Source organism: Ureibacillus endophyticus (assembly GCF_003628435.1).
Classification (GTDB): domain Bacteria; phylum Bacillota; class Bacilli; order Bacillales_A; family Planococcaceae; genus Ureibacillus; species Ureibacillus endophyticus.
The window spans coordinates 1-57,671 of record NZ_RBZN01000004.1; the positions used below are offsets into that span (position 1 = coordinate 1).

Sequence of the window (57,671 nt, forward strand, 5' to 3'; positions counted from 1 at the left end):
CAATCGGCGTAGCGAACTCTTGACAAACCGAATGGAGAAAAGGTTAAAATTGGTATTTGGCGAGGGTTATTTAGTGTGCCTACTTTTTCCTCTTCGCCCTCAAAAACAAGGCGCAACCTTTGGAGCGGTCAGATAGGGATTTCTATTTTCTGAAAAATTCGGCATAGTCGTTGATTTGCGGCTATGCCGTTTTGGGTTTAGTTTGGCAAATCGATAGCGCCAATGCAGTTATAGAAAATCTGAATCCGCTGAGTTCTGCGACCATCCATCTTTTCAGCCTTGAATACAATAATTTTGTCAATGAATTCCCGGATAATTTCTGCATCCAATTCTGTAATTTCTGTGTACTTTTTAACCAGTGCCAAAAAGCGGTCGGTATTGAGGGACTGTTCATTTGCTGTATCAATAGTATATTTTAATTCAGTTATCCTTTCTTCCAGTGCCTTCTGCTCGGCTTCATATTCAGCCGACATCTTGTAAAAACGCTCTTCGGGAATTTTGCCCATCACATTGTCCTCATATAGCTTTCGAATGATTTTGTCTATGTCAGCAATGCGAGTCTGTGCTTGTTCATACTCCTTTTGAATTTGGCGGAGTTCTTTGGCAAGTTCCTTTTCTGAATTATTCATAACTATACAGATGAATTCCTGTTCATGGTCTTTGGCAAAGGAGGTTACACGTCTTAAGTCTTCCAGCAAAAGCTGTTCCACTACAACATTGCGTATCTGGTGTGAACTGCACATCCCCTTTTTCTTGTGGTAAGTAGCACAAACAAAGTATTCTTTATCATGTGTCCATCCCTTGCCTCTAACCTGATACAGCTTTGCTCCACAGTCGGCACAAAACATCATGCCAGAGAGCATTCCCATTTCACCTAATCGTGAAGGTCTTCGCTTGCCATCTCTGATTTTCTGCACTGTTTCCCAAGTGCCCTCATCGATAATTGCTTCATGGGTATTTTTGAAAACCATCCAATCTTCTGGATTGTTCAATATCTTGACTTTGCTCTTGTAGGATTTTTTAGAAGTCTTGAAATTCACCGTGTGACCGAGATATTCCATTTTAGCCAGAATATCTGCTACGGTACGAGCCGACCAAGCATATGGGTTTTCAGGTGGTCTTGCTGGAGTGTTAATACCCGTTTTGCGTAGATGAACCGTAGGCGTATCAATGCATCCCTTTTCGAGTTGCTTTGCTATCTGCGTGGGTCCAAAACCCGCCATGCACAGTCGGAAAATATCTCTGACCACCTCAGCGGCTTTCTCATCTATAATCCAGTGCAACTTATCTTCAGGGTTTTTAACATAACCGTAAGGAGGATTGGTGCAGAGCGGCTTACCGGACTGTCCCTTGGATTTGAACACAGCACGGATTTTCTTACTAGTATCCTTGGCGTACCATTCATTTATAATATTAAGAAACGGTGTAAAGTCACTGTCTGTTTGATTTGCACTATCAATACCATTGTTAATAGCAATGAATCGCACATCTGCTTCAGGAAACATAATCTCTGTATAATAGCCTACTTTAAGGTAATCCCTGCCGAATCGGGACATATCCTTGATGATGATCGTTCCGACTCTACCAGACTCTACATCTGCAATCATGCGGTTAAAGTCTGGTCGATCAAAAGTTGTTCCACTGACTCCATCATCCACATAAAATTCGATATTGCGAAAACCGTTGTCCTCAGCATATTTTTTTAGAATTGCCTTTTGGTTTACTATACTGTTGCTGTCTCCGGCAAGCTCATCATCACGTGAGAGCCTGCAGTACAGAGCAGTAATTTTTGCTTCTTCAAATGTTAATGTTGATTTACGTATAGTGCTAAATGTTGACTGTCTATTCATTTTTATCCTCCATTTCCGACAGTCTTCAAGCGGTTTAGCACTATGTATATTACCGTACTACCTTGAAGAAGTCGAGTTGATTTCCGTGGGTTTATCTGAACTATCTGATAACTTTGAAAGGCTTTTTGCGTTGACTGTAATCAGTCGTTTCAGCTTGGAATATGCACTTTCCTTTGCTGAATCACTTACTCGTGATTCCACCACATAGACCGTACCTCCGATATCGGATTTGGTTGTGCGGCTGTTACTTTGATTTTCCATATCGTGACCTCCTGTCCGATCTTTTGAAGGAACTGGCACTGAGCCGAATTGATGACCCAGTGCCTAATCCATTATTTAAGCTTTTATTTGTAATATTTTCAGAGCATCTGGTTGAATTAGCTTCCCATCCAATCTCTCGTAAGCAGAAAATCCAATTTGCCCCTGCAATGCATATAACTCACTTAATTTCTTTATGGTTATTGGCTGACGCTCAATCAGCCAGTAGTATGATAAATCTCCAAATACAATGCTTTTCGCTCCTGCTGATACTGTAGGCATATATGGAGAGGTAACTACAGGCTTTCCGAAGATGGTGTTATCTGAAGAATTCCACAGATAACTGCCGCTTGTATCCTTAAGGGTTCTAAGAAGCATGGCTGTATTATCGTGCATGATAAACACAGCGTTGTTGCGATATTCATCTTTTAATGAAAAGTACAGAGAAGTAATCTCATCAAAAGAAATGGTAGCACTGTCTGCTGTAGCTACATCTGCGTCTGCCGTAAGAATGCCTGTTGGCTGTGTTGTGCCATTTCCATTAAGCAATGCATTTTCCTCAGCCTTACCAAAACGCTTCGCAAAATCACCCATCAGATATTTATCAAGATTAAAGTTCATATCGGTGACAAATGAGCGGTTTAGCTTGACAAGTGATGCCAGCTTATATGATTTCACCAGAAACTGTGTAAATGTATCGGCACTTTCAGGGATTGGATCTCCGTCTTCAACCCAATCTGCTGTACCCGTTGAGGATACCGCTTGAATTTTACCTTCTGCAGAAGATAGATTGATAACAGTAGCAAATCTGCGGAATATATTCTCCTTTGCCAAAGCAGTGTTAAAACCTTCCCTGAATTCATCTGGTGCGACATATGCTCCGACATTATCGTACCCCTCGTTCAGATTCTGATAATTTTCATCTTTTCCTTTCATAACGTTCCAAAACGCTCTATTATAAGTTGTTGATGTTGCCATAATCGTTTACCTCCTAAATTTAATTTGATTGTGGGGTATATACCCTGTTTGAAACCGCGTTTTTTTACGCATTGCCCCACGCCCGTTACACAAATAAACAGGTGTGGAGATTTGACCTCCCCTATGGGGATAGAAACTAAAGCCATCCTTGCTTTGTGCAATAATCTATCACTTCTTTATAGCTGTAATAGACACTGCTGGAATATCCATGCACGATACACCAGTGCGGAGGGTCTGCATTTTTACTACGTTGAATAATTACTGGAGAGCCTTTTGCCTGTGGTAGTATAAACATTCCTTCATAATGCTCTGTATCAAAATCGCTAGGGTTATAGGATTTGAAAAGTCTATTTTTAATCATGTTCTGCGTCCTTTCTTTCTATATTGAACACATGGGGTGAAAGCCTGTAATATCAATGTTTTAAGCTTTGTAGCAAGATGTAGCAGGTAAAAACTAAACTCTCTATACGAGAGCGTTTTTTCATATAACCTGTTTTACTTGCTACAAGCTGCTACAATGTGTTTAAAGGAGGAAAAACTCATCGTCATTGGCCAGCTTATAGCCCATTAAAAGTGTGGTCATCCCACCGCCAGAACGTGGTCGTTTCCGCTCCACACGGGCGATGGCGGACAAGGCCTGTTTGAAGTTTCTGGCATTCTCCGAATAACATCCATTGGCATACACCACCGCTGATACCGGTCATACACTTCGGATGTCCGCACCTCACTGTTAGGACTTTCCTCCAAGGCATCTTCAAAGAACAATGCGATTTTATCGCTGTCACGTTTATATGCCTCCGTGGCTGTCTTAACGGAATCAGGTAAAGTCAAGCCTTCCTTCTTTAACAGCTGATAGCCTTCAATGAGCCAGTTGAGGATAGCGCTTTGATTCTCCGGTTTGGCGAATTCACGTTTTAGGCTTTTATCCTGCTCGCTTTCATCGAAATGTCGTTCAAAGGGGATAATCACCACTCTGCCACTGGAAAATAGCGTCATATCCGTAATAACGGGCAGATAATTGGTGTTGATATACAACTTAAACTTCGGTGAGAAGTCAAAGGAATTCTCGTGCAGAAACCTTGCATTAATGGTGTCACCGCCCGTCATGCTTTTTCCTGCGCCGCATTTAGAACAAGTCCTCTGCTAGCAATAATCACTTCATCCATGGATGGTCTGTGTATAGATTCCGGTATGTGTGGAATACTCATGATAGATTCCTTTCATATATGACCACGGTTCGATTGTTTATTTCTTATATGTGTATGCCTAATGGATGGTTACAAGAAGATTGTTGCTACTAACAAAAATGGTCAAGAGGAGACACAATATTATTACATATTAGGAGGAGAAACAGACCATGCTATATAATGAAATATTCTGTTCGATGGAGGGAGTGCTTTGAGTCAATTTAAATATTTGATCAATCGTTGGTCTCGTTCTGATCGGCAACGGTCTGTAAATCGTGATCTTCAGCATACACAGAAAACTAAGGCAGCATTATCCAATCAGTTGGATAACAATCTTCAATTGCTTCAAAAGGTTTATGCGGACTGTTCCGACATCATCTTTCACAATTTTTGGATTGGAGATCAAATACAAGCTGTACTCATTTACATCGATGGTCTTACAAATACCGAAGAAGTTGATCAACATGTTCTGGCACCGCTGCAGAAAGATTTTCCTCATGAATACAATCTGGAAACGATTCGCAAAAAAATTGCCGTCTCTTACATCAAACAAGTAGAAACAATCGACGATATCATTGCTGAAATATCTGTAGGAAATGCATTCCTGCTTGTGGATCAAGAAAATCAAGGATTATCAATCGGGGTATCCCAATGGAAAACACGCAGCATTGAAGAGCCTTCTGCAGAGTCTGTATTACGGGGACCAAGAGAAGGGTTCATCGAATCGCTACGAGTGAACACAGCTTTACTTCGTCGAAAAGTGAGAAATTCCAATCTGAAAATTAGAACGATGTCCATCGGTACTTATACTACAACACCGATCGGCATTGCCTACATAGAAGGAATTGCCGAGCCTGATTTGATCCAAGAAATGATGAGTCGCTTGGAACGGATTGAGATCGATGGCATTCTTGATAGTATGTACATTGAGGAAATGATCGAGGACAATCCATACTCCCCATTTCCTCAAGTTCTTTCGACTGAGAGGCCTGATATAGCTGGAGCTTATTTATTAGAAGGGCATATCGTTGTCCTTGTCGATGGCTCACCTAGCGTGCTAATTGCTCCGACAACGATGTTTGCTTTACTGCAGTCTCCAGAGGATTATTATGAACGCTATGTGGGCAGTACTGCCATTCGCTGGCTTCGATATCTATTTTTTATCATTTCATTACTTGGACCTTCGATTTATATTGCAGTAATTACTTATCATCAAGAGATGATTCCAACCAAACTTTTATTAACGATGGCTAAATCACGTGAACAAATACCGTTCCCAGCGCTTGTGGAGGCCTTGCTAATGGAAATAATGTTTGAAGCGTTACGAGAGGCTGGTGCCAGACTCCCCAAACAAATTGGATCTGCCGTTAGTATTGTCGGAGCACTTGTCATTGGACAGGCAGCTATATCCGCTGGTATTGTATCCTCACCTATGGTAATGGTTGTGGCCATCACCGGCGTTGCATCGTTTATGGTGCCACGATTCGTTGTAGGAATCGCGGTCAGGGTACTTCGTTTCCCGCTGATGTTTCTTGCAGGATTTCTTGGATTGCTTGGATTGCTTCTTGGTGTGATTGTCATCTTGAATCATCTTTTAGCCCTTCGATCTTTCGGGGTACCCTATTTAACGCCGCTGGCTCCTGTACAAAGCAGTGATCACAAAGATGTGCTGTTGAGGGCTCCACACTGGAGAATGAATACAAGACCACACTTAACTGGCATGCAGAATCTTTACCGCCAGTCTTCCAATCAGCGGGGGATCAACCACCAGAGGATGACGATGGATGATGAAGAAGGTGGATTTTATGAATTATAGGCGAAAAATTAGCTTTATCCTCTTAGCTTTAATGTCCTGTTCGCTCTTGCTTACCGGGTGCTGGGATCAGGTTGAGGTGAACGATTTAGCGGTTGTTACGATGACCGGTTTGGATTTGACAGACGAAAACCAATTGGAGCTATCGGTAAATATTGCGCGTACTTCATCTCAACAGCCACAGGAAAATAGTGATTCCAGCAGCGGGCAACTAACTGGAAAGTCCGTTATTCTGTCAACAACTGGAAATACACTGGCAGAAGCTGTGTCAAAGTTGCAGCAGCAGCTATCTCGACAATTGTTCTGGGGACATAACGAGATCATTATTTTTGGAGAAAAACTGGCTAAGGAAGGAATTGCTGAGCATCTCGAATTTTTATTACGTCATCCAGAAACCAGAGAGAGAGCCAATATGTTTATTAGTATAGGCTCAGCCAAAGAAGTCCTCTCTCTTGCTCCTCAAATAGAACATTATGTTGCGGATGATTTACTGGAAATGGCTAAATTGCAGACGGGATTGAATATTACATTGAAAGAGTTAATGCAAATGATGATCAGTAAATCGCAAGCAGCTGTCATCCCATGCTTGATTATCGAGACTAAACAGGATCACCAACAATCCTATCCGTTTATACATGGAAGCGCAATTTTAAAAAAAGGGAAACTCGCTGGTCTTGTAGATTCTAGTACAACGAGAGGGATCATGTGGGCTAGAAATGAATTAGACAGAGGCACTGTGACGATATCACCGGAAAATTCTGAAGGATATATTTCCTTCCAATTGCTAAGCAGCTCTACCGAAGTCATTCCGTATATTCATGGAGATCTTTGGAGAATTACGCTCAGAATTCATACGCTGGACGATATCATTGAAAATACGACAGATCTGGATTTATCAGTTTCCAAACATATTGAAGAACTGGAAATGGAATTGGAGGATGACATCAAGCGTCGTATAAATAAGGCGCTCACGGTTGCACAAGAACAGATGAACGCCGATATTTTTCAATTTGCTGATGCGTTTTATCGCAAATATCCTAACATATGGAAACAAAATAAAGATCGTTGGAGCGATATTTTCACTAAGCTAGATGTTGTTGTCGAAGCTGATGCAAAAATTTCAAGACCAGGAGGGACAGGAAAGAGTATCTTGAAACCGAATCAGGAGTGATCGCATATGAAATGGATTGCAGGTTTTATGATCGTAGTAATCGTGATCCTGATGGTCATCATCGAATGGCAGAAGATGAGCCGTCAGATGAAGCGTGAAAAAACTGCTTTCATTGTACTGGTCATTTCAGGAGTAATCCTTGCTTATTTACTATTGCTCTTTCCTGATGTGCCAGGTCCTACGCAGTTAATAGATGCGGTATATCGGCCGATTACAAACATATTGAAATCTTGGATCACTGAAAGGTAGGAAGAGAAAAAATGATTGAAAAAGGGAGAATTTCAGCTTCCCAATTGGGAAAAATATTGTATATGGCGATTATTCCCACTTCGCTTCTCACCACACCTGCCATAACGTTCAAATATGCTAAACAGGATTTGTGGCTGTCACCAATATGGGCAATTAGCGGTTTTATCACCGTTTTTATTGTTTTGCGGATTTATCGCATGTATCCATCCGAAAATATCATTCAGATTATGGAACGAATTGGAAGACGAATTCCCGGCAAGATAATTAGCGGCATCTATTTGCTTTTTATTTTGTATGTTAATGGTGTTATCGTAAGAGAATACAGCGAATTTGTAGTGAGTTCATTTCTACATACGACCCCTATTGTCGTCATTTCGGGACTCATGGTATTAGTGTGCGCTATGGCAGTTCGAGGAGGTTTAGAAATCGTAGGAAGGTTTGCCGAGCTGTTTCTCCCAATTTTCATCACGCTTTTCCTGTTCAATATCATACCGATCATTGCTGATTTGCAATGGTCAAACTTGTTCCCTATATTTGGAGAGGGAATTAGACCCTCGATAGAGGGAGCTTTTGTGCTGCAAACCTGGTTTAGTGAAATGATCATCGCATCATTCTTTCTCCCTTTTGTAGCAGATCATCATAATGCGAAAAAGACCCTCTCAAGAAGTTTGCTAGCGATCATGGTAACGCTTTCTGTTTCCAATCTGGCTACCTTACTGCTGCTTGGAGAATTAACAGGCAATTATTCGTATCCTTTTCTTATATTAGCGAGGTATATAAATATCTCAAATTTTATAAATCATCTGGAATCGTTGTATATGATTATATGGGTATTGGGTGCATTTGTGAAAATATGTGTATTTTATTATGTTACGGTTCTTGTCGCAGCACAATGGATGAAACTTTCCAATTATCAGCCAATCGTGTACCCGCTTGGCTTGTTGCTTCTATTGTTCAGCCAATGGGTGGCTCCTAATACCCAGGTGCTAACAGAAGCGATAGCTGGTCCTGTTACTCTCGCCATGATAACCATGTTCGTGATCATTCCAGCACTCCTATTATGCATTGTCTGGATAGTAAACAGATTGCATAACTGAACAATCTCCTGTTGTTTGAGGAGTTGTGCTTGTACATCGGTATCTTCAAAATGTTGAACAGGCCGTTTAGCCTTATCCAAGAGTTCACATGCACCTCCATGCCCTTGCCGATCAGTAGCAATCTTGGAATTTTCATATTCATGAATCAATTTCATAATGCTTCGTTATAGAATCATAGACTAACCGAATTTGAACATGTTTTTCCAAAAAATTATACCGCTTGTTCTTGTAATTGGCGGCTTAAACGATCACATGCTAATTTCGTATTATTATAAACCAAAGTGACTAAGTTAAAATAAGCCTTCGCTTTTTGACCCGTTCGATGTCTTACGTTATTCAACTGGAAAAATTCCTTTAGATAAGCATTCACTCGTTCGACTGCAGATCGTTTTTTAGCGATTTCGTTCCAAAGCCTCGAACCACGAGCTGGAGCCGTATACTTTCGTAGATCCGTTGTGATCTTCATCTTGTAAGCCTTCTGACAAAGTGAATCTTGCGCCAATGGACAGCTCTCACATGCTTTCGGTCGAACGTAATTGAGCGTGTCATACTTCCGGTCGTAGCTGTCGTAACGATAAGAATGTTCTCTAACACAAGTAGGGGCAAAGTGTTCGTCAAACCCGATAAGTTCTGGTTCCCGTCGACGGTTATAAGCAATAACGGAATGCGCCTTCGCTACTCGAACCTGCTTGTATATAGGTTCATAATCGTAACCTGCATCAATGGTTGCATAATAGTTGAAGTTGAAATTTGGATGCTGCAAAGCCAGCCCTTTTAGGAGTGGAATGGTGGCTTTACTGTCATTCAAGTTCCCGGAAGAGAGCATGGCTCCAAGGATATATTGATTCTGTGTCCCTACGGCAAGGTGACCTTTATAGCTATACCAAAAGACATGTTTTCCATCGCTATTTTTCTTGACTCCCCACTGCGGGTCAAGGGGCATGTGATCTCGTAAAACATGGAACGGCTCATGTAATTGGGCGGCGATTTCTTTCTCAAAGATTGATTTTTGTTCCTCTTCTTCTTGTTTTTGTTTCAGCCAAGCTTCACGTTCGGCTTTGGTTTTTCGCCCACGTTTTTTGGGTTTTGGCTGTTCATTTTCTTGCTTTATAGGCGCTTGATCTTGAGCTTCGATATGAGTTGCATCTATGGCAACCGTATCGTCAGTTATAAATCCTTCGACAATGGCATGTTCTAATAACTGCTGTTGAATCTCTTCCAACGTATGTCTTTCGCTCATCTTGCACACCAATCGTGAATAGGAAGATGCAGAAGGAATGGCTTCTGAAAGCATGAAGCCACAATATAGGCGAAATAAAATGTCATGTTGTAGTCGTTTTATTAAATCTTTGATTGTCGGAATACGCTCAAGAATCCTAACGATCAAGGAATAGACCATTGCTCTGTAATTCACTTCAATGGGGGCACCATAAAGAGATGTTTTTCTGACCAAGCGTAAGATTGGGGCAATGTCAATGGTAGAAAATATCTCACGTAAACGATCTTTTTGTTCCATTTGATAAAGTTCTTGCAGGGTAAATAAGCTCTCATGTCGAATATATGGCATTGGGAGTTCATCCTTTCATCTCAGTGTTTTGATCGTACTTAACACATTCGAGATTTGGGGAGGTTCTCCTTTTTCTATGCCTTAAAAGGCTAGTCGTAGCAAGGCTTTCGAATTATGAAATTGACTCAATTAAATTAATAGGTACCGTCAGGTTTGACGCTTACTAAAAAATAACCAGTCACTACAAGCACTTAATCTTGTCTGCGACTGGTCTTTTTTTCTGCCCCGCTTGAAGCTGTTCAGTTAAGATTTTCTCTCAATCCCTAAGTGAACGCTTCTTTTTCGGAATGTTTGTCAAGAGCGATTGTCATCTCGTTCGAAGAGTAATTTTGAGCCTAATACTTTGTGATTTTCAGTTTTTCATAGAAGTTTTTACACTACCTTTATATTTAACATACTATAAAAATTTCCACATAAATAGAGCAAAATCTCTTTCATGTCAAATATAAAATTTCAATCAACCTACTGATTATAATTACCAAAATTCCCCTATAATTAAGAGGTGGTAAAATCGCCTGAGGAGGTAGTAAAATGAGCAGAATTATACATTTCGAAATACATGTGAATGATATTGAAAATGCTAAGAAATTTTATGGTGAAGTATTTGGTTGGACGTATCAAGATTATTCTGAATATGCGGGGATGCCGTACTTTGGAGTGGTTACCGGAAGTGACGAAGAACCAGGGATAAATGGTGCTCTAATGAAACGTCAAGGACCAGCTCCTGAACCTGGCCAAGCTTTAAATGGCTATGTATGTACAATCGGTGTAGCGGATTATGATGCTACTGAACAAAAGATTCTTCAACAAGGTGGTAAAGTGGCGTTGCCTAAGTATGCACTACCAGGAATGGCATGGCAAGGTTATTATCTTGATACAGATGGCAATATTTTTGGAATTCATCAACCGGATCAGAATGCAAAGTAAAACGTTTTAGAGAAGTATATATGGGAATAATGTTTGTAGATGGATGTTAAGTACTCGTCCATCTATTTTTTATTAATGGAAGGAGACAAATATGCTTCAATATATAAGAAAAGGATCAGGGGAAGTTCTCGTTTTCATCCATGGATTTTTAGGAGCAAAGGAGATATTTAGCGAGGTTTTTGATGAACTATCATCTCATTATGATTGTATTGCAGTAGACTTACCAGGTCATGGAGAAAGTAAGGTAGAAAAAGAAAGCTACTCTGTCTATGATTATGTAACAGCAGTAGCTGATGTTTTAGCACATGAAGGCATTAAGGATGCGACTTGGCTTGGGCATTCCATGGGTGGATATATTGTGTTGGCCGCTATTGAAAAGGGAATTGCCCCTATCAATAGAGCAATATTAGCATATTCCTCGGATTTAGCTGATACTGATGAGCAGATTAAAAAGCGCACAAATCAACAACAAGAAATTGCAGATAATGGGGTTGAGCACTTTGTAAATAATGTGTTAGGTGCGTTTTTTGGTGAAAACCCTAAAGTAGAGCATGTGAATTTTGCGCGGAACATTGCTTATAATGCGTCAGAAGAAGGGCTAGTGATGGCACTCGAAACAATGAAAAATCGACCTAATCAGCATAAATTAGTCGAGCAAGTTAAGTTTCCAGTTCTCGTCATTGAAGGTTCAGAGGATAATGTTGTAAAACCAATTGAAACGAGTAACCCAAATGTGAAAAAAGTAAAAACTAAAACAGGTCACCTAGGGATGCTGGAGGATTCACAAACCTTTATACAAACAATCCGAGAATTTATGTCATAAAAGAAGCCACCTCCTCAGAAAAGGGGTGGCTTAATTCATTACAATTTAGATAGCCCAATCACCGTTACGGAAGATTGGAACTACTGTACCATCTTGTTTAATACCGTCAATATTCATTTCAGCTGAGCCAATCATGAAATCTACGTGTACTGTTGATGTGTTCATACCATTTTCACGTAATTCTTCTGGGCTCATTTTTGTGCCACCTTGTATAGTAGTAGGGTAAGCAGAACCGATTGCGATATGGTTTGATGCGTTTTCATCAAATAGCGTATTAAAGAAAGTAATGCCAGATTGAGAAATTGGGGATGGATCTGGAACAAGTGCGATTTCACCAAGACCCGTACCACCTTCATTGTCAAATACTAATTTTTTAATCGCTTCATCGCCTTTTTCAGCCGAAATATCAACAATTTTTCCATCTTTAAAATGAACTTCAATTCCTTCAACTAAAGTTCCAGCATAACTTAGTGGTTTAGTGCTACGAACGACACCATCCATGCGACGTGTATCAGGAGCTGTAAATACTTCTTCAGTTGGCATATTGGCAATAAACTCTTCACCTTTTGGATTATAACTTTCCGCGCATACCCAAATATGATTTTTAGGTAATCCTAAAGTTAAATCTGTACCTGGTGCTGTATAGTGTAGTGCATCAAATTGGATTTCATTTAGTTTATTGGCCTTTTCATTTAATGTTTGTTTATGAAGATCCCACGCTGCAACTGGGTCTTCTTCATATACACGACAAGTTTTGAAGATTTGATCCCATAGTGCATCTACTTGTTCTTCTGAAGTTGCAAGGTGAGGGAATACTTTTGCCGCCCATCCAGCACCGGCAGCAGCAGCTACTGTCCATTTTAAATCATCATTTTGAGTTGCTTTACGTTGTACATGGAATGCCTTACCGAAAGCACTTTGATAAGCACCAATCTTAGCAGGGTCTACTTCATTTAATAGACCTGGGTCACTTGAAATGATCGAAAGTCGGCTCACACGATGGTTTAGTACGTGGTCTTCTGACTCATCAATTTCATACTGTGGAATATCTGTTAATACTTCTGTTGGTTGATTTAAATAATGTAATCTTGTAATCTCATCATCAGACCATTTGATAATTACTTTTTCTGCACCTAATGCATAGGCTTCTTTTGTAATTAAACGTGCTAAAGGGGCTTGATCAACTGTGATTGTCATCTTTACCCAATCGCCTTTTTGTACATTTATACCTTTTGCTACTAATAGTCTTGCATACTTTTGTAAGTTTTCTTCAAAATTAGCTAACATGTGAGCACCTCCAAGTTTTACTGGTTCATTTATCTATATTAGCATAATTGTAGAAAAATTGATGTTGTAAAACTTCATTTTGTAAAACGATTTGCATAGCTACTAGCAACAAAGGATTCAGGTTTTATTTTTGGTTCCACCCCTATTGATTCTAATCGAGCTACCATTTCTTTTACAAAGACCCGAGTTTTATTTCGCTTTCCAGACCCTATATCAATATGTCCTTCAATGGTGAAATTCGCACCATTATAAATGTATGGTAAAACAATATTAATTAATTGCTCTTTATGTTCAGTTGTAAATAGTGAAACGACTTCTTCGGTTAAAGTTGTTTCATAGGAAATCCGTTCATGCAAATTTAGCATTTTCCGAGGGACTATAACTTTTCGAATACAAGCCCAAACGCCCCTTCTTTCTTGTTGAATCACAATACCGGTAATGAATTTCGTATATTGGTTGAAAACTTGCGAATCTGTGCCAAACATTAACCGAAATTTACCTGAGGGTTCTTTCTTCATAAAGTTAGTTATATGTTGGAAAACTTCATCGAAGGACATGTTCTTTTGACTTAAATTCTGAAAGGTGACACTATTCTCCTTGGTGTTTTCCATTACACCTTCCTTTCTCATGTTAATTTGTTTATACATTATATTCAATTAATCTTAAAAATAGATTCTAAAAAAGTTCCGTCTGAGAAGTCCTTTTGCAATAGTGGATTTTAAATACGAAAGGCTGTGTTAAAAGTCATTTAACCTTTAACACAGCCTCTTAATCGTTATACTATTTTGCTTCTTTACGTTTTTTCGCGATATCTGCAGTCGCTGTAAATAGAACGTCTGAAGAAGAGTTAAGTGCTGTTTCACAAGAGTCTTGTAAAACTCCAATAATGAATCCAACACCAACAACTTGCATCGCAATGTCGTTTGAAATTCCAAATAAACTACAAGCAAGTGGAATTAATAATAGAGATCCACCAGCTACACCAGATGCGCCCGCTGCAGAAACAGCAGAGAGTACCATTAAAATGATAGCTGTCCATATATCTACTTCAATTCCTAACGTATGTGCAGCAGATAAAGTTAACACTGAAATTGTAACTGCGGCACCTGCCATATTAATCGTAGCACCTAAAGGAATTGACACGGAATATGTATCTTCATCCAGACCCAATTTCTTACATAATGTAAGGTTCACAGGAATATTCGCAGCTGAACTACGAGTAAAGAATGCTGTAATTCCACTTTCTCTTAATGTTCTTAACACAAGTGGATATGGATTTGAACGTGTATAGATAAAAGTAATGATTGGATTGACCACTAACGCTACAAAGAACATACAACCAAGTAAAAGTGTAAGAAGTTGTCCATATTCAAGTAATGAATCAAGACCATTTGTTGCGATAGCATCAAACACTAGTCCCATAATACCTAGTGGAGCTAAATCAATTACCCATTTAACGATTTGTGTAATAGCATCAGATAAATTTGAAATAGCTGTCTTTGTTGTATCTGCTGCTTTCTTTAAAACTAAGCCAAGTAAAATTGCCCATGTTAAGATGCCGATATAGTTTGCATTCATTAAGGCGTTCACTGGGTTATCAACAATTTTAAATAAAAGTGTTTTAAGTACTTCCGCTATTCCGCCAGGTGGTGCTAAATCTTCTACACCTGAAGTAAGTGTTAATGAAACAGGGAATAGGAAGCTGGCAACAACACCAACTACCCCAGCTAATAATGTACCGATTGCATAAAGTCCTAAAATACTTTTCATGTTTGTCTTTTTGCCACTCTTATGGTTAGAGATAGCATTTGTTACTAATATTAATACTAAAATTGGTGCTACGGCTTTTAAAGCACCTACGAATAATGAACCAAAAATAGAAACCCATGCAACTGAATCAGGAATTGTAACGGCTAATACCACCCCAACAACAATCCCTATCAAAATCCTAAGTACTAAACTAATTTGATTCCATTTTAGTATAATGTTTCTCATGTTCTCCCTCCGATGTTAACCTGACATATACTGGTTGAGCGTACAATTGTATTACTGTGATGGACATTAGTTTATCATGGATATGTTAATTAGGGAATATCTATCGAATAATTTTTATTTTCTGAAAATAATATTTTCCATAAATTAGTATGTTAAGTTAATAACATCTAAATGTAATCTCAGCAGAAGCATTAGAAAAGGCTGTGCAACTTTACTGCACAGCCTCTATATCAATTTATAGGTTCTCTATAAAATGTTTTATTCTCTTAATAGCTTCTTGTAACTGTTCTAATGAAGTTGCATAAGAACAACGGATATGACCTTCTCCACTTTCACCGAAAACGTCTCCAGGTACTACAGCTACCCCTTCTTTCAGTAATAACTGTTCAGCAAATTCTTGAGAGCTTAGTCCAGTAGATTTAATAGATGGGAATGCATAGAAAGCACCACCAGGGTTATGACATTCTAATCCAATTTCATTGAACGATTGTACAATGTAATTTCTACGGCGGCGGTAACTTTTAATCATTTCATCTACTTCTGGTCGACCATTTTTTAGTGCCTCAATTGCAGCATATTGCGCCATTGTTGAAGCACACATTAAAGCATATTGATGAACTTTCAGCATTGCATTTGAGATTTCAGGAGGTGAACAAACAAATCCAAGTCTCCAACCTGTCATGGCAAAACCTTTTGAGAAACCTGATACTAAAATTGTACGTTCTTTCATTCCTTCAATTGCTGCCATACTTGTGTATTCTTCGTCATAAGCTAGTTCTGCATAAATTTCATCGGCAATAATGAGTAAATCATATTTTTTTGCTAGATTTGCAATTTCTTCAAGTTCATGTTTACTAAGCATTGTGCCAGTTGGGTTATTTGGAGAACATAACATGATTGCCTTTGTTTTATCTGTAATGACTGCTTCTAGTTGATCTGGTTGAATTTTAAAATCATTTTCTTTTGATGCTTGTACTTGAACTGCCACACCGCCAGCAAGTTCTACCATTGGAACGTAGGCAACGAAACATGGCTCAACGACAATTACTTCATCACCTGGATCTAAGATTGTTCTCATTGCAATATCGATGGCAGAGCTTGCACCTACAGTAACAATGATTTCTTCTTTAGGTGAATATTCTACATTGAATTGGTTTTTCATATAATAGGCGATTTCTTGACGTAGCTCGAGTAAACCAGCATTTGGTGTATAAGAAGTGTATCCTTGTTCCAATGAATTAATTGCTGATTCACGTACATGCCAAGGAGTAACGAAGTCAGGTTCACCTACACCTAAAGAAATAACCCCTTCCATGCCTGCAGCTAAATCAAAAAAGCGGCGAATGCCTGATGGTTTTAGTTCGTTTACAAGTTTTGAAACATATTTACTTTTTGTTGATTCCATTATGGTGACACCACAATTCTTTTGTCTTTGTTATCTGGTTCAAAAATGATTCCATCATGTTTGTACTTTTTAAGAATGAAATGAGTTGTTGTAGAAAGTACTGAATCAAGTGTTGAAAGTTTTTGGGATACAAAGTTTGCTACTTCGTTCATTGATTTCGCTTCCACAATAACAGATAAGTCATAAGTACCTGACATTAAATAAACTGAATTTACTTCGTCAAAACGATAGATACGTTCAGCAATATCATCAAAGCCAACACCACGCTTAGGCGTTACTTTTACATCAATCATCGCGCGAACGCCTGGGTGCTCCTCAACTTTTGTCCAGTCCACAATTGAGATATATTTCACAATTACTTTGTTTTCTTCAAGTCTTTTAATGGACTCTTTTGTTTCTTCCACGCTTAGAGCAACCATCTTTGCAATATCTTCTACTGCAACACGTGAGTCTTTTTCTAGAATCTCAACTATTTCCATTTCTTTTGCAGTTAATTTCAACTTAAAAGACCTCCAAATAAGTATTTATTTTTTATAGCCAAAACTAGCGCCATTTCTATGATTGTAACTGTGTTTTTTTAGGAGCTCAAGATGTTTTCTAAGAAATTGAGAATTGTCGAATTTTGAAGTAAAAAACAATCCGTTACTAGAAAGAAATTGATAGTTAAGAAATCAATTTATGAGCTAGTAGTTACTTTTAATTAATATCTTAATTTTTACAATATTTAATACAATTAAAATTGTTTTTTATTGAATTTACAAAAGCTTTACAAAGACCCCGAAGTAAATTTACACTGCGAGTTTATTCTACAGGTAAGACAAAATACGACATAAAGTTTCAAACGAATACTCTCGGAGGTAACGAATGAACATTTTAACAAAAGTCAAAATGGGGTTATTGATGCTTTCTTTGTTAGCTGTATTATCAGCATGTTCTAGTAATGGTGATAGTCAAACACAGGCATCTGATGGTGATGGATCAACAATCGCTATTTCCGGATCAACATCAGTAGGACCGCTTGCAGAAAAATTAGCAGCAAAATATACAGAGCAAGATAATTCAAACATTGAAATAAATCAAATTGGTTCATCAGCGGGAATTACAAATGCCATTAATGGCGTGTCAGAAATTGGCATGTCCTCGAGGGATTTAAAAGAAGAAGAACAAGCTAGTGGATTACAAGAAGTGGTAATTGCATACGATGGAATTGTTGTCGTAACACATCCATCTAATAAGGTAAAAAATCTTTCGTTAGAGCAAGTGAAACAAATCTTCACAGGTGAAGTGACGAACTGGAAAGAGCTAGGTGGAGATGATTTGGAAATCGTCGTTGTATCTCGTGAGGATGGTTCAGGTTCTCGTGACGCTTTCCAAGAAATTGTTGAGTATAGTTCGGGTGAATTAGTAAAAAGTTCAATTATCGCCAGTGGAAACGGAAATATAAAAACAACAGTTGCTAACAATAAACATGCGGTTGGATTTATTTCATTTGAGTATATCGATGAAACCATTTCAACCATTGATATAGATGGTGTAAAAGCAACAGCCGAAAATGTTTTAGCGCAAAAATATAGATTATCAAGACCTTTCTTATTTGTTTATAAAGAAGGGGAATTAACGGAAGCTGGTCAGAAATTTATAGATTTTATTTTAAGTGAAGATGGACAACTAATAGCAGCGGAAGCAGGAGCTATCCCAGTAAAGTAAGAAGTCACTAAACTTTTATAAAACTTGGAGGAAATAAGAGTGTCTATCCAAACAAACAGCGTAGAAATTGGTAAGTCGAATAAACGAAAGTATCTTTTAGAGAAAATATCATCAAAACTTTTCTTGATATGTGCACTTCTCTCTGTCATCAGTTTATTGTTAATTATCGGATTTGTATTTTATAAAGGGTCACATCCTTTTATCGTTGAGGGTTATAGTTTTATAGATTTTATTTTTGGGACGGATTGGGTACCGAGTGAAGATAAGTTCGGTATTTTCCCAATGATTGTTGCTTCAATTTTAGCAACAATCGGAGCGTTAATCATAGGTGTTCCGGTTGGCTTATTTACGGCAATTTTCTTAGCCGAAATAGCATCTAAAAGATTAGCAAAAATCATTTCTCCAGCAATACAGCTTTTAGCAGGTATTCCATCCGTATTATACGGTGTATTTGGATTAGCAATAATTGTGCCGTTTTTACAAAATACTTTTGGATTAGTCAAGGGGCAAAGTTTATTAGCAGTCATACTTGTGCTTGCTATCATGATGTTACCAACAATCGTGACCGTTGCAGAAACAGCAATTCGTGCAGTCCCTAACACTTACCGGGAAGGTTCGTTAGCACTTGGGGTATCACAAATTGGTACCATCTTTAAAGTAGTTGTACCTGCAGCTAAATCAGGAATTATGACAGCCATTGTATTAGGTCTAGGCCGCGCAATAGGTGAAACGATGGCGGTAATTCTAGTAGCAGGTAACAGTTTAATTGTACCAACAAGTTTAACAGACAGCGTGCGCCCATTAACAACGAATATTGCCCTAGAAATGGGTTATGCAGCAGGAACACACCAAGAGATGTTATTTGCGACAGGGATTGTTCTATTCTCGTTTATCTTAATCTTAAATTTTGTTTTAGCCAAAATCAGTGCGAAGGGTGGTAACTAAGTTGAGACAACTGAAGGATAGCGTATTACGTGGGTTATTATGGCTTTCAGTTTTTCTTTCTGTTGCCGTTCTCGTGATGATTGTTGGATTTATCTTTATAAAGGGTATGAATTTGATCAGTTTTGAGTTTATTTTTGGCGATTATTCACCTACTGGAGGTGGAGGAATCTGGCCGATGATTGTTACGACGATTTATACAATTGTCATCTCATTAGTCATTGCAACGCCAATCGGAATACTCGCAGCATTGTATCTACAAGAATATGCAAAACAAGGTCGTTTAGTAAAAGTAATTCGTTTTGCGACAGAAAGTTTAACAGGAATTCCATCGATTATTTATGGATTATTTGGAGCGGTGTTCTTTGTTACAACGTTAAAAATGGGGATGTCCATTATCGCTGCATCCTTAACATTAACAATCATTGTTTTACCGGTAATTATTAGAACAACGGAAGAAGCATTAAAAACAGTGCCTCAATCTTATCGTGAAGGTTCATTAGCATTAGGAACAACAAAGCTACAAACTTTGTATAAAGTCATTTTGCCGAGTGCAATGCCAGGAATTTTATCTGGGATTATCCTTTCCATTGGACGTATTGTCGGAGAATCGGCTGCAATTTTCTTAACAGCAGGTACTGTGGCGGCTTTACCAGAAAGTTTATTTTCATCAGCTCGAACGTTAACGGTTCACTCCTATTTAGTGACACAAGAGTCGGGTGATATCGAATTAGCTGCTGCAGTTGGGATTGTTTTAATAGTGATTATTTTAGGGATTAATATTTCAGCGACTTTGATTTCGAAAAAACTTAACAAAGCAACCAATAAATAAGGAGGGCATTTATGAGTACAGCAGTAATGGAACGTAGTGAATCATTGGTGAAAGAAGAAAATCTAACAGTGAAGGTGCAATCAGAGATGAGAAGTAAAATAGAGAAAGCATCAAAAATAGCTGTAAAAGATTTGAATTTGTTTTACGGTGAGAAACAAGCATTGTATGGAGTATCTTTGGATATCCGTGAAAAAGAAGTAACTGCTTTAATTGGTCCTTCAGGTTGTGGTAAATCGACTTTTTTAAGAACCTTAAATCGAATGAATGACCTCATTGATGGAGTAAAAATTACTGGTGATATCATTATTGACTCAGAAAATATCTATAAAAATAATGATGTAATTAAATTACGCACAAAGGTGGGAATGGTTTTCCAAAAGCCAAATCTTTTCCCTATGTCAATTTATGATAACGTTGCTTATGGTCCTAGAATGCAGGGGATTAAAAATAAAAAAGAGCTAAATAAAATTGTAGAAGAAAGTTTGCGCGGAGCAGCCATTTGGGATGAAGTAAAAGACCGTCTGAAATCATCTGCTCTTGGCTTATCAGGTGGACAGCAACAAAGAATTTGTATTGCTCGAGCAATTGCTATGAAACCAGATGTTATTCTAATGGATGAACCTACGTCAGCACTGGATCCAATCTCAACACTGAAGGTTGAAGAACTAATTACTAATATGAAAAAAGATTATACGATTGTAATTGTTACACACAACATGCAACAAGCTGCACGTATTTCTGATAAAACAGCCTTTTTCTTAAATGGAGAAGTGGTGGAATTTGATGATACAGATATTATTTTTTCAACGCCAAGGGATCAAAGAACAGAAGACTATGTAACAGGTCGATTCGGATAAGGTGGGCGCATAGATGGTTATTCGTGAAAACTTCGAAAATAACTTAAAAGAATTAAAGAGAAAAATTAATGAGATGGGCGAATTGTCAATTGATGCTTTAGAAAAAGCGTTTAATGCGTTAAAAATGCGGGATGTTGAAATTGCCTTAAAAGTCATTGAAGAAGATAACGATATTGATAATCTCGAACAGGAAATTAATCAATTTGCAGTATGGCTAATGGCAAAAGAGCAACCCGTTGCAAGAGATTTACGTATCGTTGTAGTTGTTTTAAAGATTTCGAATAATATTGAACGAATTGCGGATTTCGCAGTTAATATTGCAAAATCAACTATCAAGATTGGGCAAGCAAATAGTTTATTAGATCTTACGGATTTAGAGAAGATGAAAGATATCTCAATCCTGATGTTGAAAAAATCACTTAAATCTTTCTTAGAAGAAGATATTGCCTTAGCTAAGGAAGTGGGCGACTTAGAGGATGAGGTAGATGACCTTAATATTGAAACATATAAGAAACTGACAGGTTATTTAAGTGAACATCCAGAAGAAACAAACCAGCTCGTGCAATTACTTTTTGTGAATCGCTATTTAGAACGCGTGGCAGACCATATTACAAATATCGCCGAGAGCACAGCCTATATAATTAAAGGTCAAATGTTTGATTTTAATCCATAATCATTGAAGCCAAACTCGTTTTATTGTGAGTTTGGCTTTTATGTTTATATAAGCATTTGGAATGAAGGACAAATTACCAGAGAAGGAATGCTTCAGTGACTTTCAAGAGCGTGATGAAGGACAAATCATAAGCGAAGGCGAGCTCTAGTGACCTTCAAGAGCGTAATGAAGGACAAATCGCATGTAAAAGAGTGCTCTAGTGACCTTCATACCCTTAATGAAGGTCAGATCACATGTGAAAAAGTGCTCCAGTGACTTTCATACCCTTAATGAAGGACAAATCGCATGTGTACTGCACCCAATTTGTTAGACACGCAAACTAACAATTGAGGTGTCTTTTTATGGCTAAATCCAAATTTACTGATGAACAAAAATTACAAGCTGTTATGATGTATTTAAATAGTACTAAGAGTTATAGGGAAGTTGCTAAAGAGCTGGGGATGGATTACAGAAAAATCAATCAGTGGGTGAAACGTTATGAATACAATGGGGTTGAGGCATTTGTTAGGTCGTGTACAAGTTATACACAACAGTTTAAACTGGATGTATTAAACTTTATGATTGAAAACGGCACATCCCTATTGGAAACTGCAGCGATTTTTAATATCGCTTCTCCTACCAGTATTTTTAATTGGAGAAATCAACTCGAAGAACAAGGATTGGTGGCCTTTCAGTCAGAGACTAAGGAGCGGTCATTCATGAACAAAAAAATAAATGAGAAAAATAAAGATTCAGTTACAGAAGTTTCAGTGGAAGAGTTACAAGCAGAGTTACAACAACTACGTATGGAAGTTAAGTATTTAAAAAAAGCTGAATGCCTTAGTTCAACACAAAACATCATCACCAATCAAGACAATGCACAAATAGTCTATGAATTAAGGCATGAATTTCCGGTGAAAGAATTGTTAAAGCGAGCCGATCTCCCACGAAGCACCTACTATTATCACGTAAAACAAATGGGAAAACCAGATCCAGACGCAGACTTAAAAAGAGAAATTAAAGAAATTTTTGACGAACATGAAGGGCGATATGGATACCGTCGCATTCGGGATGAATTAAGAAATCGTGGGCAAAAGGTCAACCATAAAAAAGTGCAACGAATCATGAAAGAGTTAGGATTGAAGTGTCAGGTACGAATGAAAAAATATCGTTCGTATAAAGGAACTGTTGGTAAGATTGCGCCTAATCATTTAAATCGCGAATTTACAGCGGAACAACCAAATGAGAAATGGGTAACTGATATTACGGAGTTTAAGCTTTTCGGAGAAAAACTTTATTTCTCACCTGTTCTAGATTTATTTAACGGAGAAATTATTACATATATAATCGGCCCAAGACCGACGTATTCCCTTGTCTCGGATATGTTGGATCAAGCTCTAGAACGGCTACCTGAAGACCACCAACTTCTAATGCATTCTGATCAAGGATGGCATTATCAAATGAAACAATACCGTGAGACGTTACAAGAGAAAGGGATTACTCAAAGTATGTCTCGTAAAGGGAACTGTTACGATAATTCTGTAATGGAGAATTTCTTTGGAATAATGAAATCAGAATTTTTATATCTTAAAGAGTTTGAGAGTATCGAGCATTTTAAATTAGAACTAGAAAAGTATATCGAGTACTATAATAACAAACGAATTAAGGCGAAATTAAAAGGTATGAGTCCAGTCCAATATCGAACTCATACCCAATACGCTGCTTAATCGTTAGAGCGCGAAGCGAGCCGCGACCTGCCAAGCCATTTCTTCCTCGCTACGCTTCGGAAAAAATGGCTTGGCAGGAAGTGGTCTAACTTATACAATTGATCGAACCTAATTAAATATTCGTGTCTAACTTTTTGGGGTCACATCAATGTGAAAGAGAGCTCCAGTGACCTTCATACCCTTAATGAAGGACAAATCGCATGTGAAAGAGTGCCCCAGTGACTTTCATACCCTTAATAAAGGTCAAATCACATGTGAAAGAGTGCTCTAGTGACCTTCATATCCGCAATAAAGCCCAAATCACCAGCAAAAATTAGTACCCATATCAAAAAAACCTAACCCCCGCAATCGAGAGTTAGGATTTTCCACATTATAAATTTTTCAAAATTGCATTCTTCACTTCTTCAAGGTTTGCGGTTCCCCCTAAGTCCCTTGTTTTCACGCCTGAAGCTAAAGTTGCTTCAATAGCATTTAAAACTTTTATTCCAGCTTGTTGGTGGCCTAAGAAATCTAGCATCATTTTACCTGTCCAAATTTGGCCAATTGGGTTCGCAACGCCTTGTCCTGCAATATCCGGGGCAGAGCCATGTACAGGTTCGAACATGGAAGGGTATTCTCTTTCGATATTTAAATTTGCAGCTGGCGCAATACCGATACTTCCCATAATTGCGCCACCTAAATCCGTTAATATATCGCCAAATAAATTAGAAGCAACAATTACATCAAATGCATGGGGCTTCATTACAAAGAATGCAGCTAGTGCATCAATATGATTGACTGCAGTATCAATGTCTGGGTAGTCCTTTTTAACTTCATCAAATATTTCATCCCAGAATGGCATGGAATACGTTAGGCCGTTTGATTTTGTAGCACTTGTTACATGCTGACGAGAGTTCTTTGCTAATTCAAAGGCATAGCGCATTGCACGTTCTGTACCTTTCCTTGTGAAAATGGCGTTTTGAATAGCAATTTCGTTGGCTCCTTGATGAATGCGACCACCACTATCGGAATATTCACCTTCTGAATTTTCACGAACAACCGTTATATCAAAGTTTTGTGGATCTCTTAATGGTGATTGAAGACCTTGTAGCAATTTTGCAGGGCGAACATTAATAGATTGTTTTAGCTCTCGGCGAATTTTAATTAACAGACCCCAAAGTGAAATATGATCAGGTACGAGCTCAGGCATCCCAACTGCACCTAAAAAGATTTGATCATACTTTTTAAGGGTTTCAATTCCGTCTTCTGGCATCATTTCGCCATGTTCTAAATAATAATCGCAACCCCATGGAAAGTATGTCCATTCAAATTGGAAGCCTCCATCAAGTTTCGCCACAGTATCTAGCACTTCAATTGCTGCTGGGACAACTTCTTTGCCAATTCCATCCCCCGGGATTACGGCAATTTTATATGTTTTCATTATTAAAACTTCCTTTATATAGAATTTTCAATCTATTAAAATATAACTTAAATTAAAAATGAAAAATACTATTTTTAATGAACAAAAATTTTGATTATTTTTAATTTGTAAGGATTTAGTTATACTAATAATCAGTCAATTATCTTATGAGGTGATAATTTGAAAGGAAATGAATTGAAGTGGGCACTAGCCATTTTGATAATGATTTTGCTAGCATACATACTTCCATATACGTTATTAACAGATGTAGCAAAATGGTACGGTAGTTTTTTAATATGGACAGTGCTGACATGTATTGTAATAGGAATTAATTTTTTCTTAACAAAGGATTGGAAGTGAAGAAATGACAACATCTATGGTCTGGTGGGGAATTGTAGTATATATCCTCATTGCATTGTTTGTTGCCTATTTATCTAGAAGTGGTAAGCAGACAAATATGGGGAGTTATTTTTTAGGTGATCGGAAGATGGGTGGGATTGTATCTGCCTTAAGTTATAGTGCGACAACTTATAGTGCCTTTATGTTAGTAGGGTTAGCAGGGTTAACCTACAATGGTGGTGTTGGTGCACTTGGATTTGAATTAATTTATTTAATGGGTGTTTCTCTAGTAGCCTTCTTTGGTCCACGATTCTGGGTGGTAGGGAAGAAATATGGTTATATTACGCCTTCTGAAATGTTAGGCGATCGTTATGATAATAAGATGGTAGCTCTTGTCGTTTCGATTACAAGTTGTGTATTTTTAATACCCTATAGTGCTGTACAACTTTCCGGTGTCGGCTATTTATTACAAGGCATGACGAATAATGAAATCTCCTATTCAACAGGTGTAATTATTGCCACAATTGTTGCCATTGTATTTTCGTATATTGCTGGAATTCGTTCCGTTGCATGGACGGATTCACTGCAAGCTGTTTTCATGATTATTACATCAACGGTTGTAGTACTTATATTAATCAATAGCTTAGGGGGATTTAGTGACTTTTTCGGTGCTATTGAATCAACGAAACCAGAGCATTTAGCAGTACCTGGAAATGGTTTTTGGAGTTTAACAACATTTATAGGAATGACGATACCGTGGTTCTTCTTTAGTTTATCAAATCCACAGGTTAGTCAGCGATTATTTATGCCAGCCTCTTTAAAAAGTCTCCGTATCATGCTTATGGGCTTTATGATATTTGGATTAATTTATACACTAGTTGCAGTGATTTGGGGATTCTCAGCAGTTGTGATGTTCCCAAATTTAGAAAAGGCGGATTTGGCAACTCCAATGGTATTATCGTCTGATGCAGTACCACCAATTTTAGGGGTAATCGTGATGGTCGGAATCATGGCAGCAGCAATCTCTACAATTGATTCAATCTTGCTAACTCTCTCATCCTTATTTGCAAGGGATGTCTATAGTCAGGTCGAAAAGAATTCTACTGACGCCATGCAATTGCGAGTTGGAAAAATTGTTATTCCGATAATTGCTATATTAGCTTATCTATTTGCTGAAATGGAGTTAGATTTAATAGCGGTTTTATCTGTTGCTTCCTCCGCGGGATTACTTGTTGTAGTACCTTCTATTATTGGAACATTCTTCTGGAAACGTGGAACAGCAGCAGGTGTATTATCGAGTGTCATTATAAGTGGTGTAGTTGTTATTATACTTGAACTGTTCAAATATAAACCATTTGGACTTGCTTCAGGGGTATGGGGAATCTCACTTTCAACAATATTATTTATTGTAGTGAGTTTAATGACAAAAGCTCCTGAAGCAAAAGCAAATGAATTTTTAAAAAGTGTCAAAATCGAATTGAATAAGTTTAAATAACAGTAGCCCGGAAATCTTGTGTAGATTTTCGGGCTTTGTAATTATCAATTAATAAAACGAAATACTGTGGAATAAAGTGAAAGAAAAGTGTGATAAGGGGTTGAATTAGTGTCCGATTACTTAAGAAGTGCCGTATTTGAACATTCCTTTTGGCTACATGTGTTAAGTGACCATAGTCGTTTTATTTATGACTCGCTATATCCTTCAGAAAAAGATGATATTTCAAAAGCGGTTTACTTCATTAAGAATTTTGATCAACTCCGTAGACAAGTAGACTCTCAAAATGAATCAACTATCGAGAACTTTACAAGAGATGTGGAAAAACTTGTAGCTGAACTAAAACAATTTAAGCTGTCCCTTATTAAACGTCATTTGCTTGGTCAAATGAATATCCATTTATCTCCTACTTTTATGAATCATATGGTGAATGAGTTAGAGGAATATCAGCTAATTTTAAGTTATTTAAAAGTTAAAAAAGTGCCGCCTATTTTTCATGAATTACATCATCATTTAGTATGGCTAGTTGATGCTGCTGGTCATGCTGGGGCAATTAATGATCAACTCGATGGGGTTGAAAAAAAGTTAAAGGAAAAAAGTCATGAATTTACGAAACAATTTGAACAATTTTATTTAAAAGCGGTTGAGTTAACTGGATATTTGCGTAGTAATGTGAAGAGATTCCCCGCATTAAAAAAATTTAATCATGATGTGGAAGTGGAAATGGGCTTATTTAAAACCTTTTTAAACGAGCTTAAGGAAATGGAATTGAGCGCTGAAATTCTTGGAACATTTACAGCTTCCATGGCAGATCATATGGCAAGGGAAGAACAATATTACTTAACGAAATTAATGCAATCATCAAATGCAAAAGCCAAATAATAAAAGCGTCTCACTCGTTGAGACGCTTTTGCTATTTACGCATTTACTGTTTCAATTGTATTTAAAACTTTTTGAAGATTTTTTAATTCTTCGTTGTTTAGTGGAATCATTGGTAAACGAACACCACCAACATTCACTCCATTTAGGTTTAATGCAGCTTTTACTGATGTTGGGTTTGGTGTAGCAAATAATACTTTCATAACTGGTAATAGTCTGCGGTGATCACGTGCTGCTTCTTGTAAATTACCACTTAAGAATTTTTGAATCATTGCTTGCATTTCATTACCAATAATATGAGATGCAACTGAGATTACACCAGCTCCACCGATTGAAAGTGCTGGAATCGTTAAACCATCATCACCACTATATAATGTGAAATGTTCTGGTGTTTTTTCAATAATTTCTGCCATTGCATCTAAATTACCGCTTGCTTCTTTAATCGCTACGATATTTTTAATTTCTGATAGTCGAACAACTGTATCAACAGAAATGTTAACGACACTACGACCTGGAACGTTATATAAAATAATAGGCAATACAGTACTTTCAGCGATTGCTTTGAAGTGTTGATATAATCCTTCTTGCGATGGCTTGTTATAGTATGGAGCAACAAGCATAACCGCATCAACTCCTGCACTTTCAGCAGCTCTTGTTAGTTCAATTGATGCTTTTGTGTTGTATGAACCAGTACCAGCAATAACAGGAATTCGACCATTCACTACTTTTACTGCGAAATTAAATAGTTGAACTTTTTCTTCTTCGCTTAATGTTGGTGACTCACCAGTTGTACCTGATACGACTAATCCATCAGTACCGTTTGCAATTAAGTAATTAATTAAGTTTTCAGTTGCCTGCCAATCAATTTCACCATTTTGATCAAAAGGAGTTACCATAGCAGTTAAAATTTTTCCGAAATTCATTCTTCTCCACATCCTCATCATTTTTATAATCGAATAGAGGGAGAAGGGCGTTAATGTATAAACGCAAAAAAGCAATAACGAGGACTCGTTATTGCTTAGAAATAAAAATCATTTCCTTGCGTAAGATAGCCCTCCATATAGTAAAACCTATATGACAGTTCTGCATTTATTCAACAACAGAACCAGCTTCAAGATTAAATGAGCATCTTGTAGCTTCGGCAAATTCCCCTTTCGACAATTGTCAACGGACCTCATTCTCCTCGAATTGTGTACTAATGGTCTTTGCGCCTCTATCCTTACTTCAAAAGTTTTGAAATAAGAAAATATATAATTATCAATTAGTGTACATCCTTTTATAGTGGAATGCAACACCTTTTCTAAATTTATAAAAAAATTAGCAAATTCAAACTATTTAACGATTATACGAGGGAAATTGATACTTTACAGGTACTATTAACTCTGTATTAAAACATTCTAGCTGAACAATCTAAAGACATAAGGAGGTGATAGAAATGGCTGACCGTAGTTCAAATAAGTTACAAGTACCTGGAGCACAGGCGGCAGTTGATCAAATGAAATACGAAATTGCTCGCGAATTTGGTGTAAACCTTGGACCAGAGGATGCTTCTCGTGCGAATGGTTCAGTTGGTGGAGAAATTACAAAACGTCTTGTGCAAATGGCAGAAGCACAATTAAGAGGTCGTTCAGGACAATAAAAATATAAAATGACTAAGGGCTAATTCAAAAAACTATTTTTTGTGTCAGCCTTTAGTCTTTTATTTAGTTTATTAACTATTTGTTCATTAATCATTATTATCTTAGAACTATCTATTAATACAGTTAGCTATTATTATTTTTTTCCAGAAATTCAAATTACTATATTTAAATTCCTTTCTTTGGTAGAATTGTTTTGCTTGAAAATTCTATAAAAAGAAGGGAATGGAGTGAAATGTGGAAAAAGTTAACTGCTTCTGCACTTATGTTATCGCTTGCGGCTGCGAGTATTGCACATGTTGAAAATACAAGTGCTGCTGCAATTGATTCGAATGAAGTAACACGCGGGGAATATGTAAAAAAAGTAATTGAAACAATGGGATTAGAACTAGGTACTGGAAAAATAGTGAAATTTGAAGATGTACCGGACTCTTTAAAACCTTATATTGAAAAAGCAATCGAATTAAAGTTAGTGTCAGGAAAAACGGAAACACAATTTGCTCCAGATGACAAGATTACGCGAGAAGAGGCAATTGTCATTGTTGCAAATGCGCTACAAAAGGATAGCGACTATTCTGAAGCAGTTTTAAATAAATTTAAAGATAGTAAAGAAATACAAAAAGATAACCGTGATGAAGTTGCAAAAGCTGTTTCATTAGGTATTTTAAAAGGTTATGGAGATCAGACATTAAAACCAACAAATGTTTTATCATATAGACATATGAATACTATTTTAGAACGTTTCTTAAAGGAATATTCACCAGTGGAAGCAAATACAACTGTGTCTTTAAGAATTTTAGGAACATCGGATATTCATACGAATATTATGAACTATGACTATTACAAAGATACTGAATCTAATAGTTTAGGTTTAGTAAAGACAGCTACACTAATTAAAAAAGCACGAGAAGAAAATCAAAATACATTGTTATTTGATAATGGAGATTCTATACAAGGTACTCCACTTGGGTCATATAAACAAGCTGTAGCTGTACTTAAAGACGGGGAAGAGCACCCATCGATTACTGCTATGGAATTGTTAGACTATGATGGTTCTACATTTGGGAACCATGAATTTAATTATGGATTAGATTATTTAGATGAAGTACTAGATGATGCAGATTTCCCTTATGTAAATGCAAACATTAAAGATGCAACTACTGGTGAGAATCTGTATACACCTTATGTATTGATAGATAAAGAAGTTGTTGATTCACAAGGAAATAAAACAACGATTAAAGTGGGAGTAACTGGTATTGTACCACCACAAATATTAAATTGGGATAAGTCTCATCTTGAAGGTAAAATTGTTGTAGACGATTCAGTACAAGCTGTTGAGAAGGTAGTACCCGTTATGGAAAAAGAAGGAGCAGATGTGATCGTTGTTCTTTCACATTCAGGATTAGGGGATACTACTCATGAAGTAGGGGAAGAAGACGTGACGTATCTACTGACAAAAGTAGAAGGTGTAGATGCCATCATTACTGGTCATGCTCATCAAGTATTCCCGGGACAAGTGGACGAGTCATTAACAGGCGTTGATTTAGAGCAAGGAACAATCAACGGTGTACCTGTTGTCATGCCAGGTAAATATGGCAGTCATTTAGGTGTGATAGATTTAACGCTTGAACAAAAAGGTGAAGAATGGGAAGTTGTTAACTCTAAAGCCGAAGTACGTAAAATTGCAGAAGATGCATCTGATGTGGATAAGGAAGTAGCTGCAGTTGTAAAAGAAGCCCATGAAGGAACAATTGAATATGTTCGACAAGCAGTAGGTAACACAACTGCAGATATTCATAGTTACTTCTCACAAGTTCAAGACGATCCATCTATTCAAATTGTGACAAATGCACAGACAGAATATGTTAAAGAAAAAATAAAAGGTACACAATTTGAAAACTTACCTGTACTTTCAGCAGGAGCTCCTTTTAAAGCAGGTACTCGTAGCGATCCTGACTATTACACATTTGTTCCAAAAGGTGAATTAGCAATTAAAAACGTGGCTGATTTATATTTATATGATAATACTGTAGCAATTATTAAGGTTACAGGCGCAGACGTGAAAGAATGGTTGGAAATGTCTGCAGGTCAGTTTAATCAAATTGATCCATCGAAAACGGAAGAACAACAACTAATTAATACAGAATTCCGTTCTTACAATTATGATGTGATTGATGGTGTAACGTATGAAATTGACGTAACACAACCTGCAAAATATGATGCAAATGGTAAACTTGTAAATGAAAAAGCAGAACGTATTGTTAATTTACAATATGATGGTAAACCAATTGACTTAACACAAGAATTTATCGTGGCAACAAATAATTACCGTGCAAATGGAACGTTCCCAGGTGTACGTAATGCATCTTATGTTGAAATTTACCCAGATGAAAACCGTCAAGCAATCATTGACTATATCATTGCGAATAAGACAATTGATCCTACTGCTGATGGTAATTGGAAGTTTTCTGAGCTACCAAAAGAAGCAAATATTGTATTTGAAACTTCTAAGAAAGCAGTGGATGTAATTCCTCAGAATAGTAATATTCAATACATCGGTGAGGGTACTGATGGCTTTGGTAAATATTCAATAAAATAAACTCATTTTAAAGCTCTACATAAATTTACTTATGTAGAGTTTTTTGATTGGTGTTTTTCATTTTTTGTATTTCTTTCATTAAATAATTTACTTGCATTTCTAATTCTTTTATTCGAGCTTCCTCAGATGTTTTAACAGAAGCGTCTTTAGAAGCGTTATTATAATTTTGATACACTTCCCGTTGAAGTTCTTCAAGCGCAAGGAAGGAAGCGTAAGATTCGATTATCCCTCCAATTAGAGAGAGAACACCGCCAAATGCACCTAGCTTAGCAATAAATAATTCGTTTTTACTAGAGGTATCTTCACCTTCAATATCTGTGATTGGGTTATTTACAATTGGGCGTTGAATAGGCGGAATGATAATAGGTCGATTTTGATATTGCACGGTCCCCCTCCTCTATTGCCATTCTCTTTGTATTGTATGTCATGACAAAGTGAAAGGAGACTAAGTTAATCTTTTAAAATAAAAAAGAAGCCTAAAGACGATGCAGTCTAAAGGCCATTCACACAAATAATGTTTTATGATTTATTTAAAATAAACGAAATAGCGGTTGAAAATTTATATTGTCGTCTAGATATACTATTCATTTTATCTAGTTCGTCTCGATTAATTAATTGAATACCGTTAGATTTTGCTAAATTTTTAGCTGGGGTAGTGTAGTATTGGTTCGTAACAACGATTCCTACATCAGCTCGATAGTGTTTAATCGCACCAGCTACTTCTTGAACAGCGCGGATACCTGCTTTTTTATTTAAACACTTAGCTTGGACGACAAATGTTTTTTTTCCCTTCTTTAAAATCAAATCTGCTCCATAATCCTTAGATTTTTTAGTTAGCTTCACCTTATATCCATGTCTTTCATAAAGCTGTTTTAAGTACTTTTCAAATTCTTGCCCTGTCATTTCATCAATTTCATGAAGCTCCAATAATTTATTTTTAGTAAAAAAGGATTTTACAAAATAAAAGATTGGTTTAAATAATTTGCTCAAAATTTTATAAACAAACATTCTCACAGGTTTATAAATACATGTAATGACGATTGCTAATAATAGATAAAAAGAAAAATCAGTTACGCTCGGTTGAACAGATAGCGAATTTAACATTGCTATCAAAATACAAAAAGCAAAAATACTAAGAATTAAAAACTCTGTTACTTTTGTTTCTTTCACTTTTACCTTTTGTTTTCTCATCGATGACATCCTTTTGCTAATATATTATGAAATTATTTTGTTTAATTAACGATTTAATATACGTTGTCATTTTTTACAGAAATAACAATCTATAAAGTAAACAAAGAATACTTATACTACACACTGAGGTGAAAAATGGTGTATAAATTATTGTCCCATAACGACCTAGATGGTGTAGGTTGTGGTATATTAGCAAAGCTCGCTTTTGATAAAGATGTGAAGGTTCGATATAATTCCATTGCTTCTTTAAATCGTGAAATTGAATATTTTTTAGAAAATGATTCACCAGATACTTTTTTATTTATTACGGATCTTTCACCAAATGAGGAAAATGAGAAACGATTAACTAGCCATTATGCAGAACATGAAAATATTCAACTGATTGATCATCATAAAACGGCATTACATTTAAATGAGCAGGATTGGGGTTATGTTTTAGTAGAGGATGAAGATGGCAAGCTCGCTTCAGCAACCTCATTATTTTATGAATATTTAGTATCAAACAAATATTTGAATCCAACAAAAGCGATTTCTGAATTTGTCGAATTAGTTCGGCAGTATGATACGTGGGAATGGGAAAAGAATGAAAATCAAAAAGCCCATTCTTTAAATTCTTTGTTTTTCTTAGTATCGATTGACGAGTTTGAAGAAATGATGATTGAACGTCTAAAATCAAGCGATCATTTTGATTTTGATGAATTCGAAAAGCGATTATTAAATATGGAAGAAGATAAAATTGAACGTTACATTAATAGGAAAAAACGTGAAATTGTTCAAGCAAAAATCGGAAAACATTATGTTGGCATTGTTTATGCGGAATCTTATCATTCTGAATTGGGAAATGAGTTAGGAAAGGAATTTGCTCATCTTGATTATATTGCTATGCTCAGCTTAGGTGGAAAACGCATTTCTTTTCGTACCATCCATGATCATGTAGATGTTTCGGAAGTAGCTGGAACTTATGGTGGTGGTGGGCATCAAAAAGCTTCAGGATCTTCTTTAACCGAAAAAGCATTTAAACAATTTGTAACAGATACGTTCAATTTAGAACCTCTACATGCGGATGCAAAACGAAATCGTTATAATATAAAAGAAACATCCTTTGGTACGTTATATCAAAATCGTAGAGATGACTTGTTTTTCCTATATCAGAAAAACGGAAAATGGCACATTAAACAAAATAAGAAAAAATTATCCGATTCCTTTATTAGTTTTGCTGAAGGAGAAAAGTTCTTAAAACGAAACTTTGAAGCATGGTTAGTAAAAGATGAATTCTTTGTGGAGTATTTAATAAATGAAGTTAAAAAGAAGGAGTAGTAAATGAGTAAATCATTGCTACTCTTTTTTTGTTGAAAGAAAAGAGTATTTTTTTAAGATTTACCCAGCTTCAATAAGTAAATTGTATTGAATTTTCTTAATTTAATGCCGATTAAAAAGGTGTACAAATGGATTGTATAAGGATAAAATAGTTGAGACTTTAGTAATATAATGGTTTAGTGTAATAAAATGGATTTGATATAAAAAGTGGTGAAATTGATGAATGGAAATCCTAGTGACATTGAATATATTAATCGAATATTTAATGAACTAACTGACAATATTATTGTACTAAATAAACTTAGAAACATATTATACATAAATCCTCAAGCAATGAGGCTGTTTGATTTAAGTAATGTTAACGAACTAATTGGACAACCAATTAATACAATCTTTGTAGACTTGTTCGATTCAGAAGAAAATAATATTTATACTGCAATGAAAAAAGCAAACGAGTCTTTCCTAGTAGATGTAAAGATAGAGCGAGTACATTTAGGGGATAACGCATACGAGATTCTTCTTTTGAAAACGATTGAACAAAATAAATTAGATGAGATTAATAAAAGGAAAATTTGCTTTTTTGATATGATGAGAAATGTTCAAAATGGCATTTTCTGTATGGAGAAAAATAAAGAGGGCCAATTTATTTATACAATGGCAGTTGGAAAACTTTTAGAGGAAATCGGTGTAGGGTGTAACACATTGATAGACAAAACGCCATCTGAAGTGTTTCCCAATGAAATCGCGCTACTTAAAGAAGAGCATTATAAGAAAGCATTCAAAGGATTTCATACAACATATGAGGTGAAGATAAAAAACAAACTTCTATATGTTGATGTCACACCTGTAAAAAATGGAAAAGAAGTTACGGGATTAGTTGGAACAGTAACGGACTTTTCGGAATTAAGAACAACACAACAAGAGCTCCTTATTAATGAAGAAAGATTTCAAACGTTATTTAAGTATAGCCAAGACTATATCATTATCCTTAGTAAGAATGGCGATACAATTAATATGAATCCAAGTGCATTAGAATTTTTAGGATTAACAAATGAGGACATTTCAAGTTTTAGTTTATATGATATTATTCCAAGTAGTGATCAAGTACGAGTAAGAATCCATTTTGAACAAGCTACTCTAGGATATGCTCAAAATTTTGAACTTGGCTATAACCGTGAGAATGATAGAGAAGTATATTTTAATATCACACTATTTCCAATTATTGTTGATTCCAATATTCAAGGAGTATATTTGGTAGCAAAGGATATTACAGAGCAGAAGAAAAATCAATTTAGAAATGCATATTTAGCTCAGCATGATGAATTAACTACTCTTCCAAATAGAAGATGGATGGAAAGTAAACTTAATGAATCTTTACAACATGCAAAACTACAGAATAAGAATCTTGCTGTACTTTATATCGATTTAGATCGGTTTAAATCCATTAATGATACGTTAGGGCATTATATTGGCGATCAATTACTCAAACAATTTGCTATGCGCTTAGTTCAGTGTGTTGGGGATAATCATGTGTCCCGTATGGGTGGAGATGAGTTTATGGTCCTGATACCAGATACAATAGGTAAAATTGAAGCGACTGAAATAGCAGATGCGATTTTAAAAAGTTTAACCAGACCATTTTATATAGAAGATTATGAATTATTTATTACAACAAGCATAGGGATTAGTATGTTTCCGTCTACAGGAAACGATGGTATAGATTTAATGAAAAAGGCAGACATAGCTTTGTATAAAGCAAAAGAATTTGGCCGTAACATGTATCAACTGTACGATGTATCGATGAATAATAAAAATTATCAATCGTTAATTTTGGAAAGAGATTTGCGAAAAGCTATATTAAATGAAGAATTTATCGCTTATTTCCAACCAAGAGTAGATGCAAGTTCAGGTAAAGTAATTGGCGCAGAAGCATTAATTCGTTGGAATCATCCGGTTGTTGGATTAATTTCTCCAGGAGAATTTATACCTCTTGCAGAAGAAACAGGACTTATTATACCAATGGGGAAATGGATGAAAAAGAGAGTTTGCGAACAACTAGTTACATGGAGAGAAGCAGGACTTCCTATCGTGCCAATTAGTGTGAATATTAGTTCTCAGCGGTTTTTACAAAAAAACTTTGCCATGGATATTCGGGAGTTATTGGAAGAATACAATTTAGAAGGTAAATATTTAGAAATTGAAATTACAGAGAATTCAATTATGAAAAATGAAGAAACCGTAACCAAGACGTTAAGGGAATTAAAGGAACTTGGTGTGAAAATTTTTATTGATGACTTTGGTACAGGCTATTCTTCTTTTAATTATTTAAAAACTTTCCAAATTGATGGTGTAAAGATTGACCGTTCTTTTATTCAGAACATATCATCAGAATCTGAAAATGCGAGTATCACGACAGCAATGATTAAAATGGCGCAACATTTAAAATTAGACGTCATCGCAGAAGGTGTGGAAACTGAAGGGGAATTAAATTATTTACTTGAACAAAATTGTAATGAAATGCAAGGTTTCTTCTTTGGAAGACCATGCCCAATTGACGAATTTGAATGTAACTTTTTAAAAGGATAAATTTTGTTAAAGCTTAGAATGTCTTATTGGCATTTTAGGCTTTTTTCCTTGTAATCCATAAAATTGTAAATTGTTCTATAGCTCATGTATGATTGATTTAACGATAGAACTACTAGGAGTGATTTGGGGATGGAAATTGGACTAACTACCTTTGTTGAAACAACACCCGATGTAAAAACAGGTAAAGTAATTAGTCATGCAGAACGTATTCAACAAGTTTTAGAAGAAATTATTTTGGCAGATGAAGTGGGATTAGATGTATATGGTGTAGGTGAACATCATCGAAAAGACTATGCATGTTCTACACCGGCAGTACTATTGGCTGCAGCAGCTTCACGAACAAAAAATATTCGCTTAACAAGTGCAGTTACCGTATTATCTTCTGATGATCCAGTACGTGTTTTTCAAGAGTTTTCAACGGTAGATGCCATTTCAAATGGTCGTGCTGAAATTATGGCGGGTCGCGGGTCTTTTATCGAATCTTTCCCGCTTTTCGGCTATGATTTAAAAGATTACGATGAGTTATTTGAGGAGAAATTGGATTTACTCCTTCAAATAAGAGAGAATGAAATCATTAATTGGGAAGGTCGCCACCGTCCATCTATTCCAAATAGAGGCGTTTATCCACGACCGGTTCAAGATCCATTACCAGTATGGATAGCAAGCGGTGGTACGCCGCAATCAGTAGCCCGTGCAGGTATGCTTGGTTTACCGTTAGCACTAGCGATTATTGGTGGAAGTCCGTTGCAGTTTGCAGCCCTTGTGAAGTTATATTATCGTTCCGCTGAAAAGGCAGGACATGACATTTCAAAATTAACTGTTGCGTCACACTCCCATGGGTTTGTTGCCCAAACAACAGAAGAAGCGGTCGAAAAGTTCTTCCCACCGACACAATACGCAATGAATGTATTAGGAAGAGAGCGTGGTTGGGGACCATACACGCGGGACACTTTTGATTATGCTAGAAGTTTAGAAGGAGCTCTGTATACTGGTGATGTAAAAACAGTGGCAGAAAAAATTATATTACTCCGTAAAAAAGTTGGTATTACTCGTTTTATGCTCCATTGCCCAGTTGGGTCGATGCCTCATGAGGATGTTATGAAATCTATAGAATTATTTGGGAAAGAAGTAGCTCCAATGGTTCGAGAAGAAGTTGATCGTTGGGAAGCATCGGGAATGCCTGAAGATTAATATTGAATCAAAAGCTAGTGAATGACTCATTAGCTTTTGATTTGCTAAAGCATCAATCTATTTTTCTCTTAAATATCAGTTCGAAAAAGGCAGACATCCCGTATGCAGCAACACTTGGTGAAAAGATTTGAACTAACTCCCACCCTTGCTTTTCATGCTCTACTACTATTTCATGATAATCTTCTTTTGGTTTCTTTCCGAAATTTGTTAAATCTATTTTACGAATTTATGCTCATACATTATAAACACCCCTTTTAACAATAAATTTTAAATGAAGTAGACATTTCTGTATATATATTAAATTCCAATTTTTTGAATTTAATAAGCAAATTGTAGCCTTTCCCACTCCCTACATCTCAGGTCTTAGATTAAATTACGTTTTAGGGCCATTTTGTTTTCAATTTATTTTTTGTATCCTTTAATTACATCAAATAAAGATTGAAAGGACGATAATTTTGAATAAAAAATTTTTTATCATTGGGATTTTGCTTATTGCAATTGTCACGGTGACTGTAATAAATATTGTTTCTAAAAATATTCCAAAAGAAGTGGAAATAAAACAAAATTTCTCTCATGTAGAGGTAGATACGGACAATTCGGATATTATTTTTATTGCTTCTAAAGATAAAACAGCAAAAGTAGAGCTTGAAAATAGTAATAACAAGTATGAACTAATTGCAAATGTGCATGGTGATACGTTAGAGGTTGAGATCGAGCATAAATGGTTCAGACTATTTTCTTTTAATTTCTTTTCAAAAACACCGAAATTAGTAATTTATCTACCGGAAAATATTTCTGGAACGATTACTGCAGAGACGGCGAATGGTTCAATTGAAGCTGACAAACTTTCTGCTAAAGAAATGACTGTAGAAACGAATAACGGTGAAGTCTATTTAAGTAATTTAAAAGTTTCATCCCTTTATATTGAATCAGATAATGGGGAAGTCTTTTTAGAAAATATCGATGGTAAAATTGTAGGGGAGTCTTCCAATGGTGATATTTCACTTGTAAATGATACTTTAGATCAACCGGTAAATCTTGAAACAAATAATGGGACAATTTCAATTCAAACAAAAAATGAACCTAAAAATGTGACAATTGAAGTAGAAACTGATAATGGTGAAATTTCGATTTTTGGTAACGCAAATGCAAAAACTGTATTTGGGAAAGGAAAAGAGTTAGTTAAGTTAAGTTCTAATAATGGGGATATTATTGTAGAATAGTAGAATTTTAAATGTTGAAAGAGGAAGAAGCAAGCTGGTAAATTTAAAGAATCTTCCTCTTTTTTATAATTAATTTTTTCACACTTATCTAACATCCGAAGTCACCTTTTCCACCTCCATAATATATACCACAATACGTATTTTCCTAAAGGAATTAAGTGAGGGAAAAAGAATACAATAAATAGTATTGAGTAAAAAGTTTTCCACTCGATAGAAACGCAAAACTTTAAGTAAAGGTGAGTCATTTATATGAACGATGTGTTGGTGATTGATGCTGATTTAGCTTATCAACGTGCTGAACAGAAAGCAGAGAAGTATTTTAATGATTTAGTCAAAGAAATAAAAGAAAAGACATATGACCAAACCTTAATTAATGATTTTCTATCGTGGAAAGGTAATCATATTCATCATCCAAAATTCTTTTCTTATTTTAGTAGAAAAAATCGAAAACCAAGTTCAAAAGAGTTTCATCAATATATTCAATGGCTTGATATGACCAATAAATTAGAAGGTTATTTGGATCGAAGTGTATCTTACTTATATTTGCGAGATTTAGGGAAGAAATTAAATGACCCTAAAACAGAGGAGAAAATTCAAAAGGAAGTTGCGCGGTTAAAAAATCAATTAACTAATTCCTCTAGCAATGAGACAAATGAATTTTTCAATATAAGTCGTTTGTTTCGCAAAGCACAAAAAGAAGGAATCGACCATACTTTTGTTTGGCTAATGGATAAATTGAATGGGGTTGCTAGAAATATTCCAGAAGGATTAGATGCAGTGAATGCGCGAAGAAAGCTTATTAAAATTATTGCCGGAGTATTAATGCATACTGCAGATGAGATGGATGAAGATGTTTCAGTCAACCGTGAAAATAAATTGGATCAGGCGATTCGGCTAGGGTACTCTTATGGTATAACTTATCCTTTTATCGATGATTTGTTGGATTCTCAAATACTATCCGAACAAGAAAAAATCAATTTCTCTGAAATCATAAGAACTGCATTAGTGACAGGAAACGTTCCAGAACTTGGGCAAGAATGGTCAGTAGAGAGACTTCAATTTATGCAGTATATTCATTCAGAACTGCAGGAAGCGTTTGAATATATAAAGTCCCACCAATCTCATGAAAACCTTCATAAATTTTTCGAGCAAGCGTATGTTTTTTTTAATTCTCAAGAAGTCGACCGAAGAAAGAATCTGACAAATGCCCATTATTCTAATGAAGAAATTTATATACCTATTATTTTAAAATCCTCTTCCTCCAGATTAATTTCACGCTCAATTCTCACTGTTTCCGATGATGAAGGATTTGAAAATCGGATATTTTTATATGGGATTTACAATCAACTTGCGGATGATTTTGCTGATATGTTTGATGATATGAAAGATGGGGCAGTGACGCCATACACTTATTATTTGAAGCATCATAAATATCGTTCAGATTTAATTAACCCCTTTGAAATGTATTGGGCAGTTATTGTAAACCTTATACACAATGTCTATGAATCTGACCCGAAAACTAAAGATGTAATATTAAACCGGGCAATCAATGGGTTGAAGCGTTTTAAAGAAAAACATGGACAACGAAAATATAAAGAAGTAATGAGTCAATTTGCCTCAGGATTTGCTTTTAATAAAGTACTACAAAGAATGGTAGATTTAGCCGATGATGTTGACTTTTTTGATAAATTACTACGCGATCATATGATAACAAGTTTGAAAAATGAAAGTGATGAGCAAGAACAATTTAAGGAAACCATTGAGTCTGTGAGGGAACATTTAAATCAACATTTAGAAATTTCCAGAGACGCTCAAATTACGAGTTTTAAAGATAAAATAAACGATGCAGCTAATTATAGTTTATCGAGTGGTGGAAAAAGGTTAAGACCTATTATTACTTGGTTTACTGGGGTAAAGCTATATGGGGTGAATGAAGACTCCATACTTCCGCTACTTAAGTCACTAGAATATATGCATACCGCTTCACTCATTTTTGATGACTTACCTTCTCAAGATAATGCTTTGTTAAGAAGAGGACGTAGAACGATACATGAAGTATACAATGTAGCAATTGCAGAATTAACAGGTATATTTTTAACTCAAAAGGCAATTGAAGAACAATGTATACTTAATAGTTTTCAAACAGAAACGATATTAAAGCTAATTCAATATACAGCCCAGATAACTTCGAATATGTGTAAGGGCCAGATGATGGATTTAGAATCAAAAGAGAAGACTTTAACATTAGAACAATTAAATACCATGTGTTTTTATAAAACCGGGTTAGGCTTTGAAGCAGCTTTAGTGATGCCAGCTATTTTAGCAAATGCAAAGGAAACTGATATACAAGCATTGAAAAAATATGCCAAACATGCAGGAATCGCCTTTCAAATTAAAGATGATTTACTTGATGTGGAAGGGAATACGGTTGAATTAGGGAAACAAGCAGGAAAAGACAATGAAAATAATAATTCTACTTTTGTTTCAGTCTTGGGTGTTGAAAAGGCAAAAATCGAAATGTATGAGCATTACAGCTTAGCACTAGAGGCTTTAGAAGAGATACCGGCTAACACGAATTTCTTAAAATATATATTAAATTACTTGATTTATAGAGATAACTAAATAGGGTTTCCATGGGATAATAACCACGGAAACCCTGTTTTTATTGAATTTGTTCTATTTTATCACTATGGCTGTTTGCAATCGTTTCTTTTTTTCCATAGAAGTTCACAACGATCACACCTGAAATAGCGATAAGACCACCGATAAGGGAAAGGGAGGAAGGCAGTTCACTTAGCCAAATCCAAGCGACAATGATAGCAATCACTGGTTCAAGGTAAAGAATACTTGATATAGAACTAGCATTGGCAAGAGATAACGCCATTGCCCAAGTTAAGTAAGCGATAGCAGTAGGGAAGATACCAATATAAATTGAGGTTAAATTTGCCTCTAAAGTAGCTGTTTGGAGAGTTGTCAATAACCCAGGTGCAAAAATTAAAAATGGAATTGTTCCTGCCCAAGTACAATAAGCTGTTAATTCAATCGCACTGTATCTAGTGAAAAATGGTTTTTGGTACACAAAAAAGAGGGAGGTCGCAATCGCTGCGAGTAGTGTTAAAAATATACCAGGTGCAATACCAAAGGATGTATCACCAGAACCAATCGCAATTAATAGTATGCCGATAAACCCAAATCCTAATCCAACCCAACCAATTTTTCCTAATCGTTCTTTTAAAATGATTATCGCTAGAATCGTTGTGAAGATTGGTCCAGAACCGATTAACATACCTGCTGTTCCTGCACTAATGGTTAATTGTCCATTCGTAGCACAAATATGATACCCACTAATTCCAATCCAACCTAGGAGCATAATTTTCCAAAAGTCTTCCTTCTTTGGTAAACGAATTTTAAAACTTGGAATACAAGCGAGTATCGCAAAAATTACAGATGCTAATAGAAAACGAAATAAAATAAGATGTCCTGCAGAAAAGCCTCCACTTAAGCTAACACTATTTGCCGCGAAGGTTGATCCCCATATAACAACAGTGAAAAGTCCTAATAATAATGCTTTTGAATTCAATTACTTTCACCATACTTTCTACAATAAATCATAGAAACAATCTTCTCACGTTCTCTATCATATTAGCAATATTTTTTTGTGGCTATTACAAAAGATAAATGAGCCCATAATGGACAACAAAAAAGAGAGTTTAACTTCAACTCTCAAAATTACTAAACTATAAATTTAGAATGAAATAATCATGCCGTCTTTTCCTGCATATGTGCCAATGGCTGCGCCCATGTAATTGACAATAATCTTTTTCGGATTAAATCGATGGAAAAGATTTTGCTTTAATGCTTCCACTTCTTCTAAATTTCCGGTATGGGAAATTCCAATTGTTACATTGGAAAAGTCTTTCCCCCTTTCTTGAAGGAGTTCGAATATGCGATTTTGAAGTTTTTTCTTCCCACGGATTTTTTCATACACTTCAACCTTTCCGCCTTCAACTCTTTCTAATATAACTTTAATATTTAAAATCTTTGCTAAAGAACCTTCAAATTTACTTAATCGTCCGCCTTTGACAATGTTCTCTAAAGTATTTAGTATGACAAGGATATTCATATTATCTCGGTATTCAGTCAGGTTTTTAACGATTTCCTCTACTGAAAGCCCCTGTTTCACAAGTTCCGCTGCTCGAATGACTTGTAAACCGTGTCCAAGGGAAGCTGCTAATGTATCAAAAATCGTTACATTTGAACAATTAGCTAATTCCTTCCCAATACAAGCTGATTGATAAGTTCCACTTAGTCCAGAAGACACTGTTAAACATAAAATGTCTATATCTTTATCGTATTTAGAAAAGCTATCTACAAATGTTGCTGGAGAAGGTTGAGAAGTTTTTGGAAGTTTATTGGAACTAAACATTTTTTCTAAAAACTCCTCTGAAGAAATATCTACCTTTTCTTTATAATCTTTGCCATCAAGTGTAACGGTGATTGGGATCACATCTATGTCATATTGTTCTATGTATTTAACAGGTAAGTCTGCAGAACTATCTGTTATGATTTTTATCATTTCTGAAAACCCCTTCGATTATTAATAGGTGATATCTATTATAAACATTATACAAATTTAGATAAATCAAAATTGACTATACATTGTAAAAAAACCCCCATCTCATTTTAAGATGGGGTATGGTTCATTAATAAAACTTCTTCTTACCTTGTTCATCTTTTAAAATTTCAACGGCCTCTCTAAATCGAAGGGAATGGACAATTTCACGTTCACGGAGGAATTTTAAACCATCATTTAAATCTGGGTCATCAGATAAATCAATAATCCATTGATAAGTAGCGCGGGCTTTTTCTTCAGCGGCAATATCTTCATAAAGGTCTGCTATTGGGTCACCTTTTGCTTGAATATACGTAGCTGTCCATGGTACCCCAGATGCATCGTGATAGAATAACGCTCGATCGTGGTTTACGTAATGGTCTCCTAAACCTGCTGCTTTCATCATCTCTGGTGTCGCATCTTTCGTCAGTTTATACACCATCGTTGCAATCATCTCTAAATGTGAGAACTCTTCCATTGCAATGTCATTTAATAATCCAATAACTTTGTCAGGAATGGTATAACGTTGATTCATATAACGTAAAGCAGCTGCAAGTTCGCCGTCAGCTCCTCCATATTGCTCAATCAAAAACTTCGCAAGCATTGGGTTACATTGACTTACTCTAACGGGATATTGGAGTTTCTTTTCATAGTAAAACATCCCTTTATTTTCTCCCCTCACATTCAACATGAATTAATAAAACTTGAAATTTGCATTTTCAAGATGACTAATAGCTGTTGCTCATTAGAAGTTTTTTCAGTGCCATCTAGAGCTGAACGTGCTCCGGTTTTCGGATTGTCTAGCTGCGGCGGCTAACTCCTCGGACACTTCAATTTCCTCCTACGCGTGTAAACACGCTTGTCGGAAGTCTCCAGTGTCTGTCGGAGCTGGTCGAGCCGCCTTCGCTTTTCGGATTGTCTAGCTCCGCGCGTTAGCCGTTCGGAAACTTCGACTTCCTCCTGCGTGTGCGAGCACACTTATCAGAAGTCTCCAGTTTCTGTCACGGCTGAACGAACGCGCTCCGCTTTTCTAATGTCTAGCTGCGGCGGCTAGCTCCTCGGACACTTCAACTTCCTCCTACGCGTGTAAACACGCTTGTCGGAAGTCTCCAGTGTCTGTCGGAGCTGGTCGAGCCGCCTTCGCTTTTCTAGACTTGCCATGGCCATGGGGTGTCGTCTATGTCCCATGGGTAGTTGGAGTAGCTTCTTCCAAAGTTCATGAGCGGGCCGAATTTTTTCTCGAATTCTACTTTTAGTTGCATACTCTTTTTGGCTAATTCGTTAAATTGTTTTACTGCATCTAAATCGTTTGGGTGGGTGTCAAGGTAAAGGTTTAATTCTACAATGGCGAAGTCGATTGCTTGTAGTTCCTCAAGGCATTGATAGTATTCAGGTGGCATTTGTTTAGCCATGTTTATTCACCCCTTTATTTGGATCAGGATAAGGGCTATATAATTGTGGCCAAAGTGTACCGTGCATCAATGCTTGCTTCGGAGTAAATTGTTGTAGTCCTGGAGGTTGGAAATTCATATAGAGTTGTGGAGGTGTGTTATAACTTTTTACTCGTATTGGTTTACACGGATCAAAAGGACCCACATACGGTTCCCAATACTTATATTCTGAATGCATAAAATCCTCCTTTCATTTGCACTAACTTATGTGTATGAATGGAAAAATTCAATTATTCCCAGAAAAGTCTTATACAAATTGTGAAGAAATAGAAGAACATGGTTTTATTGAGTTGTTCTATTTAAATAGACTTTTAATTTATTTACTTGATTGTCTTTTAATTTTTTTCCCATTAAATAACTAAAAATTTATTAGGCATTATATAAAAGCCAATTTAATATGATGGTAAAGAGCTCACTGATTTTTAGATTCAGCGAAGCTCTTTTATTCTATATAAATCAAGGGCATTAACTGCACTAATGAAAAGACCTAAATTCATCTCAAGTATTCGGTATCATTTGTGGACTAACTTCATACTATGTAAAAAAGCCCTGAATGGAGGGAGAACTATCGATATTTTAAGCAGGGTAAAACGCTATAGAGAAGAAGAGAATCAACTGAAATGGGAAGGTACTTTTGCTGAATACTTAGAAATCGTAAAGCAAAGACCAGAAGTTGCACAAACAGCTCATTCACGTGTCTACAATATGATTAAAAGTGCTGGTGTACTAGAAAAAGATGGTCAAAAAATGTACCAGTTCTTTGGGAGAGAGATTTTTGGTTTAGAGTCTGCACTTGAAAGACTTGTAGAGGAATATTTCCACCCAGCAGCAAGAAGATTAGATGTTCGAAAGCGTATTCTATTATTGATGGGTCCAGTTAGTGGTGGTAAATCGACTATTGTTACATTGCTGAAAAGAGGTCTTGAGCAATACTCACGGACTGATGAAGGGGCAGTTTATGCAATTAAAGGTTGTCCAATGCATGAAGACCCTCTACATCTGATTCCACATCATCTAAGAGAAGATTTCTATAAAGAATATGGAATTCGAATTGAGGGAAGTTTATCTCCATTAAATACAATGCGTTTAGAGCAAGAATATGGAGGACGCATTGAAGATGTTATGGTTGAACGAATCTTCTTCTCTGAGGATCGTCGTGTAGGTATTGGAACATTTACTCCATCAGATCCAAAGTCTCAGGATATCGCGGATTTAACGGGTAGTATTGACTTTTCAACGATTGCGGAATACGGTTCTGAATCAGATCCGCGTGCATACCGTTTTGATGGGGAGCTCAATAAAGCGAACCGCGGTATGATGGAATTCCAAGAGATGTTAAAGTTAGATGAAAAATTCTTATGGCACTTATTATCATTAACACAAGAAGGTAACTTTAAAGCTGGGCGTTTTGCGTTAATTAGCGCGGACGAACTCATCGTAGCCCATACAAACGAAACAGAATATCGTTCGTTTATTTCAAATAAAAAGAATGAAGCGTTACATTCACGTATCATCGTTATTCCAATTCCTTATAATCTGAAGGTGAGTGAAGAGGAACGCATTTATGAAAAAATGATTCGTGAAAGTGATATGGCACATGTTCATATTGCACCACATGCGTTACGAGCAGCTGCCATATTCTCTGTATTAACAAGATTAGAAGTTCCGAAAAAAGCAGGCATTGACCTTGTTAAGAAAATGCGTCTATATGACGGTGAAGCTGTAGAAGGTTATAACTCTGTCGATGTTGAGGAATTGAAAAAAGAATATCCAAATGAAGGTATGCATGGGGTTGACCCGCGTTATGTTATTAACCGAATTTCTTCTGCAATCATACGTAAGGAAGTACCTTCAATTAACGCGTTAGATGTTCTTCGTGCTTTAAAAGATGGACTTGATCAGCATGCGTCTATTTCTGACGAAGATCGCGAAAAATATATGAATTACATTGCAGTTGCAAGAAGAGAATATGATGAAATTGCGAAAAATGAAGTACAAAAGGCGTTTGTGTATTCTTATGAAGAATCCGCTAAACACTTAATGAATAATTACCTTGATAACGTTGAGGCATTCTGTAATAAGAATAAGCTGCGCGATCCACTTACTGGTGAAGAAATGAATCCAGATGAAAAACTAATGCGTTCGATAGAAGAACAAATTGGTGTTTCTGAAAATGCAAAACGGGCATTCCGTGAAGAGATTTTAATTCGATTATCTGCATTTGCACGAAAAGGTAAACGTTTCGACTATAACTCTCATGAAAGATTGCGAGAAGCGATTCAGAAGAAACTGTTTGCTGATTTAAAAGATGTTGTGAAAATTACAACATCATCAAAAACACCTGATGAATCTCAACTTAAGAAAATTAATGAAGTAGTAGCACGTCTAATTGATGAGTATGGTTACGACTCTACTTCTGCAAATGAATTATTAAGATATGTAGGAAGTTTATTAAATAGGTAATATATTGGTGCGAGTGTCCATAAAATTTAGGACACTCATTTTTTTCTTCATTCACCTAGTTCATGCAAAATTATAAGAAAAATATGAGTTGATTGTAAGAATGTAGTGAAAACTGTCAGAAAATTTGCATATTATAAAAAAAGTGATTTTTCCATAAGTTTTGGGAAACTTCATTAGAGATGGGTGAGGATAAAAATGAGTGAAAATCAGAATCGAAACTTTGTCGTCTCTCAGGAAAATTGGTCACTCCATCGTAAAGGGTACCAAGATCAACAGCGTCATATGGAAAAAGTGAAGGATGCCATTAAGAATAACTTGCCTGATTTGATTAGTGAAGAAAGTATAATTATGTCAAATGGCCGTGAAGTAATCAAAATACCAATTCGTTCTTTAGAAGAATATAAGATTCGTTATAACTATGGAAAATCTAAACATGTGGGGCAAGGGCAAGGAGATAGTAAAATTGGCGATGTTGTAGCCCGTGATGGAAAACCAGGTCAACAGGCAGGTAAAGGTCAAAAAGCAGGGGATCAACCTGGAAATGATTATTATGAAGCGGAAGTAAGTTTAGAAGAAGTGCAAAATGTTTTGTTTAAAGAGTTGGAATTACCGAACCTTAAGCAAAAAGAAATGGCGGATATCACAACGGAAAAAATTGAATTTAACGATATTCGCAAAAAAGGGCTTATGGGTAATATTGACAAAAAGAAAACAATTTTAACTGCGATTAAGCGCAATGCAATGAAAGGGAAAGCGCAAATTGTACCGATTACGAATGATGACCTACGATTTAAAACGTGGGATGAAGTGAAAAAGCCAGAAACAAGAGCCGTTGTATTGGCGATGATGGATACAAGTGGATCGATGGGTAGTTTTGAGAAGTTTTGTGCAAGAAGCTTCTTTTTCTGGATGACTCGATTTTTACGTACAAAATATCAATCAGTAGATATTGAGTTCATTGCTCATCATACAGAAGCGAAGATTGTAACAGAAGAAGAATTCTTTACAAAAGGAGAAAGTGGGGGAACGATTTGTTCATCTGCCTACTCCAAAGCGTTGGAATTAATTGATTTAAAATACAATCCTGTTCGTTACAATATTTATCCAGTGCATTTCTCTGATGGTGAGAACTTCTCCACGGACAATGAGAAGTGTTTCAAGCTAGTTCAACAATTAATGGATGTTTCAAGTATGTTTGGCTATGGGGAAGTAAATCCAAATAATCGTTATTCTTCTTTAATGTCTACATTTAAACGCATTGATGATCCAAAGTTCCGTCATTACGTGATAAGACAGAAAAAAGATGTATATGAAGCGCTGAAAAGCTTTTTCCAAAAACAAGAGACAATCATCTAAGAGAGGGGAAATGGCAGCAATTATTAATAGTGGGGTGAGAATAGATGGAAAAAGAGCTTCATAAAGCAATAGAAGAGATTACTGAAATTGCAGTTGGATTTGGCCTAGATTTTTTCCCTATGCATTACGAAATTTGTCCAGCTGAAATTATTTATACAATCGGTGCATATGGAATGCCAACCCGCTTCTCCCATTGGAGCTTCGGTAAACAATTTCATAAGATGAAAATTCAGTATGATTTAGGCTTAAGCCAGATTTATGAGCTTGTTATTAATTCGAATCCTTGTTATGCATTTTTGCTCGATACGAATACCCTTACACAAAATAAACTGATCATTGCACACGTATTAGCCCATTGTGATTTCTTTAAAAATAATGTTCGGTTCTCCAATACACGCAGAGATATGGTGGAAAGTATGACTGCCACTGCAGAACGGATTGCGAACTATGAAATTCTTTATGGAAAAGATGAAGTAGAACAGTTTTTAGATGCAGTGTTGGCGATACAAGAGCATATCGATCCATCCCTTGTTAGACCGACATTGCTTGATTATGAAGACGAATTAGATAATGAAGAGGATATTGTCGCACCAAGATCTGAATTTGATGACTTATGGTCTTTGGATAAGTTAGGTAAGAAAGAAGAACCTGGTTCGAAAATTCGTTATAAAAAGAAAAAGTTCCCTCCAAAACCGGAAAAAGACTTATTAATGTTCATCGAGATGTATAGCCGTGAGCTAGAGGAATGGCAACGGGATATTTTAACAATGATGCGGGAAGAAATGCTTTATTTCTGGCCTCAACTTGAAACAAAAATTATGAATGAAGGTTGGGCTTCATACTGGCATCAACGAATTATGCGAGAGCTCAATTTAACGACTGATGAAACGATTGAATATGCAAAGTTAAATGCGGGCGTAGTACAGCCTTCAAAAACATCCATCAATCCTTATTATCTTGGTTTGAAGATTTTTGAAGATATTGAAAGACGTTATAATAACCCCACTGAAGAAATGAGGAAGTTGGGGGTAAAACCGAATTCAGGCCGCGAAAAAATCTTTGAAGTACGTGAGATTGAATCAGATATTTCTTTCATCCGTAATTACTTAACAAAAGAATTAGTTGAACAAGAGGATATGTACTTGTTTGAGAAAAAGGGAAATGAATATAAAATTACGGATAAAGATTATGAAAACGTAAGAGATCAACTCGTTTCAATGCGTGTAAATGGTGGTTTCCCATATATCGTTGTTGAAAACGGTGATTATTTAAGAAATGGTGAACTGTATCTAAAACACGGCTATGAAGGAATGGAATTAGACCCTCATTATTTAGAACATGTTCTTCCATATATCTATCAACTATGGGGCAGACCTGTTCATTTAGAAACCTTCGTAGAAAATAAGCCTGTACTTTACACATATGATGGCAAACGAAATTATCGAAAAGCTTTGTAATGAGGTAAATGATATAGTTTGGGGCAGAGGAGGTTTCAGCACAGTAAACAACGAGATTGTAGGATTCTGCTATCTCGTTGTTTTTTTATCTAATTTATAAAGGTAATGGAAAAGCATTGGTGTTAAGGGATTGTGTAGTTCGTAACTTAATTATAGGAACCAAAACTCGTTGTTCGTAGTGGAGGCTGTGACTTCTGCGGGAACAGCACGAGCGGAAGATCCATTTTTTTCGCGACCACGCGAAAAAAAGTAGCTGAAGTCGTGCCTGCGAAAAGCGTCAGCCGAAACGGAGAACAAAGTTTTAATAGAAAAGGAGGTGTCCAAAAAGTAATAATTTTTTGGACACCTCTTTTCTTTCTTGATAAATATCTCTTATGAATTATTGTTCCTGCGGTGGTTGTCACTATCCTCGTCGCAAAGGAGTTTTGTTTTTATAGTACATGTTAGTAAGGATTTGCGTCATGTCCTTTATTGATGGCATCTTGTACGGCTTTACTTGCTTCATTCGCACCTAATGGATGTGGATTGAACTCTTGTGCAAATTCTTCTTTATTGTTATTGGATTTTCCTGCAAGTCCTTCTCTTAAGCGGCGTCCATACTCTTCATCCGCTTGTTCAGCTAATGCAATCATCTTATCTTGAATTTCTTTTGGACAAATAGATAAGTCATTCACTAAGTTATTAATCAACTCGTCTTTTTCCCATTGCTCAAAATTGCGGTACGTTTCACCAGCTTGTTTTGTATTATCATCTCGGTCAATGGATTCACGAACAAGGTTACCTTCTACATTTGGTGTATACTCTTTACCTGTCTGTTCAGCTTCCTTTAAACCGCCCATGCTAGAAGGTTCATAATTGACATGTAAGTTTTGACCAGGAGCTTTATCGTTGTAATAACGTAATTGGCCACCTTCCTGATTTGTTGCAACATGCTTTTTAGCAGCATTTATTGGAAGTTGTAAATAGTTTGCCCCTACACGATAACGTTGCGTATCAGAATAAGAGAAGGTACGACCTTGTAACATTTTATCATCAGAGAAATCTAGACCATCGACAAGTACACCAGTACCAAAGGCAACTTGTTCTACCTCATTGAAATAGTTCTCTGGATTTTTGTTTAGAACCATACGACCAACTGGAAGCCACGGGAATTTGTCATTTGGCCAAAGTTTTGTATCATCAAGTGGGTCAAAGTCTAGCTCAGGGTGTGGACCATCTTCCATAATTTGAACAAATAATTCCCATTCTGGATAATCTCCCCGTTCAATCGCTTCATATAAATCCTGAGTAGCATGGTTAAAGTTTTTGCCTTGAATTTCTTCAGCTTCTTTTACAGTAAGGTTTTTAATTCCTTGTTTAGGTTCCCAATGATATTTGACTAACACCGCTTTTCCTTCTTGGTTCACCCATTTATAAGTGTTTACACCAGAACCTTGCATCATACGGTAGTTTGCTGGGATTCCCCATGGAGAGTATACAAGCGTCACCATATGGAATGTTTCTGGTGAGTTTGCACAGAAATCAAAGAAACGACGGGCATCTTGAATATTCGTTACAGGGTCTGGTCGGAATGCATGAATCATATCAGGGAATTTCATTGCATCGCGGATAAAGAAGATTTTTAAATTGTTTCCGACTAAGTCCCAGTTTCCATCTTCAGTATAAAATTTCACTGCAAAACCTCGAGGATCTCGTACTGTTTCTGGCGAATGAGTTCCATGTACAACTGTTGAAAAACGAACAAATACAGGAGTTTTTTTGCCCTTTTCTTGGAACAGTTTTGCACGAGTATATTTTGATACTGGTTCATCGCCAACTGTTCCATAGGCTTCAAAGTAACCATGTGCCCCTGCACCACGAGCATGCACAATACGTTCAGGAACTTTTTCACGGTCAAAGTGGCTTATTTTTTCTATGAAATCATAGTTTTCTAAAGTGGCTGGCCCACGATTTCCAACAGTTCGAATGTTTTGGTTATTTGTAATTGGATGACCTTGTCGATTAGTTAACGTGTTGTCGTTTTCAATGTTTGTTTCGTGTTGTTTGTTATTATCCATGGGTATGATTCCTTTCTAGATGTAATTTCGTCTATATGCTTATACGGCAATAATAATCGGTAATATCATTGGCTTTTTCTTTGTTTGTTCAAAAAGGAAATTACCTACTTCTTTTTTAATTGCTCGTTTCATGCCCATAATATTTGCTTCTTTAAACGGATCGATTGTCTGTTTAACTACTTCATTCACATTTGCTATTAGTTCTTCAGAATTTCTTGCGTACACAAATCCACGGGAGATGCTATCAGGATCAGAAATACGATTACCATCTTGTTTATTAATCGTTACGACAATCACAAGCATTCCTTCTTCAGAAAGTACTTTACGATCTCGTAATACAATATCCCCAATTTCATCATCACCAACATTATCCACATATGTGTCTCCTGCAGGAATTTTTCGCGTTTGACGAGCTTCTTGATTCTTGATATCGACTACATCACCATTACGAATGATAAATGTATGTCCTTCTTCTACCCCTACTTCTTCAGCGAGTAATCGGTGTAAATGGAGCATACGATATTCGCCATGGATTGGGATGAAATATTTTGGTTTCATTAGCGTAAGCATTAATTTCAAATCTTCCTGATAGCCATGTCCGGATACATGCATGCCTGTAATGCTTGCAGACCCGTAAATAACCTTTGCACCAAGTTGGAATAAGTTATCGACAATTTTACTCACACTTTTTTCGTTTCCTGGTATTGGTGAAGCGGCAAAAATAACTGTATCATTCGGTAAAACTTTCACATCACGATTATTATTTGTTGATAAACGGGATAATGCTGCCAGAGGTTCACCTTGACTTCCTGTACATAAAACAACTACTTTTTCAGGAGGTAGATTTCGTACCTCTCGAGCATCAATTAACATCCAATCAGGAATATCAACATAACCACGGTCTCGTGCAACTTTTACGACATTCACCATACTTCGGCCAAGTAACGCGAGTCTACGATTGGTTTTCATCGTAGCATTTACGATTTGTTGGACTCGATTTACATTGGAAGCAAAGGTCGAGATAATAATTTTTCCTGTAGCATTAAAAAATGCATCTTCAATATGTGTGCCAACCACTTTTTCAGATGGTGTTAAACCAGGTCTTTCTGCATTGGTACTTTCTGAAATAAGTGCAATAACACCTTGTTCTCCAATCTTTGCCATCTTGTGAATATCAGAATATTGATCATTCACCGGTGTTAAATCAAACTTAAAGTCTCCTGTATGCACAATGTTACCTTCAGGAGTATGGAACACAATTCCTAAGCAATCTGGAATACTGTGGCTTGTTCTAAAGAAACTAACATTAATATCACCAAACTCCAATTTTGACTTAGAATTGATTTCGACTAATGTTGATTCACGTAAGATTTTATGTTCTCTTAGTTTCAATTCAATTAATCCAAGGGTAAATCGAGTAGCGTAAATTGGACATTGAATTTTCTTTAAAAAGTAAGGGATACCACCAATATGGTCTTCGTGTCCGTGAGTAACAATTAGACCACGAATTTTATGTTCATTTTGTTGTAAATACGTTACATCCGGAATGATTAAATCGATTCCTAGCAACGATTCATCCGCAAATTTTGCACCACAATCTACAATGAGTAGATCATCGCCATATTCAATGACATACATATTCTTACCGATTTCATTAATTCCACCTAAAGCAAAAATGGATAATGTCTTATCTTTTTCCGACAAAATACTTCCCTCATTTCGAAGACTATTTCCATTAATAAGTATTGCTACCAAGCGGTTGTCCTATACACGGATAAAAATAGACTCTCGAAATTCAATTTAGAGCGTTTAATAGTTTTATTTAAAAAATATAGATAGAAGTAGAATGATTTCCCAAGTTTTTGAATAGTATTTTATAACAATTGAAATTTACAAAAGCCGAATATAGAAGATTTATAAATCTATTGGAAATGGGGGCTTGTTAGATGATGCAATTATTTTTATTACTACTAGAAGTGGTTTACTTATTTTTAGCATTTAAAACGGGCAAAACTATTTTCTTCATAGTAGCGATAATTTTGGGAGGCTGGTGGCTATACGAAATAAATAAAGAAAGTCGAAAGAGAAATGAAGCGATTGAGAAGGAAACCATTGATCAACTTGAAGAATACCCCCATACTCGCTATATATTATCTCCTGATTATTTACAAGCTTTATTAATTGATGAAAATTCAAATACATTTCGTATTCTGAATAGGGAAGACCTCGACGATGAATTCGATGCGAGGGAATATGATTTTGAAGAGTTGTTTGAAGTAGCAATAGTAGAGGACGGTAAAAATGTTGCTCATACTTCAAAGGATGGGTGGTCATTAATTGATGGGAGTTCTAAATTAGATGGGAAAGCTAGCGGAACAGAAGAAAATGAAGGGATTTCGAAAAAAGAAGTGAAAAAATTACTTTTGAAGCTTGTTGTAAATGACCTTTCTAATCCTATCGTTGAATACACATTTTTAGATAATGATCAAGCAATCCCTAAAGATTTAGATGAATATAAAGATATATTTAAAGAATGTAAAAACTGGTATCACAAGGTTAGCATTATCATTAAACGCTACGAACATGAACACAAACACAAAGATGTTACGGTTAATGGTTGGACTTAAATTTACTCGCTTAGGTAAGAGCGAGTTTTTATTATGAGCTTTTTATATGAAACATAAAACAGATTGCTTGAGTTGGGAAATGGAAGATGTTAGTATATTTACAATAAAAACCAAGAAAAAAGGGAGGACTAGTAACGATGAAATATAGACGTTTAGGCAAGACAGGTTTAAAGGTTAGTGAAATTAGCCTTGGAAGTTGGTTAACGTATGGCGGTTATGTTGAGTCTGATGCGGCTATCAAAACAATTCACCATGCTTATGATTTAGGCATTAATTTCTTTGATACAGCAAATGTTTATATGCAAGGGGAAGCGGAGAAAGTTGTGGGGAAAGCAATTAAATCCTTTAAACGTGATTCAATTGTACTGGCAACTAAGGTGTTCTGGCCAATGGGGGAAGGTCCAAATGATCGCGGTTTGTCGAGAAAGCACATTATCGAACAAGCAAATGCTAGTTTAAAACGCCTTGATGTAGATTATGTAGATATCTATTATGCTCATCGTTATGATCCCGAAACGCCTCTTGAGGAGACACTTCGAGCATTTGATGACCTTGTTCGCCAAGGAAAAGTTTTATATGTCGGGGTAAGTGAGTGGACAGCAGAGCAAATTACAGAGGCAATACATATTGCAGATAAAAAGCTGCTAGACCGTATCGTTGTAAATCAACCTCAATATAATTTACTTCAACGCAAAATCGAAAAAGAAATTATACCGGTTAGTGAAAAACACGGTGTAGGACAAGTGGTGTGGTCACCACTTGCTCAAGGTGTATTAACAGGTAAATATAAAAAAGACGCAGCTTATCCATCTGGAAGTCGTGCTACAACAGATAATAAGACAATTCAATATTTCTTAACGGAAGAGAAATTAGGGAAAGTAGAAGAGTTAACTATAATAGCAGATGAATTAAATATTTCGACATCCCAACTTGCCTTAGCATGGGTATTACGACAACCAAATGTAGCAAGTGCCCTTGTAGGTGCAAGCCGTCCGGAACAAATTGAAGAAAACGCAAAAGCTTCAGGAATTGTCCTTCAAGATGAAATTTTAGAGAAGATTGAAGAAATATTTAAATAAATATTTTGAGGTTGAAGCAGAAAGAGTTTCAGCTAACTCAAACAACGAGATTGTATGCTTTTGCAATCTTGTGTTTTTTTTTTCTAGCGATAAACTCAAACTTTTTTTAGATGCCTTTTGACCTGAAACCAAGCCCACGAAAGGATCAACCAGACGTAGAACAACTTTTTTTAAAAGAAAATTATTTTGCCTATTGCAAAACTAATGGCATTAGTTATAATAAAACTAACGATATTAGTTTTTAGGGGATGAAAACAATGAAGGTAACGAAAATAGGTAATGTTTATCAGTTAACGCTTTGGCCAAAGATTTTTCCTGTTAATTGTTATATTGTTGAAGAAGAAAAAGAACTTACGTTAATCGATACTGGTATGCCTGCAAGTTTTAAGGGCATTGTTAAGGCAATAACAGAAATAGGAAAACCTTTAACGAATATCGTATTAACACATGCCCATGGTGATCATGTTGGAACGTTAGATAAATTAAAACAAATCTATAAAGATGCGGTTGTATCTATTTCTGATCGAGATAGTCGTTTGTTAAGAGGGGATACAACACTTAATGAAGAAGAACCTCAATTTCCAATTAAGGGTGGTATTCCAAAAGGGATACAAACAAACCCTGACCGATTATTAAATGAGGGTGATACAATTGGTTCTCTTAAAGTGGTTGAAACTCCTGGACATACACCGGGTTCCATTTCGTTATTTGATACAAAATCAGGTGCTATTATTGTTGGAGATGCCTTTCAAACAAGGGGTAAACTTGCAGTATGTGGCCAACTTGTAAAGAGCTTTCCATTTCCTGCGTTTGCCACGTGGAATAAGGAAATTTCAATTCAAAGTGCGAAAAAAATTTTTCAATTAGAACCTACATTACTAGCAGTAGGACATGGAGAAATGATAAAAAACCCGATAGAAGCGATTAAAAAAGCATTACTCGTAGCAGAGAAGAATTTATAAGAAAGGAACTATACCTATGTCACCGAGAGTTGGATTAGATCAAAAGATGATAGTAAACGTTGCAGCACAATTAGCAGATACTGAGGGGGTTGAATCCATCACCTTAGCTAATATTGCGAAAAAGCTAAATGTTCGTCCGCCCTCATTATTCAATCATATCCAGGGGCTTCCAAGTGTTAAAAAGGAATTAGCATTACTTGGGATGACAATTCTCTATGAAAAATTAAAAGTTGCTTCGAATAATAAGACAAAAGATGAGGCAATTTTTGCTTTAGCCGATGCCTATGTAAACTTTGTAAAAGAACATCCTGGCCTGTATCAATTCACAATAAAAGCGCCAGAAACAGATGAAAAAGAACTAGAAAAAGTAAGCAACCAAATTATCACATTATTAAGCGACATTTTAACAGCGTATGGCTTATCAAATGAG

At 36.3% G+C, this 57,671-nt stretch carries 52 protein-coding genes and 1 riboswitch (1 of these 53 running past the window's edge); of the genes, 29 read left to right on the forward strand and 23 right to left on the reverse strand.

Annotated elements, in window-relative coordinates:
- Window positions 1-197: 197 nt before the first annotated feature.
- The 5 genes from D8M03_RS02850 to D8M03_RS02870 all read right to left on the reverse strand — a co-directional run bounded on the left by D8M03_RS02850 (window position 198) and on the right by D8M03_RS02870 (window position 4,193).
- The gene (locus D8M03_RS02850) at window positions 198-1,850 is read right to left on the reverse strand and encodes a recombinase family protein (protein ID WP_121213165.1); all 1,653 of its coding nucleotides are present in this window, start codon (window positions 1,848-1,850) and stop codon (window positions 198-200) included.
- Between the two features lie 57 nt (window positions 1,851-1,907).
- Window positions 1,908-2,111, reverse strand: coding sequence for a transposon-encoded TnpW family protein (locus tag D8M03_RS02855; RefSeq protein WP_121213166.1), 204 nt, complete (start codon window positions 2,109-2,111; stop codon window positions 1,908-1,910).
- Between the two features lie 75 nt (window positions 2,112-2,186).
- The gene (locus D8M03_RS02860; protein ID WP_121213167.1) at window positions 2,187-3,086 is read right to left on the reverse strand and encodes a phage major capsid protein; all 900 of its coding nucleotides are present in this window, start codon (window positions 3,084-3,086) and stop codon (window positions 2,187-2,189) included.
- Between the two features lie 136 nt (window positions 3,087-3,222).
- Entirely contained in the window at window positions 3,223-3,447 is a 225-nt protein-coding gene (locus D8M03_RS02865; RefSeq protein WP_121213168.1) for a hypothetical protein, read from the reverse strand.
- A gap of 218 nt (window positions 3,448-3,665) precedes the next feature.
- Window positions 3,666-4,193 carry a phage/plasmid primase, P4 family gene (locus D8M03_RS02870; RefSeq protein WP_245987434.1) on the reverse strand — a complete coding sequence of 176 codons (528 nt, stop codon included), beginning with the start codon at window positions 4,191-4,193 and terminating at the stop codon, window positions 3,666-3,668.
- A 291-nt stretch (window positions 4,194-4,484) separates the two neighbouring features.
- Between D8M03_RS02870 and D8M03_RS02875 the strand changes: the two genes are divergently transcribed.
- The 4 genes from D8M03_RS02875 to D8M03_RS02890 are packed head-to-tail and all read left to right on the forward strand — an operon-like array spanning window position 4,485 to window position 8,603.
- Window positions 4,485-6,089, forward strand: a complete 1,605-nt coding sequence (locus D8M03_RS02875) for a spore germination protein (RefSeq protein ID WP_121213169.1) — start codon at window positions 4,485-4,487, stop codon at window positions 6,087-6,089.
- The gene (locus D8M03_RS02880) at window positions 6,058-7,257 is read left to right on the forward strand and encodes a Ger(x)C family spore germination protein (protein WP_245987435.1); all 1,200 of its coding nucleotides are present in this window, start codon (window positions 6,058-6,060) and stop codon (window positions 7,255-7,257) included. Before D8M03_RS02875 ends, D8M03_RS02880 begins: the two co-directional genes overlap by 32 nt.
- Before the next feature lie 6 nt (window positions 7,258-7,263).
- Entirely contained in the window at window positions 7,264-7,506 is a 243-nt protein-coding gene (locus D8M03_RS02885; RefSeq protein WP_121213170.1) for a hypothetical protein, read from the forward strand.
- Window positions 7,507-7,517: 11 nt separating this feature from the next.
- The gene (locus D8M03_RS02890; protein ID WP_121213171.1) at window positions 7,518-8,603 is read left to right on the forward strand and encodes a GerAB/ArcD/ProY family transporter; all 1,086 of its coding nucleotides are present in this window, start codon (window positions 7,518-7,520) and stop codon (window positions 8,601-8,603) included.
- Between the two features lie 211 nt (window positions 8,604-8,814).
- Here D8M03_RS02890 and D8M03_RS02895 read toward each other — a convergent pair whose 3' ends face one another.
- Window positions 8,815-10,170 carry a transposase gene (locus tag D8M03_RS02895; protein ID WP_121213172.1) on the reverse strand — a complete coding sequence of 452 codons (1,356 nt, stop codon included), beginning with the start codon at window positions 10,168-10,170 and terminating at the stop codon, window positions 8,815-8,817.
- Between the two features lie 531 nt (window positions 10,171-10,701).
- Here D8M03_RS02895 and D8M03_RS02900 point away from each other — a divergent pair.
- Both D8M03_RS02900 and D8M03_RS02905 read left to right on the forward strand, forming a co-directional pair.
- Window positions 10,702-11,097, forward strand: coding sequence for a VOC family protein (locus tag D8M03_RS02900; protein WP_121213173.1), 396 nt, complete (start codon window positions 10,702-10,704; stop codon window positions 11,095-11,097).
- A 91-nt stretch (window positions 11,098-11,188) separates the two neighbouring features.
- Complete coding sequence (locus D8M03_RS02905; RefSeq protein WP_121213174.1) at window positions 11,189-11,920, forward strand: alpha/beta fold hydrolase; 732 nt, start codon at window positions 11,189-11,191, stop codon at window positions 11,918-11,920.
- 45 nt (window positions 11,921-11,965) lie between these two features.
- Here D8M03_RS02905 and D8M03_RS02910 read toward each other — a convergent pair whose 3' ends face one another.
- From D8M03_RS02910 to D8M03_RS02930, 5 genes are all read right to left on the reverse strand, one after another.
- Complete coding sequence (locus tag D8M03_RS02910) at window positions 11,966-13,207, reverse strand: aminopeptidase (RefSeq protein ID WP_121213175.1); 1,242 nt, start codon at window positions 13,205-13,207, stop codon at window positions 11,966-11,968.
- Between the two features lie 74 nt (window positions 13,208-13,281).
- On the reverse strand, window positions 13,282-13,818 hold the full coding sequence (locus tag D8M03_RS02915; protein WP_121213176.1) for a ribonuclease H-like YkuK family protein: 537 nt from the start codon (window positions 13,816-13,818) through the stop codon (window positions 13,282-13,284).
- A gap of 169 nt (window positions 13,819-13,987) precedes the next feature.
- On the reverse strand, window positions 13,988-15,202 hold the full coding sequence (gene sstT, locus D8M03_RS02920; protein ID WP_121213177.1) for a serine/threonine transporter SstT: 1,215 nt from the start codon (window positions 15,200-15,202) through the stop codon (window positions 13,988-13,990).
- A 235-nt stretch (window positions 15,203-15,437) separates the two neighbouring features.
- Window positions 15,438-16,607 (reverse strand): aminotransferase, encoded by a 1,170-nt coding sequence (locus D8M03_RS02925; protein WP_121213178.1) that lies wholly within the window; start codon window positions 16,605-16,607, stop codon window positions 15,438-15,440.
- Window positions 16,607-17,107: an Lrp/AsnC family transcriptional regulator gene (locus D8M03_RS02930; protein WP_121213179.1), complete on the reverse strand. Its 501-nt coding sequence runs from the start codon at window positions 17,105-17,107 to the stop codon at window positions 16,607-16,609. The genes D8M03_RS02925 and D8M03_RS02930 overlap by 1 nt, the downstream gene beginning before the upstream one ends.
- Window positions 17,108-17,471: 364 nt before the next feature.
- Between D8M03_RS02930 and D8M03_RS02935 the strand changes: the two genes are divergently transcribed.
- From D8M03_RS02935 to D8M03_RS02960, 6 genes are all read left to right on the forward strand, one after another.
- On the forward strand, window positions 17,472-18,314 hold the full coding sequence (locus tag D8M03_RS02935; RefSeq protein ID WP_121213180.1) for a phosphate ABC transporter substrate-binding protein: 843 nt from the start codon (window positions 17,472-17,474) through the stop codon (window positions 18,312-18,314).
- A 39-nt stretch (window positions 18,315-18,353) separates the two neighbouring features.
- Window positions 18,354-19,259, forward strand: coding sequence for a phosphate ABC transporter permease subunit PstC (gene pstC, locus D8M03_RS02940; protein ID WP_121213181.1), 906 nt, complete (start codon window positions 18,354-18,356; stop codon window positions 19,257-19,259).
- Between the two features lies 1 nt (window position 19,260).
- Complete coding sequence (gene pstA / locus D8M03_RS02945; RefSeq protein WP_121213182.1) at window positions 19,261-20,088, forward strand: phosphate ABC transporter permease PstA; 828 nt, start codon at window positions 19,261-19,263, stop codon at window positions 20,086-20,088.
- 86 nt (window positions 20,089-20,174) lie between these two features.
- Entirely contained in the window at window positions 20,175-20,945 is a 771-nt protein-coding gene (gene pstB / locus D8M03_RS02950) for a phosphate ABC transporter ATP-binding protein PstB (RefSeq protein WP_121213265.1), read from the forward strand.
- A gap of 13 nt (window positions 20,946-20,958) precedes the next feature.
- Window positions 20,959-21,618, forward strand: coding sequence for a phosphate signaling complex protein PhoU (gene phoU, locus D8M03_RS02955; protein WP_121213183.1), 660 nt, complete (start codon window positions 20,959-20,961; stop codon window positions 21,616-21,618).
- Window positions 21,619-21,959: 341 nt separating this feature from the next.
- The gene (locus tag D8M03_RS02960) at window positions 21,960-23,324 is read left to right on the forward strand and encodes an IS3 family transposase (RefSeq protein ID WP_121213184.1); all 1,365 of its coding nucleotides are present in this window, start codon (window positions 21,960-21,962) and stop codon (window positions 23,322-23,324) included.
- 370 nt (window positions 23,325-23,694) lie between these two features.
- Here the strand turns inward: D8M03_RS02960 and D8M03_RS02965 are convergent, their stop codons facing one another.
- Window positions 23,695-24,744, reverse strand: coding sequence for a tartrate dehydrogenase (locus D8M03_RS02965; protein WP_121213185.1), 1,050 nt, complete (start codon window positions 24,742-24,744; stop codon window positions 23,695-23,697).
- Window positions 24,745-24,903: 159 nt separating this feature from the next.
- Between D8M03_RS02965 and D8M03_RS02970 the strand changes: the two genes are divergently transcribed.
- The 3 genes from D8M03_RS02970 (at window position 24,904) to D8M03_RS02980 (ending at window position 27,436) form a co-directional block, all read left to right on the forward strand.
- On the forward strand, window positions 24,904-25,083 hold the full coding sequence (locus tag D8M03_RS02970; RefSeq protein WP_121213186.1) for a hypothetical protein: 180 nt from the start codon (window positions 24,904-24,906) through the stop codon (window positions 25,081-25,083).
- 4 nt (window positions 25,084-25,087) lie between these two features.
- Window positions 25,088-26,557: a sodium:solute symporter family protein gene (locus D8M03_RS02975; protein ID WP_121213187.1), complete on the forward strand. Its 1,470-nt coding sequence runs from the start codon at window positions 25,088-25,090 to the stop codon at window positions 26,555-26,557.
- 108 nt (window positions 26,558-26,665) lie between these two features.
- A complete protein-coding gene (locus tag D8M03_RS02980) occupies window positions 26,666-27,436 on the forward strand; it encodes a DUF2935 domain-containing protein (protein ID WP_121213188.1) in 771 nt (256 codons plus the stop codon).
- A gap of 35 nt (window positions 27,437-27,471) precedes the next feature.
- Here the strand turns inward: D8M03_RS02980 and dapA are convergent, their stop codons facing one another.
- Window positions 27,472-28,356, reverse strand: coding sequence for a 4-hydroxy-tetrahydrodipicolinate synthase (gene dapA, locus D8M03_RS02985; protein ID WP_245987436.1), 885 nt, complete (start codon window positions 28,354-28,356; stop codon window positions 27,472-27,474).
- 118 nt (window positions 28,357-28,474) lie between these two features.
- Window positions 28,475-28,657: riboswitch (Lysine riboswitch) on the reverse strand.
- Window positions 28,658-28,868: 211 nt separating this feature from the next.
- Here dapA and D8M03_RS02990 point away from each other — a divergent pair.
- Together D8M03_RS02990 and D8M03_RS02995 are read left to right on the forward strand one after the other, a co-directional pair.
- A complete protein-coding gene (locus tag D8M03_RS02990; RefSeq protein ID WP_121213190.1) occupies window positions 28,869-29,072 on the forward strand; it encodes an alpha/beta-type small acid-soluble spore protein in 204 nt (67 codons plus the stop codon).
- A gap of 233 nt (window positions 29,073-29,305) precedes the next feature.
- The gene (locus D8M03_RS02995; protein WP_121213191.1) at window positions 29,306-31,669 is read left to right on the forward strand and encodes a bifunctional 2',3'-cyclic-nucleotide 2'-phosphodiesterase/3'-nucleotidase; all 2,364 of its coding nucleotides are present in this window, start codon (window positions 29,306-29,308) and stop codon (window positions 31,667-31,669) included.
- A gap of 25 nt (window positions 31,670-31,694) precedes the next feature.
- Here the strand turns inward: D8M03_RS02995 and D8M03_RS03000 are convergent, their stop codons facing one another.
- On the reverse strand, window positions 31,695-32,054 hold the full coding sequence (locus tag D8M03_RS03000) for a hypothetical protein (RefSeq protein ID WP_121213192.1): 360 nt from the start codon (window positions 32,052-32,054) through the stop codon (window positions 31,695-31,697).
- A gap of 134 nt (window positions 32,055-32,188) precedes the next feature.
- On the reverse strand, window positions 32,189-32,860 hold the full coding sequence (locus D8M03_RS03005) for a restriction endonuclease (RefSeq protein ID WP_245987437.1): 672 nt from the start codon (window positions 32,858-32,860) through the stop codon (window positions 32,189-32,191).
- A gap of 138 nt (window positions 32,861-32,998) precedes the next feature.
- On the opposite strand from D8M03_RS03005, the gene D8M03_RS03010 reads away from it, so the two are divergent.
- The 3 genes from D8M03_RS03010 to D8M03_RS03020 all read left to right on the forward strand — a co-directional run bounded on the left by D8M03_RS03010 (window position 32,999) and on the right by D8M03_RS03020 (window position 37,954).
- A complete protein-coding gene (locus D8M03_RS03010) occupies window positions 32,999-34,177 on the forward strand; it encodes a DHH family phosphoesterase (protein ID WP_121213193.1) in 1,179 nt (392 codons plus the stop codon).
- A gap of 219 nt (window positions 34,178-34,396) precedes the next feature.
- Window positions 34,397-36,763, forward strand: a complete 2,367-nt coding sequence (locus D8M03_RS03015) for a sensor domain-containing protein (protein ID WP_121213194.1) — start codon at window positions 34,397-34,399, stop codon at window positions 36,761-36,763.
- Window positions 36,764-36,892: 129 nt separating this feature from the next.
- Window positions 36,893-37,954, forward strand: coding sequence for an LLM class flavin-dependent oxidoreductase (locus tag D8M03_RS03020; protein WP_121213195.1), 1,062 nt, complete (start codon window positions 36,893-36,895; stop codon window positions 37,952-37,954).
- Between the two features lie 52 nt (window positions 37,955-38,006).
- On the opposite strand, the gene D8M03_RS17875 is transcribed toward D8M03_RS03020, so the two are convergent.
- Window positions 38,007-38,180, reverse strand: coding sequence for a DUF4177 domain-containing protein (locus D8M03_RS17875; protein ID WP_342768782.1), 174 nt, complete (start codon window positions 38,178-38,180; stop codon window positions 38,007-38,009).
- A gap of 229 nt (window positions 38,181-38,409) precedes the next feature.
- Between D8M03_RS17875 and D8M03_RS03030 the strand changes: the two genes are divergently transcribed.
- A complete protein-coding gene (locus tag D8M03_RS03030) occupies window positions 38,410-39,177 on the forward strand; it encodes a DUF4097 family beta strand repeat-containing protein (RefSeq protein ID WP_170148371.1) in 768 nt (255 codons plus the stop codon).
- Between the two features lie 249 nt (window positions 39,178-39,426).
- Complete coding sequence (locus D8M03_RS03035) at window positions 39,427-41,799, forward strand: polyprenyl synthetase family protein (RefSeq protein WP_121213197.1); 2,373 nt, start codon at window positions 39,427-39,429, stop codon at window positions 41,797-41,799.
- Window positions 41,800-41,839: 40 nt separating this feature from the next.
- Here the strand turns inward: D8M03_RS03035 and D8M03_RS03040 are convergent, their stop codons facing one another.
- The 5 genes from D8M03_RS03040 to D8M03_RS03060 all read right to left on the reverse strand — a co-directional run bounded on the left by D8M03_RS03040 (window position 41,840) and on the right by D8M03_RS03060 (window position 45,418).
- Window positions 41,840-42,757 (reverse strand): DMT family transporter, encoded by a 918-nt coding sequence (locus D8M03_RS03040; protein WP_121213198.1) that lies wholly within the window; start codon window positions 42,755-42,757, stop codon window positions 41,840-41,842.
- Between the two features lie 165 nt (window positions 42,758-42,922).
- Complete coding sequence (locus D8M03_RS03045) at window positions 42,923-43,753, reverse strand: DegV family protein (protein ID WP_121213199.1); 831 nt, start codon at window positions 43,751-43,753, stop codon at window positions 42,923-42,925.
- A 127-nt stretch (window positions 43,754-43,880) separates the two neighbouring features.
- Complete coding sequence (locus D8M03_RS03050; protein ID WP_121213200.1) at window positions 43,881-44,450, reverse strand: manganese catalase family protein; 570 nt, start codon at window positions 44,448-44,450, stop codon at window positions 43,881-43,883.
- A 487-nt stretch (window positions 44,451-44,937) separates the two neighbouring features.
- Window positions 44,938-45,201 carry a spore coat protein CotJB gene (locus D8M03_RS03055; RefSeq protein WP_121213201.1) on the reverse strand — a complete coding sequence of 88 codons (264 nt, stop codon included), beginning with the start codon at window positions 45,199-45,201 and terminating at the stop codon, window positions 44,938-44,940.
- Window positions 45,194-45,418, reverse strand: a complete 225-nt coding sequence (locus tag D8M03_RS03060; protein ID WP_121213202.1) for a spore coat associated protein CotJA — start codon at window positions 45,416-45,418, stop codon at window positions 45,194-45,196. Before D8M03_RS03060 ends, D8M03_RS03055 begins: the two co-directional genes overlap by 8 nt.
- A 389-nt stretch (window positions 45,419-45,807) precedes the next feature.
- Here D8M03_RS03060 and D8M03_RS03065 point away from each other — a divergent pair, with 389 nt between their 5' ends.
- The 3 genes from D8M03_RS03065 (at window position 45,808) to D8M03_RS03075 (ending at window position 50,516) form a co-directional block, all read left to right on the forward strand.
- Window positions 45,808-47,703 (forward strand): PrkA family serine protein kinase, encoded by a 1,896-nt coding sequence (locus tag D8M03_RS03065; RefSeq protein ID WP_121213267.1) that lies wholly within the window; start codon window positions 45,808-45,810, stop codon window positions 47,701-47,703.
- A 195-nt stretch (window positions 47,704-47,898) separates the two neighbouring features.
- Window positions 47,899-49,059 carry a sporulation protein YhbH gene (gene yhbH / locus D8M03_RS03070; RefSeq protein WP_121213203.1) on the forward strand — a complete coding sequence of 387 codons (1,161 nt, stop codon included), beginning with the start codon at window positions 47,899-47,901 and terminating at the stop codon, window positions 49,057-49,059.
- Between the two features lie 44 nt (window positions 49,060-49,103).
- A complete protein-coding gene (locus D8M03_RS03075; protein WP_121213204.1) occupies window positions 49,104-50,516 on the forward strand; it encodes a SpoVR family protein in 1,413 nt (470 codons plus the stop codon).
- 443 nt (window positions 50,517-50,959) lie between these two features.
- On the opposite strand, the gene D8M03_RS03080 is transcribed toward D8M03_RS03075, so the two are convergent.
- Both D8M03_RS03080 and D8M03_RS03085 read right to left on the reverse strand, forming a co-directional pair.
- Window positions 50,960-52,573, reverse strand: a complete 1,614-nt coding sequence (locus D8M03_RS03080; RefSeq protein WP_121213205.1) for a catalase — start codon at window positions 52,571-52,573, stop codon at window positions 50,960-50,962.
- Window positions 52,574-52,612: 39 nt separating this feature from the next.
- Window positions 52,613-54,277, reverse strand: coding sequence for a ribonuclease J (locus D8M03_RS03085; protein WP_121213206.1), 1,665 nt, complete (start codon window positions 54,275-54,277; stop codon window positions 52,613-52,615).
- A gap of 242 nt (window positions 54,278-54,519) precedes the next feature.
- On the opposite strand from D8M03_RS03085, the gene D8M03_RS03090 reads away from it, so the two are divergent.
- From D8M03_RS03090 to D8M03_RS03105, 4 genes are all read left to right on the forward strand, one after another.
- Entirely contained in the window at window positions 54,520-55,200 is a 681-nt protein-coding gene (locus D8M03_RS03090) for a hypothetical protein (RefSeq protein ID WP_121213207.1), read from the forward strand.
- Window positions 55,201-55,337: 137 nt separating this feature from the next.
- Window positions 55,338-56,279, forward strand: coding sequence for an aldo/keto reductase family protein (locus D8M03_RS03095; protein ID WP_121213208.1), 942 nt, complete (start codon window positions 55,338-55,340; stop codon window positions 56,277-56,279).
- 257 nt (window positions 56,280-56,536) lie between these two features.
- Window positions 56,537-57,241 (forward strand): MBL fold metallo-hydrolase, encoded by a 705-nt coding sequence (locus D8M03_RS03100; RefSeq protein ID WP_121213209.1) that lies wholly within the window; start codon window positions 56,537-56,539, stop codon window positions 57,239-57,241.
- A 16-nt stretch (window positions 57,242-57,257) separates the two neighbouring features.
- Window positions 57,258-57,671: the 5' portion of a TetR/AcrR family transcriptional regulator gene (locus tag D8M03_RS03105; RefSeq protein WP_121213210.1), read on the forward strand. It continues 165 nt past the right edge of the window; 414 of the gene's 579 nt are visible here — the first part of the coding sequence; the start codon lies at window positions 57,258-57,260; its stop codon lies beyond the right edge, outside the window.

Coding starts and splice junctions, on each gene's coding strand:
- D8M03_RS02860 (WP_121213167.1), bottom strand. CDS start 3,086: ATGGCAACATCAACAACTTATAATAGAGCGTTTTGGAACGTTATGAAA.
- D8M03_RS02990 (WP_121213190.1), top strand. CDS start 28,869: ATGGCTGACCGTAGTTCAAATAAGTTACAAGTACCTGGAGCACAGGCG.
- D8M03_RS02915 (WP_121213176.1), bottom strand. CDS start 13,818: ATGGAAAACACCAAGGAGAATAGTGTCACCTTTCAGAATTTAAGTCAA.
- D8M03_RS02910 (WP_121213175.1), bottom strand. CDS start 13,207: ATGTTAGCTAATTTTGAAGAAAACTTACAAAAGTATGCAAGACTATTA.
- D8M03_RS03050 (WP_121213200.1), bottom strand. CDS start 44,450: ATGTTTTACTATGAAAAGAAACTCCAATATCCCGTTAGAGTAAGTCAA.
- D8M03_RS02905 (WP_121213174.1), top strand. CDS start 11,189: ATGCTTCAATATATAAGAAAAGGATCAGGGGAAGTTCTCGTTTTCATC.
- dapA (WP_245987436.1), bottom strand. CDS start 28,356: ATGAATTTCGGAAAAATTTTAACTGCTATGGTAACTCCTTTTGATCAA.
- D8M03_RS02975 (WP_121213187.1), top strand. CDS start 25,088: ATGACAACATCTATGGTCTGGTGGGGAATTGTAGTATATATCCTCATT.
- D8M03_RS02925 (WP_121213178.1), bottom strand. CDS start 16,607: ATGGAATCAACAAAAAGTAAATATGTTTCAAAACTTGTAAACGAACTA.
- D8M03_RS03015 (WP_121213194.1), top strand. CDS start 34,397: ATGAATGGAAATCCTAGTGACATTGAATATATTAATCGAATATTTAAT.
- D8M03_RS03075 (WP_121213204.1), top strand. CDS start 49,104: ATGGAAAAAGAGCTTCATAAAGCAATAGAAGAGATTACTGAAATTGCA.
- D8M03_RS02850 (WP_121213165.1), bottom strand. CDS start 1,850: ATGAATAGACAGTCAACATTTAGCACTATACGTAAATCAACATTAACA.
- D8M03_RS03095 (WP_121213208.1), top strand. CDS start 55,338: ATGAAATATAGACGTTTAGGCAAGACAGGTTTAAAGGTTAGTGAAATT.
- D8M03_RS03090 (WP_121213207.1), top strand. CDS start 54,520: ATGATGCAATTATTTTTATTACTACTAGAAGTGGTTTACTTATTTTTA.
- D8M03_RS03035 (WP_121213197.1), top strand. CDS start 39,427: ATGAACGATGTGTTGGTGATTGATGCTGATTTAGCTTATCAACGTGCT.
- D8M03_RS02935 (WP_121213180.1), top strand. CDS start 17,472: ATGAACATTTTAACAAAAGTCAAAATGGGGTTATTGATGCTTTCTTTG.
- D8M03_RS02960 (WP_121213184.1), top strand. CDS start 21,960: ATGGCTAAATCCAAATTTACTGATGAACAAAAATTACAAGCTGTTATG.
- D8M03_RS02865 (WP_121213168.1), bottom strand. CDS start 3,447: ATGATTAAAAATAGACTTTTCAAATCCTATAACCCTAGCGATTTTGAT.
- sstT (WP_121213177.1), bottom strand. CDS start 15,202: ATGAGAAACATTATACTAAAATGGAATCAAATTAGTTTAGTACTTAGG.
- yhbH (WP_121213203.1), top strand. CDS start 47,899: ATGAGTGAAAATCAGAATCGAAACTTTGTCGTCTCTCAGGAAAATTGG.
- D8M03_RS02885 (WP_121213170.1), top strand. CDS start 7,264: ATGAAATGGATTGCAGGTTTTATGATCGTAGTAATCGTGATCCTGATG.
- D8M03_RS03005 (WP_245987437.1), bottom strand. CDS start 32,860: ATGAGAAAACAAAAGGTAAAAGTGAAAGAAACAAAAGTAACAGAGTTT.
- D8M03_RS02895 (WP_121213172.1), bottom strand. CDS start 10,170: ATGCCATATATTCGACATGAGAGCTTATTTACCCTGCAAGAACTTTAT.
- D8M03_RS02880 (WP_245987435.1), top strand. CDS start 6,058: ATGATGAAGAAGGTGGATTTTATGAATTATAGGCGAAAAATTAGCTTT.
- pstB (WP_121213265.1), top strand. CDS start 20,175: ATGAGAAGTAAAATAGAGAAAGCATCAAAAATAGCTGTAAAAGATTTG.
- D8M03_RS03080 (WP_121213205.1), bottom strand. CDS start 52,573: ATGGATAATAACAAACAACACGAAACAAACATTGAAAACGACAACACG.
- D8M03_RS02965 (WP_121213185.1), bottom strand. CDS start 24,744: ATGAAAACATATAAAATTGCCGTAATCCCGGGGGATGGAATTGGCAAA.
- D8M03_RS03055 (WP_121213201.1), bottom strand. CDS start 45,201: ATGGCTAAACAAATGCCACCTGAATACTATCAATGCCTTGAGGAACTA.
- D8M03_RS03060 (WP_121213202.1), bottom strand. CDS start 45,418: ATGCATTCAGAATATAAGTATTGGGAACCGTATGTGGGTCCTTTTGAT.
- D8M03_RS03045 (WP_121213199.1), bottom strand. CDS start 43,753: ATGATAAAAATCATAACAGATAGTTCTGCAGACTTACCTGTTAAATAC.
- D8M03_RS02855 (WP_121213166.1), bottom strand. CDS start 2,111: ATGGAAAATCAAAGTAACAGCCGCACAACCAAATCCGATATCGGAGGT.
- D8M03_RS02900 (WP_121213173.1), top strand. CDS start 10,702: ATGAGCAGAATTATACATTTCGAAATACATGTGAATGATATTGAAAAT.
- D8M03_RS03020 (WP_121213195.1), top strand. CDS start 36,893: ATGGAAATTGGACTAACTACCTTTGTTGAAACAACACCCGATGTAAAA.
- phoU (WP_121213183.1), top strand. CDS start 20,959: ATGGTTATTCGTGAAAACTTCGAAAATAACTTAAAAGAATTAAAGAGA.
- D8M03_RS02995 (WP_121213191.1), top strand. CDS start 29,306: ATGTGGAAAAAGTTAACTGCTTCTGCACTTATGTTATCGCTTGCGGCT.
- D8M03_RS03100 (WP_121213209.1), top strand. CDS start 56,537: ATGAAGGTAACGAAAATAGGTAATGTTTATCAGTTAACGCTTTGGCCA.
- D8M03_RS02870 (WP_245987434.1), bottom strand. CDS start 4,193: ATGACGGGCGGTGACACCATTAATGCAAGGTTTCTGCACGAGAATTCC.
- D8M03_RS02890 (WP_121213171.1), top strand. CDS start 7,518: ATGATTGAAAAAGGGAGAATTTCAGCTTCCCAATTGGGAAAAATATTG.